The organism is Burkholderia sp. Nafp2/4-1b, assembly GCF_003635165.1.
Taxonomy (GTDB): Bacteria; Pseudomonadota; Gammaproteobacteria; order Burkholderiales; family Burkholderiaceae; genus Burkholderia.
On record NZ_ML058597.1, the window covers coordinates 952054 to 1009148 of the forward strand.

The following is a 57095-nucleotide window of genomic DNA, read 5'->3' on the forward strand; positions in this document are numbered from 1 at the left end:
CTGCTGCCTCTGCTGCCTCCGCCACCTCCGCCACCTCGGCGCCCGCTGCCACCGCCTCCGCCACCCCGGCCAAGGCCGGCGACACCGCAGCCGATGACACCGACACCGGACGCGCGCTGTTCTGGCGCGGCGTCGCCACCTCCGGCCTGAACCCGAAGACGCTGCTGTTTTTCCCGTCGTTCTTCCCGCAGTTCATCATCCCGGATGCCAACTGGAGCCTGAATGCGCAATTCCTGCTGCTCGCCGCGACCTTCGCGGTGCTGTTCGCCGGCGGCGTCGCGTCGATGGCGCTGTTCTCGCATCGGCTGAGCCGTGCGCTGCAGCGGCCGGCGCGGATGCGCGCGATGAACCGCGTGACGGGCGGGCTGCTGGTCGGGATGGGCGCGATCATGGCCGGCTGGAACTGAGCGACCGCGCGGCCGCCGCCGGGCGAGGTCGCCGGGCGACGTCGCCCGGCGCGGCAGCCGCGCGTCGCGCCATGCCGGCCGACATGCAGCCGGTACAATCGCGCGATGTCCGAATTGCTCACTTACGGCGGCCTGTTCGCCGTGTCGATGGTCGCCGCGACCCTGTTCCCGCTCCAGTCCGAAGCCGTGCTGGCCGGCCTGCTGCTCGCCGGCCGCGAGCCCGTGTGGGCGCTGGTGGTGGTCGCGAGCATCGGCAACGTTGCCGGCTCGGCGATCAACTGGGCGCTCGGCCGCGGCATCGAGCACTTCCGCGATCGGCGCTGGTTTCCGGTCAAGCCGGCCGCGCTCGCGCGCGCCGAGGGCTGGTATCGGCGCTACGGCCGCTGGTCGCTGCTGCTGAGCTGGGCACCGGTGATCGGCGATCCGCTGACGATGATCGCCGGCGTGCTGCGCGAGCCGCTCCCGACCTTTCTCGCGATCGTGACGGTCGCGAAGGTCGGCCGGTATCTCGCCGTCGCGTGGCTCGTGACGGCCTGACACGGGTCGTTTGCGTCCGACGTCGCCCCCTCGCGCCACCACAGCCCACTCCCCGCTAAAGATTTCGCCGAAGCTGCCGTTTTCCTTACGGTATTGCGGTGACGCGTGCGTTCCGCCTCTCTCCCCCACACTCAGGAAGCCTATGAGATTGACCCAATTGGGCCGGGCGAGCGTCGGCGCGCGTCTGGCCGCACTCGCGTGTGCACTCGTCGCACTGTTGTTTACCGTGTTCGCGTGGGCGCTCGCCCATTTCGCCGGCGCGCAGCTCGCCGACGAGGCGCACGCGCGTATCGCCGACAAGGAGCAGTCGATCCGCGCGATGGTCGAGATGTTCGACAAGGCACTGTCGGCCGAAGCGAGCCGCGCCATGTCGCTGCTCGCCAGTTTCCTGCCGGCCGATTTCTCGCTCGACACGACGCGCACCGTCGACATCGGCGGCGTCGCCGCACCCGTGCTGTCCGCGGGCGGACAGCCGCTCGATCTCGATTACTCGATTCCCGACCAGTTCCTGAAGAAAAGCGGCGCGATCGCGACGATCTTCGCGCGTGACGGCGACGACTTCGTCCGCGTGACGACGTCGCTGAAGAAGCAGGACGGCACGCGCGCGGTCGGCACGCGCCTCGATCGCACGGGCCCCGCCTACGCGCCGCTCGTCGCCGGACGCACCTATACCGGCCTCGCGAAACTGTTCGGCCGGACGTACATCACGCAATACAAGCCGGTCACCGACGCGACGGGCCGCGTGATCGGCGCGCTGTTCGTGGGCCTGGACGTCGGTGCCGAGCTGCAAGTGGTCCAGGACGGCATCCGCGCGTTGAAGATCGGCGACAACGGCTACTACTTCGTGCTCGACGCGTCGCCGGGCGCATCGCGCGGCACCTTCGTCGTCCATCCGGACGCCGCCGGCCAGCACGCCGACGACACGCGCGCGCCCTACACGCAGATGCTCGCGGCCGGCCAGGGCCGGCTCTCCTACACGTCGACGGACCCGGCCGCGCACGATGCGCAACCCACCGCGAAATTCGTGTCGTTCACGACGGTTCCGCAATGGCAGTGGCTGGTCGGCGGCATCGCGCTCGACGACGAACTGCTCGCGGGCATGCGCACCATCCGCAACCGTTTCCTGATGATCGCGGCCGTGCTGGTCGCTGCGTTCGCGGCGCTGTTCGTGGTCGTCGTGCGACGTGTCGTCAGCCGGCCGCTCGATGCGGCCGCTCGTGCATCGGAACGCTATGCGGCCGGCGATCTCAGCATCCGGATCCGCGATGGCGCGGCCGCCCGCGGCGCGACGGGCAACGACGAGATCGGCCGGCTCGTGCAGGCGGTCGACGGAATCGGCGACGGCCTCGCGCGGATCGTCGCGCAGGTGCGCAGCAGTTCGTCCGACATCGCGCGCGGCACCGTCGGGATCGCGGCCGGCAGCGGCGACATCGCCGCGCGGATCGCGACGCAGGCGAGCAGCGTCGAGCAGACCGCGGCCAGCATGGAGCAGATCACGGCCGCCGTGCAGCAGAACGCGGAGCACGCGGCGCAGGCGAACGCTTTGGTTGCGGACGCATCGACCGCCGCGACCGACGGCGACGCGGCGGTGCAACGCGTGGTCGCGACGATGGACGACATTGGCCGTGCGACGCGCCGGATCGCCGAAATCACGAGCACGATCGAAGGCATCGCATTCCAGACCAATATCCTGGCGCTGAACGCGGCGGTCGAAGCGGCACGCGCGGGCGAGCACGGCAAGGGCTTCGCGGTGGTCGCGGCCGAAGTGCGCGCGCTCGCGCAGCGCAGCGCGGCCGCGGTCAAGGAAATCGACGCGTTGAGCGCCGAATCGTCGACCACCGTCGAACAGGGCTACCGGATCGCGGACGCCGCGCGCGGCACGATGCGCGACATCGTCCAGCGCGTCGACCAGGTCAGCACGCTGATCGGCGAGATCAGCGCCGCGTCGCGCGAGCAATCGACCGGCATCGAGCAGGTGAACCAGGCGATCACGCAGATCGGCGAGGCGACCCAGCAGAACGCGACGCTGATCTCGGATGCCGAACGCGCGGCCGTTGCGTTGCGCGACCAGGCCGCGCAACTGTCAGAAGCGGTCAGCGTGTTCCGGCTGGAACGGGGCGCGTGAAACGGGACGCATGACACGCGGCGAGCGGCCGGGCCTCTGCCCGGCCCGGCTGCTACTTACTTCTTGTCGTCGCCCGCGAGATCGATCGCCTTGTCCGATCCGACCGCATTGCGCAGCTGGAATTTCTGGATCTTGCCGGTCGACGTCTTCGGCAGCTCGCCGAACCGCACGGCCTTCGGCACCTTGAACCCCGCGAGCAGCTTCCGGCAGTGCGCGACGATCTCCTCCTCGGTCGCGCTCGCGCCGTCGCGCAGCTCGACGAACGCGCACGGCACCTCGCCCCACTTCGGGTCCGGCATCGCGACGACCGCCGCGACCGCGACAGCCGGATGCCGGTACAGCGCGTCCTCGACCTCGATGCTCGAGATGTTCTCGCCGCCGGAAATGATGATGTCCTTGCGGCGATCCTTGATGCGGATATAGCCATCCGGCGTCAGCACGCCGAGATCGCCCGTATGGAACCAGCCGCCGTGGAACGCCTCGTCGGTCGCCTTCGGATTCTTCAGGTAGCCCTTCATGCAGATGTTGCCGCGGAACATGATCTCGCCGAGCGTCTCGCCGTCGGCCGGCACCGGCGCCATCGTGTCCGGGTCGAGCACCGTCGCGCCCGCTTCCAGGTGATAGCGCACGCCCTGCCGCGCGTTCAGGCGCGCGCGCTCGTCGTCGGGCAGCTCGTCCCAGTGCGCCTGCTTCGCGCATACGGTGGCCGGGCCATAGACCTCGGTCAGCCCGTACACGTGCAGCAGGTCGAAGCCGATCTCCTTCATCTTCGCGATCACGGCCGGCGCCGGTGCCGCACCGGCGACCATCGCGTGCACCGTGTGATCGATGCCTTCGCGCAGCTCGGCCGGCGCGTTCGCGATCGCGCTCTGCACGATCGGCGCGCCGCAGTAATGCGTGACGCGTTCACGGCGGATCAGGTCGAACACCGTCTTCGCATCGAACTTGCGCAGGCACACGTTCACGCCCGCGCGCGCCGCGACGGCCCACGGGAAGCACCAGCCGTTGCAGTGGAACATCGGCAGCGTCCACAGATACACCGCGTGCTTCGGCATGTCCCATTCGAGGATGTTGCTGATCGCCGCGAGATGCGCGCCGCGATGGTGATAGACGACGCCCTTCGGGTCGCCGGTCGTGCCCGACGTGTAGTTCAGCGCGATCGCGTCCCACTCGTCGGCGGGCGGCGTCCACGCGTAGTCGCGGTCGCCGGCGGCAATGAACGCTTCGTAGTCGGTCGCGCCCGCGAAGCGCGCGGGGTCGGCCGGCATCGCGTCGGCGACGCTGACGATCTTCAGGGCCGGCAGTTCGAGCGCCGCGCGCTGCGCGAGCTCCGCGTACTCGGTATCGACGATCAGCACCTTCGCTTCGCCGTGACGCAGCATGAACAGCACCGACGAGATGTCGAGCCGCGTGTTGATCGTGTTGAGCACCGCGCCGGCCATCGGCACGCCGAAGTGCGCCTCGACCATCGCCGGGATGTTCGGCAGCAGCGCCGCGACCGTCTCGCCGCGGGCGACGCCGGCTTGCGCGAGCGCGCTCGCGAGCTGCTTCGCCCGCGTATAGGTTTCGCCCCACGTGCGCCGCACGTCGCCGTGCACGATCGCGAGGCGCTCGCCGTAGACTTCGGCCGCGCGGACCAGAAAATCGATCGGCGTGAGCGGCACGTAGTTGGCGTCGCGGCGGCCGAGTCCGGCCTCGAACATCTGCGTCATGATCCTGTCTCCCGTTTTTCGTCGACCGGCGCGTGCGTCGATGCCGCGGCGCACGCTTCGATCTCGTATCCAGCCGGAGTGCATGCACTCCGATTCGTTTTGATGTGGTTCAATTGCCGACAGCCTAACGGGCGCTATTGTGAGCCGTCTGTCATCGAAACGACAGAGTGCGCCGCGAACGCTGCGCGTTATCCCTATCCTCGCAAACCCGCATCCATGCACGACCATCTCGTTGCGCCGCCCGACGCGGCCGCCGTCCCTGCCGAACCGGGTCCGTTGCCGGCGCTGTCCGTGCTGTTCGGCCAATGCGCGTGGTTCCGCGCGCTCGCGCCGGAACATCAGGCGCTCGTGCTCGCGCAGTCGCGGGCGGAACAGCGCGAGGCCGGCGACGTGATCGCGCGGCGGCTCGCGCCGTCCGAATACTGGATCGGCGTGCATCGCGGGTTGCTGAAGCTCGCAATCTTCAACGCGTCGGGGCGCGGCTGCACGTTTTCCGGCGTGCCGTCGGGCGGCTGGTTCGGCGAAGGCAGCGTGATCAAGCGCGAGCTGCGCAAGTACGAAGTGGTCGCGGTCCAGCGCTCGACCGTGCTGTTCGTGCCGGTCGACACGTTCCATGCGCTGCTCGACACGAGCCTGCCGTTCACGCGCTTCGTGATCCACCAGCTGAACAACCGGATGGGCGAATTCATCGCGTCGATCCAGAACAGCAGGCTGCTCGACGTCGATGCGCGCGTCGCGCAAGCGCTCGCGCAGCTGTTCAATCCGGACCTGTACCCGGACACCGGCCCGTCGCTCGCGATTTCGCAGGAGGAACTGGGGATGCTCGTCGGCGTGTCGCGGCAGCGGATCAACCAGGCGCTGCAGCAGCTCGAGAAGCTCGGCGTGCTGCGGCTCGCGTACAACCAGATCGAGGTCGTCGATCTGGCCGCGCTCGCGCGGGTCGGGATGGAGCAGATCTGAGCGCGGCAAGATGAACGAAATCGTCGTCGCCGCGGCGCGCGGATCCGGTGCGGCAGCCGTTTCGAGGCCCGTGCACCCGCGCACGTTTGATCCGATGAATCAGCTTGTCGCCGCCGCGCGTCGACCTGACAATTCCGCCAGTTTCGCGTCAGTAACCCGTTACGGCCCGACACCTATCATTCGGGTTCCCTTCACCGACGCCTGACCACCGCCCGTCCCGCCGCCTCCATGTGGATCGTCAACCTCGCCCTCAGGCGCCCCTACACGTTCATCGTGATGGCCATCATGATCGTGCTGGCCACCCCGCTTGCGCTGATGCGCACGCCGGTCGACGTGCTGCCGGCGGTCAACATTCCCGTCATCAGCGTGATCTGGAATTACACCGGCTTCTCCGCGCAGGAGATGACCAACCGGATCACGGCCGTCCATGAACGGATCCTGACGACGACCGTCAACAACATCCAGCACATCGAATCGACGTCGCTGCCCGGCATCGCGGTCGTGAAGGTGTTCCTGCAGCCCGGTGCAAACGTGCAGACGGCCATCGCGCAGACGGTCTCGTCCGCGCAGGCGATCGTGCGGCAGATGCCGCAGGGCGCGACGCCGCCGCTCGTGATCACCTATTCGGCGTCGAGCATCCCGGTGATCCAGCTCGGGCTGTCGAGCACGACGCTCAGCGAACAGTCGCTCGCCGACATCGCACTCAACTTCCTGCGCCCGCAACTGATCACGATCCCGGGCGCGCAGATCCCGTTCCCGTACGGCGGCCGCACGCGGGTCGTCGCGATCGATCTCGATCCGCAGGCGTTGCTCGCGAAGGGCCTCACGCCGGCCGACATCGTCAATGCGGTCAACACACAGAACCTGGTGCTGCCGACCGGCACCGCGAAGATGGGCCAGAGCGAATTCCGGATCGACACGAATGCGTCGGCCGACACGATCGCCGACATCAACAACCTGCCGATCCAGACCGTCAACGGCGCGACGACCTACCTGCGCGAAGTCGCGGCAGTGCGCGACGGCTTCGCGCCGCAGACCAACGTCGTGCGCCAGAACGGCCAGCGCGGCGTGCTGATGTCGATCCTGAAGACCGGCGACGCATCGACGCTGAAGGTCGTGTCGGACCTCAAGACGCTGCTGCCGAAGGTGGTCCCGACGCTGCCCGAGGGGCTCACGATCACGCCGCTGTTCGACCAGTCGGTGTTCGTCAACGCCGCCGTGCAGGGCGTGATCCATGAGGCGCTGATCGCCGCCGTGCTGACCGCGATGATGATCCTGCTGTTCCTCGGCAACTGGCGCAGCACGCTGATCATCGCGATCTCGATTCCGCTGTCGATCTTCACGTCGCTGATCGCGTTGTCGGCGCTCGGCGAGACCATCAACATCATGACGCTCGGCGGGCTCGCGCTCGCGGTCGGCATTCTCGTCGACGATGCGACCGTCACGATCGAGAACATCGAGCGGCATCTGCATCTCGGTACGGACCTGCACGAAGCGATTCTCGAAGGCGCGGGCGAGATCGCGGTGCCCGCGTTCGTGTCGACGCTGTGCATCTGCATCGTGTTCGTGCCGATGTTCTTCCTGACGGGCGTTGCGCGCTTCCTGTTCGTGCCGCTCGCGGAAGCGGTGGTGTTCGCGATGCTCGCGTCGTACGTGCTGTCGCGCACGCTCGTGCCGACGCTCGCGATGCTGCTGTTCCGCCCGCAGCAGGCGAGCACCGGCCACGACCGGTCGACGTCGCGGTTCGCGCGGCTCCATCACGCGTTCAACGGTGCGTTCGAGCGCCTGCGCGCGTGGTACATCGTGCTGCTCAGCATGCTGCTGGTGCGCCGCCGCTTCTACGCGATGTGCTTCCTCGGCTTCTGCGTGCTGTCGACCGGCCTCGTGTTCGTGCTCGGCCGCGACTTCTTCCCCAACGCCGATTCCGGCAACATCCGGCTGCACGTGCGCGCGCCGACCGGCTACCGGATCGAGGAAACCGCGCGCCTCGCCGACCAGGTCGAGCGCGTGATCCGTGAAGCGGTGCCGCCCGACGAGCTCGGCGCGATCGTCGACAACCTCGGGCTGCCGGTGAGCGGCATCAATCTGTCGTACAGCAACGCCGGCACGATCGGCTCGCTCGACGGCGAACTGATGATCGCGCTGAAGCCCGGCCACCGCGCGACCGAGCACTACGTGCAGACGCTGCGCACGCTGCTGCCGCAGCGCTTCCCGGGCATCGAGTTCTTCTTCCAGCCGTCGGACATCATCACGCAGATCCTCAACTTCGGTCAGCCGGCCGCGATCGATGTGCAGGTGCTCGGCAACGATCTCGCGAGTAACATGACTATCGCGAGCAGCCTGATGAAGAAGATCAGGCAAATCCCCGGCGCCGTCGACGTGCACGTGCTGCAGCGCAACGACGAACCGACCCTGGTGGCCGACATGGACCGTACGCGCATGCAGCAGTTGAGCCTTTCCGCGCAGAACGTCGCGCAGAACATGCTGATCTCGCTGTCCGGTAGTTCCCAGACGACGCCGTCGTTCTGGATCAATCCGCGCACGGGCGTCCAGTACCCGCTGCAGATCCAGACCCCGCAATACAACATCGCGTCGATCGACGACCTGCTCGGCACGCCGGTTTCCGCGAGCGGCCGCATGGGCATGCCGCTGCAACTGCTCGGCAACCTCGTGCGGGTTCACCCGGTCGCGAGCCCGGCCGTGATCACGCACTTCAACATCCGGCCGGCGGTCGACCTGTACGTGAGCGTGGAAGGCCGCGATCTCGGCTCGGTCGCGGGCGAGATCGACCGGATCGTGTCCGACGCGCGCGCGACGCTGCCGCGCGGCACCGACCTGTCGGTGCGCGGCCAGGTCGAGACGATGCGCACGTCGTACCTCGGCCTCGGCGCGGGCGTCGCGGTGGCGATCGTGCTCGTCTACCTGCTGATCGTCGTGAATTTCCAGTCGTGGCTCGATCCGCTGATCATCATCAGCGCGATGCCTGCCGCGCTCGCCGGCATCGCGTGGATGCTGTTCATCACCGGCACGCACCTGAGCGTGCCCGCGCTGACGGGCGCGATCATGACGGTGGGCGTCGCAACCGCGAACAGCATCCTGGTCGTGTCGTTCGCGCGCCAGCGCCTCGCGGACGGCGCGCCGCCGCTGACGGCCGCGCTCGAAGCCGGCGCGACACGGATCCGCCCGGTGCTGATGACGGCGCTCGCGATGATCATCGGGATGGTGCCGATGGCGCTCGGTCTCGGCGAAGGCGCCGAGCAGAACGCGCCGCTCGGCCGCGCGGTGATCGGCGGCCTGCTGTTCGCCACCGTTTCGACGTTGCTGTTCGTGCCGCTCGTGTTCGGCGGCGTGCACGCGCGGCTCGCCCGCCGGCGCGCGCGCCAGGCCCGACACTGATTTTCGCCCCTCGCCTACCCAGCCAACAGACCCGGTCAATTCATGGAAGAGAAACATCACAGCTCCGTCGGCATCCACGTGGACGAACACGGCATGCACCTGCCGACGCGCACGTCGGTGTCGCGGCGCGCTCGGGTCGTGCTGATCGTGATCGGCGTGCTGCTGGTCGCGGGCGCTGCGCGCACGATCGTCGTCAACGTGCTGAACCGGCATCACCTCGACGCGGTGGCCGAGCAGAACACGCGCCAGTACGTGAGCGTCGTGCGTCCGGTCGATGCGGCCACCGGCGGCAAGCTGACGCTGCCCGGCACGCTGCGCGGCTTCATCGAAGCGCCGATCTATGCGCGCGCGAGCGGCTACGTGCTGCGCTGGCAGGCCGACATCGGCGCGCACGTGAAGCAGGGGCAAGTGCTCGCCGAGCTCGACACGCCCGAGCTGAACCAGGAACTCGCGCAGGCCACCGCGCAGCGCCAGCAGGCGCAGGCCACGCTCGCACTCGCGAAGACGTCGTTCGACCGCGCGCAGCAGTTGCGCCAGCGCGATGCGGTGTCGCAGCAGGAGCTCGACGACCGGCAAGGCGCGTTCAACCAGGGCACCGCGAGTCTAGCGGCGGCCGATGCGAACATGCGCCGGCTCACCGAGCTGAAGGGCTTCCAGCGCATCGTCGCGCCGATCGACGGGATCGTCACGCAGCGCAACGTCGACGTCGGCGACCTCGTCAGCTCCGGCAACGCGGGCCGCGCGCTGTTCACCGTCGTGCAGGCCGACCGGCTGCGCCTGTACGTGCAGGTGCCGCAGGCATACGCGCAGCAGGTGAAGGTCGGCCAGCACGTGAGCGTCGCGCAGGCCGAACTGCCCGGGCAGACCTTCGACGGCACGGTCACGCGCACGTCGCAGGCGATCGACGTCGCGACGCGTTCGCTGCAGATCGAGATCACGCTGCCGAACCCGGACGGCCGGCTGCTGCCCGGCGCATACGTGCAGGCGACGCTGCCGATGACGCCGGTCGGTCGCCTGCAGATTCCGGCCAACACGCTGCTGTTCCGCGCCGAAGGGCCGACGGTCGCGACCGTCGATGCGAACGGCCAGGTGCGGCTGAAGGCGGTGACGGTCGTGCGCACGATCGGGCAGACGCTCGAGGTCGACGGCCCGCTCACGCCGAACGACCGCCTCGTCGCGAACCCGAGCGACGCGCTCGCAAACGGCGACATGGTCGTCGTGCAGGCGCCGCCGGCCGCGAAGCCGGCGTCCGCGGTCGCGGGAGCGAAGTCGTGAGCGCAATGCGCCCCCGCCTGCGTCCGGCGGCCGTCCTGACCGTCGTCGCGGCTGCGGCCCTCGCCGGCTGCACGGTCGGCCCCGATTACCAGCGCCCCGCCGTCGACACGCCGGCAACTTGGCGGCTCGATCCCGCCGATGCGTACTGGCACCCGGCCGCACCGGCCCGGGCGCCGCTCGACCCGGCCTGGTGGACCGCGTTCGGCGACGCACAGCTCGACGCGCTCGAAGCCGACGCGCTGCGCAACAACCAGAACCTGAAGGCCGTCGCCGCGCGCTACGACCAGGCGAAGGCGACGCTCGCGTCGGTCGGGTCCGCGCAGTATCCGGCCGTCGGCCTGAACGCGAGCGGCCAGCGCTTCAAGATCTCCGCCGACCGGCCGCAGACCAACTACGCGACGAAGAGCATGTCGACCGTGCAGAACGACATCCAGGTCGCCGCGAGCGTCAGCTACGAGCTCGACCTGTTCGGCCGCGTGCGGCGCAACGTCGAATCCGCGCAGGCCAGCTCCGAGCAGGCGCGCGACGATTTCGCGAATGCGCGCCTCGTGCTGAGCGCCGATCTCGCGTCGAGCTACTTCGCGCTGCGCGAGTTCGACACCGAGATCGACGTCGTCAAGCGTTCGATCGACCTGCAGCAGAAGGCGCTCGACTACGTGAGCGCGCGTCACGACCTGGGCGCGGTGTCCGGCCTCGACCTGCTGCAGCAGCGCTCGCAGCTCGACGCCACGCGCACGCAGGCGCAATTGCTGATCCAGCAGCGCGCGCAGGTCGAGACGGCGATCGCGACGCTGGTCGGCACGCCGGCGCCGGCGTTCTCGCTGCCGCCGCGCGTGGTGCCGATCAACGCGCCCGCGCTGCCGGCCGGCATGCCGAGCGACCTGCTGCAACGGCGCCCCGACGTCGCGTCGGCCGAGCGCGCGATGGCCGCCGCGAACGCGCAGATCGGCGTCGCGCGCGCCGCGTATTTCCCGCGCATCGCGCTGTCGCCCGACATCGGCTGGGACGCGACGCGCTTCTCCGGCCTCTTCACCGTGCCGGCGCTGCTGTGGTCGATCGGCGCCTCGATCAGCCAGCCGCTGTTCCAGGGCGGCAAGCTGAAGGCCGGTGTCGACTTCGCGCAGGCCGGTTACGTGGCCGCGCAGGCCAACTACCGGCAGACCGTGCTGACCGCGTTCCAGGAGGTGCAGAATGCGGTGACGGGCCTGTCGGTGCTCGCGCAGGCCGCGCAGCAGGCGTCGGCGGCCGTCGACGACGCGCGCAAGCTCGTGTCGCTCGCACAGGATCGCTACGCGGGCGGCCTGACGCCGTTCATCGACGTGCTGACGGCTCAGCAGCAGTTGCTGACGAGCGAGCGCCAGGCCGTGCAGATCCAGGGCCAGCGCGCGGCGCTCGTCGTGTTTCTCGCGAAGGCGCTCGGCGGCGGCTGGGACGGCGGCGCGACGGACGGCGCCGCGCCGACCGACGTCGCGGCGGCCGGCCCGCAGCCGGCCGCGACCGTCGGCCCCTGACCCGGCCCCTAACCCGATAACGCACACACGCCTATGAAAGTCCTGATCGTCGAAGACGAACCGAAAGTCGTCGAATACCTGAAGAGCGGCCTGAGCGAGGAAGGCTGGGTCGTCGATACCGCGCTCGACGGCGAGGACGGCGCGTGGAAAGCCGTCGAATTCGACTACGACGTGGTCGTGCTCGACGTGATGCTGCCGAAGCTCGACGGCTTCGGCGTGCTGCGTGCGCTGCGCGCGCAGAAGCAGACGCCCGTGATCATGCTGACCGCGCGCGACCGCGTCGACGACCGCGTGCGCGGCCTGCGCGGCGGCGCCGACGACTACCTGACCAAGCCATTCTCGTTCCTCGAACTGATCGAGCGGCTGCGCGCGCTCACGCGCCGTGCGCGCGTGCAGGAATCGACGCTGATCTCGATCGGCGACCTGCGCGTCGACCTGATCGGCCGCCGCGCGACCCGCGACGGCACGCGCCTCGACCTGACCGCACAGGAATTCCAGCTGCTCGGCGTGCTCGCGCGGCGCAGCGGCGAAGTGCTGTCGAAGACGACCATCGCCGAACTCGTGTGGGACGTGAACTTCGACAGCAACGCGAACGTCGTGGAGACCGCGATCAAGCGCCTGCGCGCGAAGCTCGACGGCCCGTTCGCGGAAAAGCTGCTGCACACGATCCGCGGGATGGGCTACGTGCTCGAGGCGCGCGAGGAAGGCGACGCGGAGCGGCACGCATGAAACGCTCGATCACCCTGCGCCTGTCGGCGATGTTCGGCATCGTGTCGCTGCTCGTGTTCACGCTGGTCGGCTGCGGGCTGTTCGTGATGATGGAGCGCCAGCTGTTCGCCGAACTGCGCGCGACGATCGACACGCGCGCGAAGGTCGCGCAGATGATCGTGTCGCACGCGACCACCGCCGCGCGCGGCCGCCTGATGCAGGAAAAGCTCGCCGACCTCGAACCACCCGACGGGTCGACGCGCTACCAGGTCGAGAGCCCCGATGCCAACTTCCGCTTCGGCCATCCGGTCGACGGCGTGCCCGTCGGCGAACCGTTCGGGGCGTTCCAGCAGTACGCGCTCAACCACAGCAGCTACAACGTGATGACGAAGACCGTCCCGGTCGCAGGCAGCGGCGAGCGCCCTGACCTGAAGCTGATCGTCGCGACGTCGTGCGAGCGCACGCAGCGGATGCTGCGCCGTTTCGTGTGGACGCTCGCCGCGCTGATCGCGACGGCCACCGTCCTCACGCTGCTGCTGAGCCGCGCGGTCGCGCGCTTCGGGCTCGCGCCGCTCGAACGGCTGTCGCAGGACGCGGCGGCCATCAGCGCCACCAACCGCCGCCAGCGGCTGCAGACCGACGCGCTGCCGACCGAGTTGCGCGACCTCGCCGCGTCGTTCAACGGCGCGCTCGAGCGCATCCAGCAGACCTATGCGCGGCTCGAGGCGTTCAACGCGGATGTCGCGCACGAGCTGCGCACGCCGATCAGCATCCTGATCGGCCAGACCCAGGTCGCGCTGACGAGCCGCGACCGCTCGGTCGACCGGATGCGCCAGACGCTGCAGTCGAACCTTGAGGAGTTCGAACGGCTGCGCGTGATCATCAACGACATGCTGTTCCTGTCGCGCAGCGATCGCGGCGAACGCGCGACCGACCTGAAGCACGTGTCGCTCGCCGACGAAGTGCGGCGCATGCTCGACTTCCTCGAGATCCCGCTCGACGAAGCGCAACTGCGCGCGGAACTGCACGGCGATGCGCGTGCCGCCGTCGATCCATCACTGTTCCGCCGCGCGATGACCAACCTGCTGATCAACGCGATCCAGCATTCGGCGCCCGGTGCGACACTGAACGTGACGATCACGCCGCGCGACACGCTCGTCGACGTGTCGGTCGCGAACCCCGGCGAGCCGATCGACTCCGTGCAGCGCTCGCATGTGTTCGAGCGCTTCTACCGGCTCGAGGAAGCGCGTGCGAACAGCAAGGAGAACCACGGGCTCGGGCTGTCGATCGTCAAGGCCGTCGCGGAAATGCACGGCGGCAGCGTGTTCGTCGCGTGTTCGGGCGGCGTCAATACGTTCGGCTTTTCGGTGTCGACGCAACCGTCCGGCAGCGACCCGCTGTCGACGGCCGGCGCCACCGCTCCTCGTCCGCTGCAGCCGGCGCCCGCGCCGCGCGCGTTGCACTGACGGCGAGCCGCACCGCACCGCACCGCACCGCACCGCACCGCACCGCACCGCACCGCACCGCAGAGGGCAGTTTTCTTCAATACGGGCACCGGCTGCTTCTTTAGTCTCGATGCGACTTTGACTTTCGCATGGAGGCACTCAATGAGCATGCTGGTTTCAATGGCCGCGTTCGCGCTGGCGTCGTCGATCACACCCGGCCCCGTCAACATCGTCGCGCTGAGCGCGGGCGCGCGCCACGGTCTCGGCGCGAGCCTGCGTTATGCGGCCGGCGCGACGCTCGGCTTCGTCGCGCTGTTCCTGTTGATCGGCCTCGGGCTGCACGCGGTGCTCGCGCGCTGGCCGATGCTGACTACGGCCACCCAATGGTCGGGAATCGCGTTCCTGCTTTACCTTGCGCTGCGGCTCGCGCTCGACGACGGGCGGTTATCGGCGAATCCGGACGGCTCCAGCGTGGCCGGCCCGTCGGCCGCGGCCGGCGCGGCGATGCAGTGGCTGAATCCGAAGGCATGGCTCGCGTGCGTGGCCGCGATGGGCGCGTATGCGGCCGACGGCGACCGCGCGCAAGTGTGGCAATTCGCGGCGCTGTATCTGGTGATCTGCTTCGCGTCGATCGCGTGCTGGGCGTATGCGGGCGCGTCGCTGCGCCATCGGCTCGCGAACGCGCGGCGGATGCGGTTGTTCAACCGCGCGATGGCGCTGCTGCTTGCAGGCAGCGCGCTTTATTTGCTCGATATCTAGCGGGGGTGCTGCGGGTGGCCGGGGATGTGGGCCGTTGGCGGGAATCGGCTCGCGGCTCGCGGCTCGCATTGTGCAGTGGGCGGTGGGCGGTGGGCGGTGGATAGCGGATAGCGGATAGCGGGCGCTGCCAGCACCGCCCCACCGTTCCCCGCTCAATTCGCTGCGCTTCGATACTGCCCCGGCGTCGCGGCCGCGATGCGCCGGAACGCGCGCTGGAAATGCGCCTGGTCCGCGAAGCCCGCATCGAGCGCGACGTCGGCGATCGGCCGGCCGCGGCGCAATTCGGCCCGCCCGAACTGCACCCGGCGGTCGATCAGGAACGCATGCGGCGTCATCCCGTAACGGGCGTTGAACGCGCGGATCAGATACGACGGCGACAGGTCGGCGGCCGCGCAGATCGCATCGAGCGTGACGGCCTGACGGCAATGCGCGGCGATGTAATCGGCCGCGCGCGCGAGCTTCGCGTTGTCGACCCCGCGCCGCGCGTGGTCGGGCAGCTCGCGATCGAGCGCGCCGTGCAGCCGCGTGAAGAACTCGACCGCCGCGCTTTCCTTGCCGAGCGGATCGACGCCGGGCGCGACCAGCGTGCGGTAAAAGCCGCCGAACTGCGCGAACAGGTCGCGTCGCTCAGTCAACTTCGGCGAAAACCCGCGAAAATCGCGGTTCGGATCTCGCCCGAGCGAATGCTGCAAGCGCGTGAGCCACGGCACGTCCACATAGACCATCCGGTACGCCCACGCGTCCGGGCCATACGGATTGCACGCATGCACCTGCTCCGGATCGATGATCACGAGCACGCCGCGCCCGACGTGTTCCTTCGTCGCGCCATTGAGGTAGGTGCTCGTGCCGCCGACGATCGCGCCCAGCGAAAACGTGTCGTGCGTGTGCTTCGCGTAGCAGATCGTCCGCCCGTCGTCGACGGTGCGCGCCTCGATGAACGGCAGCGCGGCGTCGCGCCAGAACGGCGACGGCACGGTAACGGTATGGGCGGAACGGCTCACGCGACGGGCTCCCGGATCGGACGGCGAACGCACACCGTACAAGACCACGCGGCGCGATGCAACAGCGACACGACGCTTCGCGGCCGGATCGCCTAAGCTTTGAATTCCGGCCGCTCCGGCAGGCGCGGCGGGTTCCGATCCGTCTTATCCCTCTTACCCTCATCACACCGGTACGCTCATGCACATCGATCTGACAGGCAAGACCGCGGTCGTCACCGCTTCCACCGCCGGCATCGGGCTGGCGATCGCCGAAGGGCTCGCGCAGGCGGGCGCACGCGTCGTCGTCAACGGACGCAGCGACAAGTCGGTCGAGTCCGCGCTCGCGCTGCTGCGCAGCGCGGTGCCCGACGCGGACGTCGACGGCGTCGCCGCCGACCTGTCCGATGCGGCCGGCGTCGCGCGCATCACGCAGCACACGCCGGACGCCGACATCCTCATCAACAACGCGGGGATCTACGGGCTGAAGGCATTCTTCGACATCGACGACGACGAATGGACGCATTACTTCCAGATGAACGTGATGTCGGGCGTGCGCCTGGCAAGGCATTACCTGAAGGGCATGCTCGCGCGCAATACCGGCCGCATCGTGTTCATTTCGTCGGAGTCGGGCCTGAACATCCCGGTCGACATGATTCACTACGGGTTCACGAAAACCGCGCAGCTGGCGATCGCACGCGGCCTCGCGAAGCTCGCGGCCGGCACCAACGTGACGGTCAATTCGGTACTGCCGGGGCCGACGATGTCGGAAGGTGTGCGCGCGATGCTGAAGGAGACGGCCGACGAAACCGGCCGCAGCATCGACGATGTCGCTGTGGATTTCGTGCGCAGCGAGCGTGCAAGCTCGATCATCCAGCGGCCGGCAACGACGGAGGAAGTCGCGAACATGGTCGTGTACGTGTGCTCGCCGCAGGCATCGGCCACGACGGGCGCGGCGTTGCGCGTCGACGGCGGCGTGGTCGACACGATCGCGTGACGGCTGTACGGCACGGCGCGCGCAGCGCGGCGCGCCGCTACCGTACTATCGCGACGCGCTCTTCCCCACCTGAAGCGTGCCCTTGCGGTCGGCGTCCATGCAGGTATCGAAGCCGTATTGCGTGACGGCGCCGGCCTTGTCGAACACCACGAAGTAAGGCCGGTGATCGTTGCCGTGCTCGATGAAGTAGTTGTAGCAGACGCCGCTGCCGTTGCGGACCATCCAGACGCTGCGCGGGTTGCCGCCCGCGCGGACGACGTCGGCGCGCGTCGCGCCGTGCCGCGACGCGGCCCTCGCGAGCGGCGTGCGCGAATACGAGAACGGCAGCCACGAGTCGAACCACGCGCAGCCGTGCAGCATCAGGCAGCTTGCGGCCAGCGACAACGTCGCTGCGGGACGGGACATCGAAATCAATCGCATGCTCGGGGAATTCTGCTGCGCCATGCAGGCGTGATCGAAAGCCCCATGCTACTAGACCTTTGGGTCCGGATCGAAAAGAAATGTAGAGACTTGTGTCCGATGCGCCGCACGCCGCGGCCCGCTGCACACCCGATCGTCACGAACCGTTGCGGTGCCGGGCCGGTCGGCGCGCGCGTCCGCACCCCGGCGCCGATGCATCGAATCGGCCCGATGTAGCGCATCGTCATGCAACCCATTCGGCCCACATCATCGTCAGCACCGTCATCAGCGCGGGGCCGACGAACAGCCCGATCAGCCCGAACGTCTCGGCACCGCCGAGGATGCCGAACAGCACGAGCAGGAACGGCAAGCGGGTCGAGCTGCCGATCAGCACCGGCCGCACGAAATGCTCGGCGACGAACACGACCACGAAGCCGATTACCAGCACCACGACGGCCCACACGGTCGCGCCCTGCACGAACAACCAGAGCGCCGCGCCGCAGAACACGATCGGCGCGCAGAACGGCAGCATCGCGGCCACCGCCGTGACGAGGCCGAGCAGCGCCGCATGGGGCACGCCGGCCAGCGCGTATGCGACACCGAGAATCGCCCCCTCGCCGAGACCGACGACGACGAGCCCCGTCACCGTGCCGTACACGGCCGCGGCCATCCGCTCGATCAGCTCGCCGCCGCCGGGGCCGAATGCGCGCCGCGCGCCCTGCAGCAACGCGCCGGACAACTTGTGGCCGGCTCGCATGATGACGAACAGCGTGACCAGCATGAAGCCGAACTCGAACAGCGCATGCGCGAGCTTCGAGCCGAACTGCCGCCCGAACGCGATGAATTTCTCGCCGCTCGCGCCATGCATCGCCGTGGCCGCGTGCAGCGGATGACCGAGATTGGCCTGCCACCATTCGGTGATCTGCGCGGAGCCGTAAGGCAAGCGGCTGATGACGTCCGGCAGCGCAATACCGTTGTCCTGGATCGAATGCAGCCAGATGCTCAGGTCGTGCTCCTGCGAAATCGCCTGCCCCAGCGCGATCGCGACCGGCAGCACGACGAGCAGCGAAACGCCCGTGGTGATCACGGTCGCGATCAGGGTCGGCCGGTTGCGAAACCAGCGATCGGATTCGAAGCGTTTCAGCAGCGGCCACAGCGCGATCGCAATCACGCATGCCCATGCGATGGCGGGAAGAAAATCGCGGATCACCCATAGCGCGAGCATCAGCAGCGCCGCGTACAGCACGGCGCGGGCGATCTGCTGCGCGCGCGGCCGTGCGGCGGAATCGGGAGACGGCGGGACGTGTGCGCCCATGACACCTCTGTCGAAATGAAAAATGGCGGTTCGCGCAGGCTGCGAGCCTGGTCGAACCGCCATTCTATCCATCGACGCCGCAATGGCATGCACACGCACTGCCAAGCATCGTCAAATGCGAGCCGCGGACGCCGCGCCGCGGCGCATGCTCAGGCCACTTTGTCGGCGACGCGATACCGCTCCAGCCAGTGCGCGTATGGCGCGGGCAGCGTCCACGACGGACGCTCGACGCCGAGCTGCTTGGCCGCGTAGTACGGCCAGTGCGGATCGGCGAGATGCGCGCGGCCGACCATCACGAGGTCGAGCTGCTGCTCGGCGACGACGCGATTGGCAAGCTGCGGCGTGTCGATGCCCCATGCGGACGACACCGGCAGGCCGGCCTCGCGGCGCACACGTTCCGCGATCGGTGCGAGGAACGCCGGCCCCCACGGAATCTGCGCATCGGGCGTCGAGAAGCCGACCGACACGCTCAGCATGTCGAGCCCTTCCCGCTTCATCCGCTGCGTGAGCGCGATCGATTCGGCGAGGGTTTCTTCATCGCGGCCATCGTATTCGATCACGCCGAGGCGCGCGGTCAGCGGCAGGTGCTCCGGCCAGACCTGACGGACGGCCTTCAGCGTGTCGACGAGGAAACGGCCGCGGTTTTCGGCCGAACCGCCGTACTCGTCATCGCGCTGGTTCGCATGCACGGAGAAGAAACTCTGCGCGAGATAGCCGTGCGCGAAGTGCAGTTCGAGCCATTCGAACCCGAGGTCGCGGGCGCGCTTCGCCGACGCGACGAAATCGGCCTGCACACGCGCGATGTCGTCGTGCGTCATCGCGCGCGGCGTCTTCGGCAGGTGCGCACCGAACGGGATCGCCGACGGCGCGATGGTCTGCCAGCCGCGCGGGTCGCCGTCGGCGATGTGGTCGTCGCCTTCCCACGGACGGTTCGCGCTCGCCTTGCGGCCCGCATGCGCGAGCTGGATGCCCGGCACCGCCCCGGCCGCCTTGATCGCCGCGACCGACGGCGCGAACGCGTCGGCCTGCGCGTCGGTCCACAGCCCGGCGCAGCCCGGCGTGATCCGGCCTTCCGGCGACACGGCCGTCGCCTCCGCGATCACGAGGCCCGCGCCGCCGCGCGCGATGCTGCCGAGATGCACGTGATGCCAGTCGTTGACGACGCCGTCTTCGGCGACGTACTGGCACATCGGCGGCACGGCGATGCGGTTGCGCAGCGTGACATCCTTGAGTTTGAACGGTTCGAACAGGGCAGACATCCACCACTCCTTTGCTTGGTTCTACGAAACGACTGGACGAGCCGCCGTGCGGTACGCGCGGCGGAACGATGCGGGCCGTCGCCGGGCCGGTTGCGCGCGACGACAGCAACAGCCTGGCGCCGATGGTTCCGGCGCCGGGCCGGCTTATTGACGGCTGAGCTGCGCGAGCAGCGCCTCGGCCGCGGGCTCCGACGATGCCGGGTTCTGCCCCGTGATCAGCAGCCCGTCGGTCACGACATGCGGCGCCCAGTCGGCACTGCGCTCGAACTGCGCGCCGTTGGTCTTCAGCATGTCCTCGACGAGGAACGGCACGACTTCCGTCAGTTCGACGGCCGCTTCCTCGCTGTTGGTGAAGGCGGTCACGCGCTTGCCCCGCACGACCGACTCGCCGGTTTTCGGATCCTTCACGTGACGCAGCACGCCCGGCGCATGGCACACGGTGGCGACCGGCTTGCCGGCCGACAGCGCGCGCTCGATCAGGCCGATCGAATGCAGATCCTCGGCAAGATCCCACAGCGGGCCATGCCCGCCCGGGTAGAACACCGCGTCGTAATCGTCCACCGACACGTCGGCCAGCTTGCGCGTGGCGGCGAGCTCGGCCTTGGCGGCCGGGTCCGCGTCGAAGCGGCGCGTGGCGTCGGTCTGCGCGGTCGGATCGGCGCTTTTCGGGTCGAGCGGCGGCTTGCCGCCCTGCGGCGACGCTAGCGTCAGCTCGACGCCCGCATCCTTGAACGCGTAGTACGGCGCGGCCAGTTCCTCGAGCCAGAAGCCGGTTTTCTTGCCGGTGTCGCCGAGCGTGTCGTGCGAAGTCAGGACAACCAGAATCTTCATGATCGGAACTCCTTCAGAGGGGAAACAGGGCCGCGTCGCGGCGGCCAGCGTGACACACGCCGCCTGCGCCGCTGACGGCGTGCCTGCCGGTTAGTCCGCCGGCACGCGTCAACGTGCCGGCCACGTAGCGAAAATGTTGATCGAATTTGTATTAGACCAGTCGTCTAGACAAGACTCGAAAAAAATGACGACCGCTCCGGCACGACCAGCATCGCAGCGCGATATGGCATTTTCGCGTCCGGGATGCACGTTCAGGAACGGCGTCGCATTCGTCAGCGCGAATGATAGCGCTCGATTAGACCGGTCGTCTAGAGATCGAAGATCAGCCCTGCCGTCGACATGGCTTTTGCGACGGCGCGGGTGCGGCAACGTCCGTTGCCGATCGCGCCCCACTCGCGCCGCCGCTTCGCCTAGCCGTGCACCGGCCCGTCCGTATCGCCGGCCTCGATCACCGGGATCTCGAGCCGGTGGCCGTGCGTACCGTCGGCGAGCAGCCCGAGCATCAAGTTCGCGAGCGTTCGTCCGGACGCATGCCCGGTCGGCTGCACGACCGCCGTCACGCGATGCGGATGTGCGATGTCCGGCGGCACGCCGTCGTAGACGATCAACGACATGTCCGTTCCGAGCCGCAAGCCGCTGTCGACCAGCGCCCGGAATACGCCGCCGCCCGCGATGTTGTTGTCGACCAGCAGCGCGGTGGGCCGATCGGCCTGCGCGAGCAATGCCTGCGCACCCTGCCGCCCGCCGTCGCGCGTAAACGCACATTCGACGAGCAGCGCCGGATCGGGCTCGATGCCGGCCTCGCGCAGCGCCGCCAGATAGCCGGCGCGGCGCTGCATCGCGAAATTGAGCGACAGCGGCGCACTGAGCATCGCGATGCGCCGATGGCCGAAGCCGATCAGGCGCCGCACCGCGTCGCGCGCGCCGGCCTCGTTGTCGAAATCGAACCATGCGTACGGCTCGGCGGCTTGCGTGCGGCCATACGCGACGTACGGAAACGCATTCGACCGCAGATACGCGAGGCGCGGATCGTCGACCAGCGTGCGCGCGACGATCAGCCCGTCGACGAGCTTGCCGTCGACGAGCCGGCGATACGTGTCCAGCTCGGCGTTCGGCCGCGCGGACGCGATGATGAAGTCGAGATTGCGCTCGGCGAGCCGCTCGGTGATGCCCGCGACGACTTCGCCGAAGCGCGGATCGCCGAGATCGCCCGCGCCGAACGGATACACGATGCCGATCGTATCGGCGCGCCCCGTCGCCAGCCGGCGCGCAGTCGGATCCGCGACGTAACCGAGCTCGCGCGCAGCCTTCATCACGCGTTCGCGGGTGGCTTCGCTCACGTCGTCATAGCCGTTCAGCGCGCGACTGACCGTCGTGCGCGACAGCCCCAGCGCATCCGACAGCGCCTTCAGATTCACCTTCACGTCGCTCCTCGCGTTGTGGGTTCCGTTCGGCCAATCGCCGCCTGTGGCAATTATTTCCGAACGGTAGCTATTACCGTCAAATATTTATCTTTTGACGTCCAAACCGGTTTGAAATAGCATCCAAACCGGTTTGGATATCGGTACCGCCCTCAATCGTTTCTTTCACCGTCAACGGAAACTACGCCGACATGACTTACTTTCCTTTTTGCCGCACGACCGCGGCCAAACGTTTGCTGTTCGCCGGCGCCGCAGTGGCCGCGTTCGCGTCCGTCGCGCATGCGCAGACCGCCGGCGCACCCGCGCCCACGCCGCACACGCAACAGGCCTACGATCCCGAAGGCAACTTCACGATGCGCTGGACCCGCGCCGACATTCGCCAGATCGTCGCGCAGTCGCACACGGCCGGCGCCGACCGGAACTCGCTGCCGCAAGCGCTGACGATGCCGGATATCCCGCAGGATTTCCCGCTGGTCAACTCGAACGTGTGGGTCTGGGACACGTGGCCGCTGGCGGACCTGCGCGCGAACCAGCTCAGCTACAAGGGCTGGGAGGTGATCTTCTCGCTGACCGCCGACCCGCATGCGGGCTACACGTTCGATGACCGTCACGTCCATGCGCGCATCGGCTTCTTCTATCGCCGTGCCGGCGTTCCCGCGTCGCAGCGGCCCGCGAACGGCGGCTGGACCTGGGGCGGCCACCTGTTCCCGGACGGCGCGAGCGCGAAGGTGTTCGGCACGGCGCCGATGACCAACAACGCCGAATGGTCGGGCTCCGCGCGTCTCACGAACGGCGACAACGTCAGCCTGTACTACACCGCGACGTCGTTCAACCGCTCGGCGCCCGGCGGCGCCGACATCACGCCGCCGCAGGCGATCATCACGCGCACCGACGGCCATATCCACGCCGACGACAAGCACGTGTGGTTCAGCGGCTTCGACGATCACAAGGCGCTGCTGCAGCCGGACGGCAACTACTACCAGACCGGCCAGCAGAACACCTACTTCTCGTTCCGCGATCCGTTCGTGTTCACCGATCCCGCGCATCCGGGCAAGACCTACATGGTGTTCGAAGGCAACACGGGCGGCCAGCGCGGCGCGCGGACCTGCACCGAGGCCGATCTCGGCTACGCGCCGAACGATCCGTACAAGGAAGACCTCAACGCGGTGATGAACTCGGGCGCAGTGTATCAAAAGGCCAATGTCGGCCTGGCGGTCGCGACGAACCCGCAACTGACCGAATGGAAGTTCCTGCCGCCGATCCTGTCGGCGAACTGCGTGGACGACCAGACCGAGCGTCCGCAGATCTATCTGAAGGACGGCAAGTACTACCTGTTCACGATCAGCCACCGCACGACGATGGCCGCGGGCGTGGACGGGCCGGACGGCGTCTACGGCTTCGTCGGCAACGGTATCCGCAGCGACTTCCAGCCGCTGAACGGCGGCAGCGGCCTCGTGCTCGGCAACCCGACCGACTTCTCCGCGCCGGCCGGCGCGCCGTATTCGCAGGATCCGAACCAGAACCCGCGCGAGTTCCAGTCGTATTCGCACTACGTGATGCCGGGCGGGCTCGTCGAGTCGTTCATCGATGCGATCGGCCCGCGTCGCGGCGGCACGCTCGCGCCGACGGTGAAAGTCAACATCAACGGCACGTCGACGGCGGTCGACCGCGCCTATGGCCGCGGCGGTCTCGGCGGCTACGGCGACATCCCGTCGAACCTGCCGGCGACGGGCGCCGGTCACAACGACGGCGGCTCCGGTACGCGGCCGTAATCGCAACGGCCTCGTAACCCTTGTCGGTTCGGCAGGCGGGTATTGCGCCGGTATTGCCCGTGTCCCGTGCACGCCTGCCATTCTTGTTCCTCAGTCCGCGCATGCCGCCGTTGCCGGCGGCATGCGCCCTGCTTTCCGCTTCGCGCCGCGAAGCACGGAATCCTGCATGAGATCGCTGCTTTTCCGCTGTTCCTTTCGGCTTGCCGGCCTGCTTCTCGCAGGGGCGTCGTGCATGCAGGCCGCATACGCAACCTGTGGCGCGCCGCTCGCGAGCGGCACGCCGCAATGGCGACCCGCGCTGCATTACACGCCGCAACGCAACTGGATGAACGATCCGAACGGCCTCGTGTACGAAAACGGCCGCTATCACCTGTTCTACCAGTACAACCCGCTCGGGAACGACTGGGGCAACATGTCGTGGGGCCATGCGACCAGTACCGACCTGGTCCACTGGCGCGAGCAGCCAGTTGCGATGCGCGTGAACGCGACGGAGGAAATCTTCTCCGGCTCGATCGTCGCCGACACGCACAACACGTCCGGCCTCGGCGCACCCGGCGTCACGCCGCTCGTCGCGCTTTATACGAGCGTCTACCAGGCCGGCTCCGGCCACGCGCCCGGCACCCAGGCGCAATCGCTCGCGTACAGTCTCGATCACGGCGCGACGTGGCAACCCTATGCCCACAATCCGGTGCTCACGCTCGATCCGGAATCGAAGCAGTTCCGCGACCCGAAGGTGTCGTGGTACGCGCCCGGACGCTACTGGCTGATGACGACGGTCGTCGCCGACGCGCAGGTCGTGAAGCTCTACCGTTCCGACGATCTGGTCCACTGGTCGTTCCTGAGCGACTTCACGCTCCCCGACGTGCCGCACGCGAGCGCGCTGTGGGAGGTGCCCGACCTCGTGCCGCTGCCCGTCGACGACGATCCGCGACACATCAAGTGGGTGATGATCGTCAACGTGAACCCGTGGTCGATCGCCGGCGGTTCGGGTGCGATGTACTTCGTCGGCAACTTCGACGGCCGCACGTTCACTCCTGATCGCGTCGCGCCGGCCGGTTCCGATCCCGCGCGCTTCCGCTGGGTCGATCACGGCGCCGATTTCTACGCGGCCGGTACGTTCTCCGGTGCGCCGGGTGCGCGCCCGCTCGCGATTGCGTGGATGAGCAACTGGGACTACGCGGCGAAAGCGCCGACCGCGCCGTGGCGCGGCGCAACGACGTTGCCGCGCGAACTCGCGCTGAAGACGATCGACGGCGAACCGACGCTCGTCGTCACGCCGGCCGCCGCATTCGATGCGTGGGCCGACGGGCGGCCGGCCGTGCATGAAGGCGACCTGAGCGTCGACTCCGCCACGCACATGCTGTCGGCCGCCACGCGCGGCGTCGTGCAGCGCATCACGGTGACGCTCGCGCCGCAGCATGCGGCCCGCGCGGGCGTGATCGTGCGCGGCTCGGCGGACGGCACGATCGGCACGCGGATCGTATACGACACGGTCAAGCACACGCTGACGCTCGACCGCTCGCGCTCCGGTGCAACGGATTTCGCCGGCACGTTCAGCCGCGAACACATCGTCGATCTGCCGCTCGAGCACGGCCGTCTGCAACTCGAGATCGTCGTCGATCGCGGGTCGGTCGAGGTGTTCGCGAATGGCGGCCGCACGGTGCTGACGGACCTGATCTTTCCGCCGCTCGATGCGGACCGGGTCGCCGTGTTCGCCGAGCAGGGCCGCGCGACGTTTTCGGGATTGACGGTGACGCAGCTCGATACGGCCGACACGGCCCGCGGCGCCTGCACATCGCGCTAGCGACTACCGATTAGCGATTAGCGATTAGCGACTAGCGACTAGCGATACGAAGCGACGGCGGGGCCGCGCCGCCCGACGTCGCGTCAGGCGCCACGGCCCCGCCGGTTTCACGCTCAGAGCAAGCCCATCCCGCCCGACGCGATGATTTCCGCGCCGACGATGAACGCGGATTCGGGCGCGCTCAGGTGCAGCACCGTCGACGCGATTTCGTCCGGCGTGCCGAACCGGCCGATCGGCACGAGTCCCTTGATCTTCTCGGCGGTTTCGTCGAGCGTCGCCGCGTCGAGCCCGAGCTTGCCGTACAGCGGCGTCTGGACCGGCCCGGGGCTCACGACGTTCACCCGCACGCCGTGCGGCAGCAGTTCCGTCGACAGCGTCTTCGCGAACGAATTGACCGCCGCCTTGCTCGCCGCGTACACGGACGAACCGGGCATCCCGATGTGCGCGTTGATCGATCCGTTGATCACGATCGACGCGCCGCGGTTCAGCAGCGGCACCAATGCCTGGATCTGGAAATACGCGCCCTTCACGTTCGTGTCGAACACGAGATCCCACAACGCCTCGTCGATATCCGTGAACGGTGCGAGTTTCGCGACGCCCGCGTTGATGAACACGGCATCGAGCCGCGCGCCGGACGCCGCGATCGCATCCGCCAGCGCCCGCGCCGATGCGACGCTGCCGGCTTCGTTGCGGATCGCGAGCGCGCCGTCGCCGAGCGTGTCGCGGGCGGCGGCGAGCGTCTGCTCGTCACGACCGGTGATGATGACCCGCGCGCCTTCGGCCGCGAATGCCCGTGCGGCCGCCAGGCCGATCCCGCTGTTGCCGCCCGTGACGAGTACCGTTTTTCCTTCGAAGCGTTGCATGACCTTCTCCTTTTGAACCGGTGAGTTGACCGTGAACACAGGATGCGCGCGGCGCGCAGCCTTGCCGTACGACCGGCGCGGCAAACATGTTCGAAATCTTCGAACATGTTTGATCGGGATCGGGCCGGGCAGTCGTACGATTGCGTGGCGGGCTTAGCCCGTCACGTCAATCCCGTCGAGCAGCCGCTGTGCGAGCCGCGGTTCGCGCAGTTGTTCGAGCCACCATTGCAGCGCGCGGCCGTCGCGGTCACCGCGCCATGCGACATACAGCACGTTCGGTTCGCGCGGATCGACCGTTTCCTTCTCCACCAGTTCGCCGCGCGCGAGCAGCGACGCCACCCGCCGGCGCGGCACCCAGCCGACGCCGAGCGCGTCGCGCTGCGCGAGGATCTTCGCGCGCATCGACGGCACCGCGAGCACCGGCTGGCCGCCGAGCAGTCCGTACGCGCGGCCGACCGCGCGCCGCGACGAATCGGCGACGACGACCGCGCGATGCGCGCCGATCGCGTCCCGCGTGAGCCGCTCGCTCGCTGCCGCAAGCGGATGGCGCGGCGATACCGCGAACACCCATTCCATCGCGCCCAGCTCGAACCATTTGAAGCCCGGAATCGCCGGCGGCTCGTTGGTCGCGCCGACGACCAGATCCGCGCGGCCGTCGCGCAGCGCTTCCCAGGTGCCACCGAGCACTTCGTGCGTAAAGCGCAGCGACACGCCGGACTCGAGCGCATCGAACGCGCGGACGACCGGCAGCAGCGTATCGAACTCCAGCACCTCGTCGCTGACGATCCACAACCGGTCCTCCCAACCGCTCGCGACCTGCCGCACGCGCTGCGTGAGCCGCGCGACGTCCAGCGCGACGCGCGCCGCCTCGTCGGTCAGCAACTGGCCGGCCGGCGTGAGCTGCAGCCGGTAGCCGCGCCGGTCGAACAGCAGCGCGTCGAAGCGCGTTTCGAGCTGCCGCGCGGCGTGCGACACCGTCGATGGCGCCTTGCCGAGCCGCGCGGCCGCCCGCGACAGGCTGCCGGTGGCGCGGATCGCATCGAGCAGCGCGAGTTCGTCTTCGGACAGCATGCGGGCACTCCGGTCGGGGGTTGGGATGGATCGTAAGGCAGCGGCGGCCGGCGGTCCAATCAAATGGTGCCGCGCCGCGATAGGCGGCGGCCCGTTAGCCCGGCAGCCCGGTTCCGGCGGATCCCCCCCGGCCCGTATTCTCCGGCGATGCCTCATCCAGCACAGCCGAACGGCCCCTCCGTTCCAGCGGCACCACGCCGTTTTCCCGGCCGCGCAACGCCACCCGCGCGCCCCCGAATGCCGATCCGCTCCGCGCGCTTCCGGTATGCTGATCAACATCAAATTCCCGCATTCGAGGTAACCACTGCGATGGACATCGCGATCCGTATCGAAGGCCGCCATGACCTGACCGGACAAATCTTCCGGCAGTTGCGCACCGCGATCGTCGACGGGCGGCTCGAAGCCGGTGCCCGCCTGCCGTCTACCCGCGATCTCGCGAAGCAGCTCGGCGTGTCGCGCAAGACGACGCTCGACGCGTTCGAGCGCCTCGTCGCCGAGGGCTTCCTGAACACACGTGCGGGCGACGGCACGTTCGTCGCCGACGGCCTCGCACGCGTGCCGCACGCGGCGGCGGCCTCGACGCCGTCGCTGGTCGACGACACACCGCCGACCCATGCGGTCGACGCACGCGCGCTGTGGGACGAGTTGCCCGACGCGCTCGCGATGCCCGCGCCGCAGGACGCCCCCGCCTTCGACTTCCGCGGCGGCGTGACCGACAAGACGCTGTTCCCGTTCGACGCGTGGCGCCGCTGTCTGCATCACGCGTTGCGCCAGCAAGCGCGCGGCCCCGGCCAGTACCACGACCCGGCCGGCGATCCGCAGCTGCGCGGCGCGATCGCGCGCTACGTCGCGTTCAGCCGTGCGGTTGCGTGCGGCTGGGACGACGTGCTCGTCACGCAAGGCGCGCAACAGGCGCTCGACCTGCTCGCGCGCGTGGTCGTGCGGCCGGGTGACGTCGTCGCGGTCGAGAATCCCGGCTATCCGCCGGCACGCGCGGCATTCGCGTCACTCGGCGCGACGGTGATCGGCGTGCCGGTCGACGCGCACGGCCTTGTCACCGAACGGCTGCCCGACGAAGCGCGGCTCGTGTACGTGACGCCGTCGCACCAGTTCCCGCTCGGGATGCCGATGACGCTGGACCGGCGCGTCGCGCTGCTCGAATGGGCGCAGCGCCGCCGCGCGGTGATCATCGAGGACGACTACGACGGCGAATTCCGCTTCGAAGGCCGGCCGGTCGAGTCGCTGAAGAGTCTCGACCGCACGGGCCTCGTCGCGTACGTCGGCACGTTCTCGAAGACGATCTTTCCTGAACTGCGGATCGGCTACGCGATTCCGCCACGCGCGCTGCGCGGCGCGCTCGCCAAGGCGAAACAGATCGTCGACTGGCACACCTGCACGCTGACGCAGGCGGCGCTCGCGCGCTTCATGTTCGAAGGCGACTTCGCGCGGCATCTGCGGCGTGTGCAGAAGCACTACGACGCGCGCCGCAAGATGCTGCTCGCGCATCTGCGCGGCGGCCTCGCGCCGTGGTTCGACACGATCGTGCCGACCGCCGGGATCCACCTCGCCGCGCACCTGAAACCGGGGCTCGATGAAGCCGTGTTGATCCGCGCGGCCCGTCAGCATGACATCGGTCTGTACGGGATTTCGGCGTTCCACGTCGGCTCGGCGGCCCGCGCGGGGCTGCTGTTCGGCTATGGCGGGATCGACGCGCTGCGCATCGATACCGCGCTTGCGAAACTCGCCGCGCTGCTGGGCTCGGGCCATCTCGGCGGCGGCTAGCGGGTCCTAGCCAACTGGTTACCTCATTTTCCCCAGAATTGGCCATTCAAGCAGTCCAGTGACATGCTTAAAGTGGGTCCTGTCGCGCCGCCGTGCGCACCAACCGAAAGAGGACCCGCCATGCAACCGCGCCTGAATTTCTATGCCGCCAGCCCGAATGCAATCAAGGTGATGCGCAACGCCGAGGAATTCCTCGCGAAGAGCTCGATCGAGAAGCCGCTCGCCGAACTCGTCCGGCTGCGTGCGTCGCAGATCAACGGCTGCGCGTTCTGCGTCGACATGCACACCACCGATGCGCGCAAGGGCGGCGAGACCGACCGCCGTCTCGCGGCCGTCGTCGTGTGGCGCGAAACGCCGTTCTTCACCGAACGCGAACGCGCGGCGCTGGAGTGGACCGAAGCGCTGACGCTCGTCGCCGACAATCACGTGCCGGACGCCGTGTGGGAAGCCGTGAAGCCGCATTTCAGCGACGAGGAACTGTTCGACCTGTCGATGCTGATCGCGACGATCAATTCGTGGAACCGCTTCGCGATCGCGTTCCGCAAGATGCCCGAGTAAAGGGGGCGACGATGATGCGCCCCCGCTCCACGCTCCGTCGCGCGCTGTTGTGCGCGTCGCTCGCGCTCGGCGCCGCGCTGCCGGTTGCCGCCGACGCGCACGATGCCGGCGACAACGTGCACGCGATCATGCGAGAAGCCGTGCCCGAAGCGCCCGGCAAGCTCGCCGTCGTCGCGACCGTCGACTATGCGCCCGGCCAGGCTTCCGAGCCGCACAAACACCTCGGCTCGGTGTTCGCGGTCGTGTCGAAAGGCGAAGTGCTGTCGCAGGTCAACGGCGGCCCCGTGCATCGCTATCGCGCCGGCGAAGGCTGGTACGAACCGCCTGGCTCGCGCCATCAGGTGTCGCGCAATGCGAGCGCGACCGAGCCCGCGCAACTCGTCGTGTTCGGGCTCACCGGCGAACACGATCCGCTGAAGTCGCCGATCGATCAGTAACGATGCTGGAGGGGCGCGTGCCGTGGCAGGCACGCGCCCGAGCTGCGCTGCCCGTGCCGCGCAGTTGCGTCAACGGTCCCGGGCCGCGACCCGGCTTTGCCATCCTCAAACACCTCCCCGGCGGTACCCGCCGCTGGCTCTCCTTCGGTTTCCCCATTAGCCGTTCCCTACATTCCACCCGCGGCACCCACTCGTTTACCGCGCCGCCGCCCCGCGATCCCGCACCACGCCTCGCCGCCCAGCCAGCCGCGCCCACGCGCGCGAAAACCCTTCCTTGAAATTAACTAACTCATCAATTAGCGTCGTCTGCATGAACGCGAAAGCCACCGTCGCCCGGCCGCGCGGACGCCGCCCGTCGGTGGACGATTTCGACCTGCGCGACCACATGCTCGACGTCGCGATCCAGTTGTTCGCGGAACGCGGCATCGCCGCGACGACGGTCGCGCAGATCGCCGCGGCCGCCGGCGTCACGTCGGCAATGGTCCATTACTACTTCACGAATCGCGAGCAGCTGCTCGATGCCATCGTCGAGGAGCGGCTTGCGCAGGCGATCGCGTTCGTGTGGCGGCCCACTGCTCCGCACACCGAAAACGATCCGTTCGCGCTCGTCGCCGAACTCGTCGACCGGCTCTTCGACGTCACGCACCGGATGCCGTGGCTGCCGTCGATCTGGCTGCGCGAGATCGTCCATGAAGGCGGGCTGCTGCGCGAGCGGATGGTCCGGCGCATTCCGCTCGAGCAGGTCGGGCGTTTCGCCGAACGCATCCGCGCCGCGCAACATGGCGGCACGCTGAATCCGTCGCTCGAACCGGCGTTCCTGTTTCATTCGATCATCGCGCTCGTGATGCTGCCGCTCGCGACCGCGAAGCTGTGGCAAAGCGCGCGCGGCCTGCCGCCGATCGATCGCGACGTGCTGCATCGCCATGTCCGCGCGCTGCTCGACTCCGGAATCCAGCCGCCCGACCCCGCGCCGGATGCGCGCGCACGCTCGCCACGGAGGCGCTCGTGAGCACGGCCCGTGCGCTGCCGCTCGCGCTTGCCGCCGCCGGTGCGCTGCTCGCCGCTTGCGGCCGGCCGGCGGACGACGGCAACGCATACCAAGGCTATGTCGAAGGCGAATTCGTGTACCTGTCGTCATCGCAGGCGGGCACGCTGACGCAACTGTCGGTCGAACGCGGGCAGGCCGTCGCGGCCGGTACGCCGGTGTTTGCGCTCGACGCGGTCAGCGAAACGGCCGCGCTGCAGCAGGCGCAACATCAGCTCACGGCCGCCCGCGCGCAGCTTGCCGACCTGCAGACCGGCAAGCGCCCGCCGGAAGTCGCCGTCACGCGCGCGCAGCTGGCGCAGGCCACCGCGCAGGCCGCGCGGGCCGCCGCGCAGCTCGCGCGCGACGAACGCCAGTACGCGGCCGGCGGGCTGTCGAAACAGCAGCTCGACGATACGCGCGCGGCCGCGCAGACGACTGCCGCGCAAATGCGCGAGTTGCAGAACCAGGTCGACGTCGCGCGCTTGCCGGGCCGCGCGCAGCAGGTCGCCGCGCAGGCCGCGCAGGTCGATGCCGCCCAGGCCGCAGTGGCCGAAGCGCAGTGGAAGCTCGACCAGAAGCGCGTGGCCGCACCGGCCGCCGGACGCGTGTACGACACGCTTTACCGCGTCGGCGAATGGGTGCAGGCCGGCAATCCGGTCGTGCAGATGCTGCCGCCGCAGAACCTGAAGGTGCGCTTCTTCGTGCCGGAGGCCGCGATCGCATCGCTCGCGCCGGGGCGCACGATCGCGATCCATTGCGACGGCTGTGCGGCCGACGTGCCCGCACGCATCACGTACGTGTCGAGCAACGCCGAATACACGCCTCCAGTAATCTACAGCAACGAGAGCCGGACCAAGCTCGTGTTCATGGTCGAGGCGCGCCCCGCGCCCGCCGACGCGCCGAAACTGCATCCGGGCCAGCCCGTCACCGTGAGGGTGCGATGAACGCGCAGCCGGCTCCGTACGCGATCGATGTCGACCGCCTGAACAAGCGGTTCGGCGACAAGCACGTCGTGAAGGACGTGTCGCTGCGCGTCGCGCGCGGCGAGATCTTCGGCTTTCTCGGCCCGAACGGCAGCGGCAAGACCACGTCGATCCGGATGATGTGCGGGCTGCTCACGCCCGACTCGGGCAGCGGCACCTGCCTCGGCTACGACATCGTGCGCGACAGCGCGCAGATCAAGCGGCGCGTCGGCTACATGACGCAGCGCTTCTCGTACTGGGAAGACCTGTCGATCCGCGAGAATCTCGATTTCGTCGCGCGCGTGTACGGGATGCCCGATCGCCGCGCGGCCGTCGCGCGCGCACTCGACGGGCTCGGCCTCGCGAGCCGTGCGGACCAGCTCACGGGCGCGCTGTCCGGCGGCTGGAAGCAGCGCCTTGCGCTGGCCGCGTGCATGCTGCACGAGCCCGAACTGCTGCTGCTCGACGAGCCGACCGCCGGCGTCGACCCGGCCGCGCGCCGCGACTTCTGGGAAGAACTCCATCGGCTCGCCGCGCAAGGGATCTCGGTGCTCGTCAGCACGCACTACATGGACGAAGCCGAGCGCTGCCACAAGCTCGCGTACATCGCATACGGCGAACTGCTCGCGCAGGGCACGTCGGCCGAGATCATCGCGTCGCAGCAGCTGTCGACCCGCGTGGTCACCGGCGCGCATCTGGCCGAGCTGGCCGCGCGTCTGCGCACGATGCCCGGCATCGACCAGACGGTCGTGTTCGGCTCGGTGCTGCACGTGAGCGGCCGCGATCCCGCACAGCTCGACGCGACGCTCGCGCAGGTCTGCGGCGACGCATCGTGTCAGGTCGCATCGATCGACACCGGGCTCGAGGACGTGTTCATCTACATGATGGGCCGCGCGCCCGGCCCCGCCGGCGGAGCGCCGGCATGAGCGCGCGGGCGAGCCTGCGCGGCGCGTTCTCGGTCGCGCGCTGGTGGAGCATCGTGCTGAAGGAATTCCTGCAGCTGCGCCGCGATCGCGTGACGTTCGCGATGATCGTCGGCGTGCCGATCATCCAGCTCACGCTGTTCGGCTTCGCGATCAACACCGATCCGAAACACCTGCCGACCGCGGTGATCGTCGCCGATCAGAGCCCGTTCGCGCGTAGCTTCGTCGCCGCGATGCGCAACTCGGCCTACTTCGACATCGTCGGGACGCTGCCCGACGACGCCGCCGGCCGGCATGCGCTCGCACGCGGCGACGTGCAGTTCGTACTGAGCGTGCCGGCCGATTTCTCGACGCGGCTACTGCGCGGCGAGCGTCCGTCGCTGCTGGTCGAGGCGGACGCGACCGATCCCGTCGCGACCGCGTCGGCGATCGGCGCGCTGCAGGGGCTCGTGCAGCCCGTCGCGGACAAGGACCTGACCGGCCCGCTCGCGCACCTGAACGGCCGCCCGCCGGCGTTCGACGTCGTGCTGCACCGCCTGTACAACCCGGAAGGCATCACGCAGTACAACGTCGTGCCCGGCCTGATGGGCGTGATCCTGACGATGACGATGGTGATGATGACGGGCCTCGCGATCACGCGCGAACGCGAGCGCGGCACGATGGAGAACCTGCTCGCGACGCCCGTACGGCCGCTCGAGGTGATGACGGGCAAGATCGTCCCGTACGTGTTCATCGGGCTGATCCAGGTGTCGATCATTCTCGCCGCCGCGCGTTATGTGTTCGACGTGCCGTTCGTCGGCGGCGCGTTCGCGATCTACCTGTCCGCGCTGCTGTTCATCGCCGCGAACCTGACCGTCGGCATCACGCTGTCGTCGCTGGCGCAGAACCAGCTGCAGGCGATGCAGCTCGCGGTGTTCTACTTCCTGCCGAACATCCTGCTGTCGGGTTTCATGTTCCCGTTCGCCGGCATGCCGAAATGGGCGCAGTTCATCGGCAACCTGCTGCCGCTCACCTACTTCAACCGGCTCGTGCGCGGCATCCTGCTCAAAGGCAACGCATGGGCCGACCTGTGGCCGTCCGTGTGGCCGGTCGCGCTCTTCACCGTCGTCGTGATGGGTGTCGCGCTGCGCTTCTACCGGCGCACGCTCGACTAGGAGGCGCGCGATGAAACCGGCTTCGCGTCGCGCGTTCAGCGCATCCAGCCTCTCGCGCACATCTCGCGCCGCCCGCCGCAGCACGCTGGCCGCCGCAGCGCTGCTCGTCACTGCGCTGCTCGTCGCCGGATGCGCGGTCGGACCGGATTTCCGCGCGCCGGACGCGCCGGCCACGCAGCACTACACGCGTGACGAAGCGCCGACCACGACGGCAGGCACCGGCGGCCCGGCGGGCGACGCACAAACGTTCGCGCCGGCCGCGCACACGCTGCAACGCTGGTGGACGCGGTTCGGCTCCGAACCGCTGAACCGCCTCGTCGATACCGCATGGCAGAACAGCCCGACACTCGCCGAGGCCCGCGCGCGGCTCGATGAAGCGCGGCAGAACCACGCAGCGCAAGCCGGCGCGACGATGCTGCCGCGCGTCGACGCGAACCTGTCCGCGACGCGCGAGAAGGTCGACGTCGCCGCGTTCGGGCTGCCGGCCAACGTGCCGAATCCCGGGCCGTTCACGCTGTACGACGCGTCGGTGAGCGTGTCGTATGCACTCGACGTGTTCGGCGGCAACCGGCGCGCGCTCGAAGCGCTGCGCGCGCAGGTCGACTATCAGGCGTACCTGCTCGACGCCGCGCGCCTGACGCTCGCGGCCAACGTCGTCGCGACCGCGATCCTGCGCGCGTCGCTCGCGCAGCAGATCGCGCTCACGCGGCAGCTCGTCGACGCGCAGACGCATCAATTGCGCATCGTCGACGCGCGCTTCGCGGCCGGTGGCGTGTCGCGCGCCGATGTCCATGCGCAGCGCACGCTGCTCGCGCAGACTCAAGCATCGCTGCCGCCGCTCGAGGCGCGCTTCGCACAGGCCGGCCATCGGCTCGCGATCCTGCTGGGCGCGCCGCCGTCCGCCGCCGAGCTGCCCGACCTCACGCTCGACGCGCTCGAATTGCCGCGCACGGTGCCGGTCGCCCTGCCGTCGACACTCGCGCGCGAGCGGCCCGATATCCGCGCAGAGGAAGCCATGCTGCATCAGGCGAGCGCGAACGTCGGCGTCGCGACCGCGAACCTGTATCCGCGTTTTTCGATTTCGGCGGGGATCGGTTCGGAACGCACGCGCATCGCGGATATCGTCAGCGGGCTGAATGTCTGGAACGTCGGCCTCGGCCTGACTCAGCCGCTCTTTCACGGCGGTGAGTTACGCGCGAAGAAACGGGCGGCGCAAGCCGCCTACGATGCTGCGTTCGCAAGCTATCGGGAAACCGTGCTGCAGGCGCTGCAGCAGGTGGCCGACGCGATGCGTGCGGTCGAACACGATGCGTCGGAACTGGCGGCGCGCGACACGGCCGAACGGGAAGCGGCGGCGGGCAACGCGATTGCCGGCGACCGCTACGCGGCCGGGGCAATCAGCACGTTCGCGCTGCTCGACGCGCAGCGACAGGCGCTGCAGACCGCGCTCGATCGCACGCGCGCGCAGGCCGACCGGCTTGCCGATACGGCGGCGCTGTTCCAGGCGCTCGCGGGGAGCTGGAAGGACGATTCCGCCGAGTGACGGGCGGGACGGCTCCGCAGCACGGGGGCCGGGCGCGGTCGACGCCGGCGGAACATGGCGGTTCATCCCTCAGGATTGCAAAAGACGCCGCCCATGAAAAAACCGGCCCGAAGGCCGGTTTCTTGGTACCGCATGCCGTGAGCGGCGCTCGCGCGCCGCGCGACATCAGAAGCGGTGGATCAGGCCAACGCCTGCAGCGATCTGGTTCTGCTTCGAACCTGCGCCCACGCCGTCGCCGATCGACGTCGTTGCCGAGATGACCGCCGAGCCGTTGAGCGTGTTGCCGCTCGCGTGCTGCCACGCCTCAACTGCGTACAGGCCCGTGCGCTTCGACAGGCTGTAGTACTGCGACAGCGTGACCTGGTGGTACTTGGCCGAGCTCGAGATGCCGTTCGACTCGGTCGCACGCGTGTACGAGTAGCCTGCCGCGAAGTCCCACTGAGCCGATGCCTTCCAGTGCAGCACTGCGCCAGCCGTGTTGAAGATCGCCGTGTTGCGGAACGACGAGCCCACGCCCGGGATGTACTGGACGTTCGAGTACGACGCCGAAATGTCCCACGACGGCGTGAACTGGTAACCGGCCGTGACCGCGACGCGCTGTTGCGACTGTGCCGTCTTGTAGCCGTTGTTGATCGACGACACGGCCTGTTCCGCACCGTTGCCTGCCGTATCCAGACCGTTCTGCGCGGTCGAGTTCGCGCCCCACACGCCGCCGCCGAGCGTCGCGTTGTTGATGCGCTGATAGCCGACCGCGATGCCTGCCGGGCCGTTCAGGTACTGGACCGCCGCGCTCCACGTCGAGCCGCGGTTCGTCGCGCCTGCGACGCCGCCGAACGAGTACGAACCGCCGACCGTGAAGCCGTAGAACTTCGGCGACATGTAGACGAGCGAGTTGTTTGCGCGGTAGCTGGTATCCAGCGAGTCGATATCACCCGGGTGCGCGCCGTAGTAACCAGTCAGCCAGGTCGTCGGGCTGTACGGCGACAGCAGCGTGTAATACGCGGTGTACTGGCGGCCTGCCGTCAGCGTACCGTACGTCTGGTTGGTCAGGCCAACCCATGCCTGACGCGTGAAGATGCCGTTCGTCCATTGCGACGAACCGTTGTTCGCGTTGAAGCCGGCTTCCAACTGGAAGATCGCCTTCGTGCCGCCGCCGAGGTCTTCGCTGCCCTTCAGGCCGAAGCGGCTGCCCGCCCAGATGCCGGTGGCCATCTGCACCTTCGAGTGGCCGCCCGTGGTCGCGCCGGTTGCCGACGAGTTGTTCTGGTAAGCGATAGCGTTATCGACGATACCGTACAGGGTCACGCTGCTCTGAGCGTGGGCTGCGGTAGCGGCTGCGAGACCCACTGCCGTCATGGCGAAAGCGACGCGCTTTTTCATTGATTCTCCGTCCTCAAAGAATGATTTCTTTTCTGGTGTGGTTTTATGACTGACACATGTGCGAGTACATGCCGGTGCGATTCTGACGGATTACCAACCGTTTCCCAATACGCGCAGTCGGTCATCGTATGATCGACGCAACGCAGCGGTTCACCAAACGGTTACAACACACCTGAAAACGCTTACGCGGCGGGCGTCTCCGGCATTTCCCGGTGAAAACCCTAGCTTTACATTTTTACTGGTGCATCGCGACCGCCCGATGTCGTCAGACGCCTCGGCACGAACCTTCTTACAAATGCGTGACCGCGACCGGTGCCGTGGTGTTCACGCCGCCGCGCAGGATCGCCGACATTCATGACACCCACGTTTCGGGAAACGAAATCGTGAAAACGTTTCAGTGGGTGTGGGGAAAATCGGACAGGAGCGGCCCGGCGAACGCGGGCCGAATGGAGATGCCGGCACGGGTCGCGCCGGCATCGTGTCGCGCGTTCAGCGCGCGAGCGACTGCGCGATCTGCCGGTTGACCGCGTCGACGAGCGCGCTCGTGCGCGCACGGATCGCCGCGTTCGAACCGACCAGCGCGAGCGACGCCGCCATGATCCGGTAGATCCGCTTGCGCGGCACCTTCGCGGGCACCGCGGGATCGAGCCACGCATCGTGGCCGGCCAGCAGTTCGAGCGTTTCGAGCCCGATCATGATCGGCCACAGGCACGCGAGCCGCAGCCGCACGAAGCGGCGCGGAATCGCCAGCGTATAGCGGCACGCGTCGCGATATTGATCGAGCGTCACGCGCAGCAGGTCGACCAGCACGCCGCGCGCACGCGCCGACGCGTCGGGCGACATCAGGTCGGCGACGCCGACGCGGTGTTCGGCCAGCACATTTTCCGGCAGATAGCAGCGGCCGATCCGCAGGTCCTTCGCGCAGTCGCGCAGGATGTTGGTCATCTGCAGCGCCTTGCCGAAGCGGATGCCCTTCTCGCGCATGTCCGGCAAGTCCCAGCCGCGCGCGGCCCGCGTGTGCGCGCCGGTCATGTCGGTCCAGAACTCGCCGACGCAGCCGGCGACCAGGTACGTGTAGCGATCGAGCTCGTCGCGGTTCGGCAGCGACGCGACCTGCCCCGACTGTTCGTCGGGGAACATGCGCAGGTCGAACTCCATCCCCGACGTCAGCGTCGCGACGACCTTGCGGATCGACGCGCGGTCGCCGTCCGGCTGTGCGCGCAGCAGCGCGAGCATCGGCTCCATCGAACCGAGCAGCACGTGCTCGTGCGAATCGGTCTGCATCCGCGTCACGTCCTCGAGCGCGCGCGACAGCGCCGCGCCGTCGCCGAGCTGGTCGACTTCATTGCGCAGATCGGTCAGCAGCGCCGCGCGGCGATCGGGCGCGACGAGCGCCGTGTCGGCGATCGTGTCGGCCGCGCGGGCGAGCAGGTAGGCCAGGCCGACCGGCTCGCGCATGCCGTCGGGCAGCACGCGCAGCGTCAGGTAGAAGGAGCGCGAAACGTTCTTCAGCAGGTCGCCGAGCAGGTAGGCGGAATCGGTATGAGTCGTCATGGGTCGGTAAAAATCGGCCGGCGCGGGCCCCGGACGCATACGCGGCACCGGGCGCCCGCGCCGGCCCGCGAGTCGCCGCATCGCCGTGCGCGGGCGGGTGTCGGCCCGGCGCGGCGATGCAAAAGTCCCGCAAGTTTAGTGCATCCGGGCCACCGGCTCGCGACGAGGGCCGGATTACCGGGCGCGCACTGTCGCGCCGACCGGGCAATTCGCCCCTTGGAGGCGACAACGAAACAGAAAGGCGAAAGCAATACATATGTAATGATCCGGTGCGACGATCGCGTCCCGTTCGATCCCTCTCGGCGGCGCCCGGCGCGCCTGCCCGCGCCGCAGGATCGGCCGCCCTTTCACCGACTTCCGTTTCGAAGGTTCACCGCCATGCTCTTCACGCGCCCCGCCGCCCTGCGCTGCATCCCGTTCGCCTGTGCCGCCGCCCTGCTGCTTGCCGCCTGCGGCGGCGACGATGTCGTGGCGACCGATCCCACGCTGCCGATCGCCGCGAAGGTCCAGGTCGTCGGCCATCGCGGCGCGAGCGCGCTGCGCCCCGAGCACACGCTCGCGTCGTACCGCCAGGCAATCGAGGACGGCGCCGACGTGATCGAGCCCGACCTCGTGTCGACCCGCGACGGCGTGCTCGTCGCGCGCCACGAGAACGAGATCTCGGGCACGACGAACGTGTCGACGCTGCCGCAGTTCGCGAGCCGCAAGGCGACCAGGACGATCGACGGCACGCAGCTGACCGGCTGGTTCACCGAGGATTTCACGCTCGCCGAGCTGAAGACGCTGCGCGCGCGCGAACGCATTCCGCAGATCCGCCCGGCGAACACCGCGTACAACGACCAGTTCGAGATCCCGACCTTCGACGAGATCATCGCGCTCGCGAAGCAGATGTCCGCGCAGACGGGCCGCACGGTCCACCTGTATCCGGAAACGAAGCACCCGACCTACTTCCAGTCGATCGGCCTGCCGCTCGAGGATCGCCTCGTCGACGCGCTGCTGAAGGATCCTTACACGGCGCGCACGGCCACCGTCTACATCCAGTCGTTCGAGGTCGCGAACCTGAAGGCGATCCGCAACCGGATCAAGTCGAGCCAGCCGAACTGGAAGCTCGTGCAGTTGATGGACGAAGCCGGCCAGCGGCCGTACGACTTCGTGAAGGCAAACGACAAGCGCACCTACGGCGACCTGTCGACCCGCGACGGGATGCGCGAGATCGCGTCCTATGCGAACGGCGTCGGCCCGTACAAGACGTCGATCATCGCGGTGGCCGCGGACGGCACGCTGCAGCCGCCGACGCCGTACGTGCGCTACGCGCACGAGGCCGGCCTCGTCGTGCATCCGTACACGTTCCGCCCGGAGAACAATTTCCTGCCCGCGTCGCTGAAGGACGGCGGCACGCCGGCCACGCGCAACCCCACCGGCTCGGTGCGCGAGATCCAAGCGTACCTGCGCGCGGGCATCGACGGCTTCTTCACCGACGATCCGGCCGTCGGGCGTACGGCCGTCGATACGTTCAAGCGCTGAACCGCCGAACGTGCGGCAACCGGGGGGCGAGCCTGTCGCGGCGCGCGCCGATTGCCGCGCCGTACCCGGATCGTCAGATCACGCGGAAGTGGTGCGTGCCGTCCCGCTTCAGCTGATCGACCAGCCCGTATTCCCAGTCGAGATACGCCTGCATCGCGGCGGCCGCGTTGTCGGTGCCCTCGTACGGACGACGGTAGCGGTCGATGCGCGGCGACGCGAGATGCGTTTCGCCGTGCTCGAGCGGCAGCCCCGCGTCGATCCACGCGGCCGTGCCGCCTGTCAGCACCGAGATCGCCGCGTCGGCCGGCAGCAGCGCGCGCGCGTCGTCCGCCGCGAAGCGCGCCAGCAGGCTCGATCCGCACGTGAACACATAGCGCTGCGCCGGCGGAATCGCGGCAAGCGCGTCGCGCAACTGCGCGCGCACGGCGAACCACGCGCCGGGGATATGGCGCTTCACGTAGTTCGCGCTGGCCGTCACGTCGACGATCGCGATTTCACCGTCGGCCGCCTCCTTCAGCCAGCCCGCGAGCGTCGCGGGCGATACCTCGGCCACCTGCGGCGTCGCCGGCACGTCGCGCGGCGGCTGGCCGCGCTCGGTGAATGCCGCCGTGCCGGCCGGCTCGACCACGCGCACGTCCCAGCCCATCTGCGCAAGCCACGACGCGGTCATGTCCGCGCGCACGCCGTCGTCGTCGGCGAGCACGATCCGCGCGCCGCGCACCGCCGCGTGATGATCGGTCTCCTGGACGAGCTGGCCGCCCGGCGTGCTCAGGAAGCCGGGCAGATGGCCGGCTTCGTATTCCTCCGGCGTGCGCACGTCGAAGCGGTACAGCGTGCGGCCCGGCTGGTCGAGCGCGGTGACGTCCGCGAGCGCGATGCGCGGCACGCCGGCCCGCTCGGCCACCGCGCGCGCGGCGCGGCGGGCCTCGTCGCGCTGCGCGCGATCGATATCGTCCGGAAAACGTCGCGCGGCGCCGCGCTCGAGCGTCTGGCCGGCGAGCGTCCAGCCGATCGTGCCGTTGCGCAGCGCAGCGACCGGGTTCGGCAGCCCCGCGTTGATCAGCGACTGCGTGCCGATGATGCTGCGCGTGCGGCCCGCGCAATTCACCACGACCTGCGTGGCCGGGTTCGGCGCGAGCGCGCGCACGCGCAGCACGAGTTCCGCGCCCGGCACGCTGGTCGACGTCGGGATGTTCATCGTCTGGTATTCGTCGAAGCGGCGCGCGTCGACGATCACGACGTCGGCCTTCGCATCGATCAGCGCCTGCACTTCCTGCGCGGACAGCGACGGCGTATGGCGCTCGGCCTCGACCCATTCGCCGAACGACTTGCTCGGCACGTTCACGTCGATGAACAGCTCGCCGCCGGCGGCAAGCCACCCGGCGAGGCCGCCATCGAGCAGCCGCACGTCGGTATAGCCGAGCTGCGCGAGTTTCGCGGCCGCGCGTGGCGCGAGATCCTCTCCGCCGGCTTCGCCGAACACGACGATCGGCGTGTCGCGGCGCGGAATGCGCGTCCACGCGTCGAGTTCGAGCTTCGACAGCGGAAAGTTGGCGGCCCACAGCGGATGGCCCTGCGCGTACGGATCTTCCTCGCGCACGTCGATCAGCGCGAGTTCGTCGCGGGCCAGCAGTCGGGCGCGCACGTCCTGGTACGACGCGACGGGGAAACGGGAAGTCTGGGAATTGGAATCGGCGGATTGCGTCACGATGTCTCTGTCGGATTCTGTTGAAGTCGGTGAAGAAGGCAAACGGGAAACGGTTGAATCTCGAGCCGGCGGGCGCTCGCCCGCAACGGGGCGCGTGTGGCGCGCGGCATCCTTCGTTCGATCATGCGTTCGTTCATGCGTTGGAATAGCCGGACACGAACGGCTTCACGGTGCCGTCATCCAGGAACACCGCGCGCTCGACCGTGCCGATGTTCGCGCCGTACACGTGGATGCTGATCGACACCTGGTCGGCGAATGCGTTGGTCACGCGATGGACGTCGCCGATGCGCGGCGAGACGGCCTCGACCTCGCCCGGCTGCAGCCGCACCGCGTCGCCCGCCGGCACCGGCTTGCCGGCCGCGTCGAATCGGTACGGCTGCGAAAACTCGCCACCGCGCAGCATCCCGATCAGCCCCCACACCGTGTGGTTGTGGATCGGCGTCGTCTGGCCGGGCCCCCACACGAAGCTGACGACGGAAAACCGTTCGTCGGGATCGAGATGCAGCAGGTACTGGCGGTAGCGCTCGGGATCGGGCTGCGCGAACGCGTCGGGCAGCCAGTCGTCGTGCGCGACGAGCGCGGCGAGCAGCGCGCCGCCCTCGTCGAGAATGCGCGCCTCGTTCGCGCCGGACGCGAGCAATGCGCCCAGCCCGTCGACGAACGGACGCAGCGGCGTCTGATGCAACGAAAGCGTACTCATCGGCTGCCTCCTCGAATATGATGCCGAATATGATGGATTGTCATGATGCACCCGAAATACCATGCAGAACAAACATGAAAATTAGCGATATCGACGCTTTTGCAGCGGTCGTCCGCTGCCAGACGCTGAGCCAGGCCGCCGCCGAGCTCGGGATGACGCAGCCGGCGATCACGCGGCGCGTGCAGAACCTCGAGGAAGCGCTCGGCGTTACGCTGCTCGACCGCAACACCAAGCCGCCGCGCCCGACCGACATCGGCCTGCAGGTGGTCGAACAGTGCCGCGCGATCCTGCGCGAAGTCGACGCGCTGCGCGAACTGACGGCCGGCCAGCGGCCGCCGGAAGGCGAATTCCGCATCGGCCTCACGCAAGGGCTCGGCGAACTGATGCTGCCCGGCCTGCTCGCGCAACTCGCCGGGCAATGGCCGGCGCTCGCCACGCAGGTCACGACCGCGTGGGGCGGGATGCTCGTCGAGCGTGTCGCGCGCCGCGAGCTCGACGCGGCGCTGGTGTTTCTCGCCCGCGAAATGGTGCTGCCGCCGCAGGTCGACGGCACGCGGCTGCTCAACACGCGCCTCGTCGCGGTCGGCCGCAAGGGCGACTGGCCGCGCCGCAGCTACCGGCTCGCCGACTGTCAGGCGCGCGGCTGGGTGCTCAATCCCGACGGCTGCGGCTTTCGCGCGGGGCTGCGCCGCGCGCTCGACGCGCAGGGGCTGCCGATGCCGGTCACGCTCGATACCTACGGCCGCGACCTGCAATTGCAGAGCGTCGCGAACGGGTTCGGTATCGGGTTGATGCCGCTGCCGCTGGTCGAAGGCAGTCCGCTGCGCGACGCGCTCGACATCGTGCCGCTCGCCGATTTCAAGCCGCAGATCGATCTGTGGCTGCTGCACCGGCAGGACGCCGCGCGCTTCGCCGCGCCGCTCGCGGCCGTGGCCGCGCATGCGCGCACCGCGTTCGCGCTGCCCGCGGATGCGGGCGAGCACGACGAGGCCGCCTGACCCCGATCGACGGCGCCTGAACGGCGTCGTCCGGTTTGCCCCGACTGCCGCGCCGCCCTGCTCACGCATCGTTTCGACCCGATGCCGACGCAGGGTGCGACGTCCCGTGCGTGTCCGTGGTCACGTCCGTATTCGCCTTTGGGGAGGCGGCTCGCGCGGGCGCGTTGCGTGACGTCGCCTCCGCGTCCGCGTTCGGGGCTGCGCTTGCGCGCCGCGCCGCCGCCGCTGCCTCGTCGAGCGCCGCGCGTCCCGCGGCCACCGCGATCGCGTCGTCCTGCGGCGTATGCACGCGGCTGCACAGCACGTCGCGATAGTGCCGTTCGAGCGGATTGTGGCGGCTCAGCCCGTGATTGCCCGACAGCTTCAACGCGTGCTCGACCGTGCGGATCGCCTGCTCGGTCACGGTTCGCTTGACGAGGCCGCTCGTCGTCACCGTCGGCGCGTCGCCCGCATCGGTGCGTGCGATGTGCTCGTCGAGCAGTACGCGATTCGCGTGCAGCCACCCTTCGATCTCGCCGACGGCCTCCTGCACGCGCGGCAGCGTCGCGAGCGGCGCACCGAGCCCGCTCGGCGCGCGCGTCGTCGCGAACTCGAGCAGCCAGTCGCGCGAGGCACGCGCCACCGCGTCGTAGAGGCTGCCGAGCAGCGCGACCATCCACGCCTGCTGGTCGGCCTGCGCGTCGACGTCCGCATGGCTCGCGGCCGACACGGCCCATGCATCGGGCGCGCGCACGTCCACCGCGTGATCGGCCGGCAGCCATACGTCGTCGAACACCACTTCGTGGCTGCCCGATGCGCGCAGGCCCAGGTGATTCCAGCTTTCGATCACGCGGATGCGCGCGTCGTCCGCCGTATTGCCATCCGCATCGCGCTCGCGCCGCACGACGAACACGCCGACGCGCGGCTCGGGTTCGTCGGTGCGCGCCCACACGGCCAGCCAGCGCAGCGCCGGAATGCCGGTGCTGTACAGCTTGTGACCGGACAGTCGCCAGCCGTCGCCGTCGCGACGCGCAATCGTTTCGGGCAGGCCGCCGCGCGACGGCGAACCGAGCGCCGGCTCGACGCGCAGCGCATTGATCAGCGCGCCTTCGTCGACGGCACTCTGGAACACCGCATGCCGCACGCGCTCGGGCCAGCGGTTGTCCGCGCGGCCGAGCGCGCGATGCTGCAGATACGTCATGGTCAGCACCAGCGCGGTCGCCGGGTCGGCGCGCGCGACCGCGGCCACGATCCGACTCGCCTGGGCGAGCGTCGCGCCCGCGCCGCCATGCTCGCGCGGCACCACCTGCGCGATCAGCCCGGCGCGATGCAGCCGTGCGAAGTTTTCGTGCGGGAAGCGGCCGTCGACGTCGTTGCGCGCGGCGTCGGCCGCGAGGCCGGGCGCGAGACGCTCGAGCAGCGCGGCGACGCGTGCATCGTCGGCAGGCAGGTGGCGCAGCGACGACTGCGGCGGAAGCGGCGAGGAAGCGGCAAGGCGGGCGGACATGGGTCGGATTCCCTCGGAGGCTGGGTAGCTGGATAACGTAACAGCGGTAACGGCAGAGATCGGTCGGCGGATGGCGCGGCGGGCCGGGGAGCCGGCGGCGATCGGCTGCACGCGACTGAACCCGGCAGGAAGTGACTGCCACCGGCGGCGGATTCTCCGGGCTTGATCCGCAGGCGTTCGTCGCGACCGCTGCGCGCACGCACCCGGCATCAAGACCGGTATTCGAACCGTGCCGCCGCCCCTGAGCCGCATGCCGCCCGGTTCCCGTCCCGCTCGGAAAACCCCGCGACACGCCGCCGACGCCCTGCCGACTCGATCGCGAGCCCACAGCGTATGCGCAAGCCGCACGCGCCCAAACCATGCAAATCTGATATTCAAATCCGGATTGATTATTTCCGTTTCGCATGATCCCGGCGGTAATCTGCGCTCCATCCCCGCCCCGGCCCGCCGTTGCAGGCCGCGCCGGGCCGTCCTTGCATCGGAGACCCAGATGAGCGTCGAATTCATCGGCATGATCCAGAGCCAGAAGCAGTCGGAAATCCATCCGCCTGCCGGCCCCGTCGTCGACCCCGACTACGTGCGCGACTTCGCCCGCGCACACGAAACGGCCGGCTTCGACCGGATCCTCGTCCCGCATCACTCGACCGGCCCGTCCGCGACGCTGACGATCGCGTTCGCGGCCGCAGCGACCGAGCGCATCCATTTCATGCTCGCGCATCGTCCGGGCTTCACCGCGCCGACGCTGGCCGCGCGGCAGATCGCGACGCTCGACCAGTTCAGCCGCGGCCGGCTCGCCGTGCACTTCATCTCCGGCGGCTCGGACAGCGAACAGCAGCGCGACGGCGATTTCCTCGACCACGACGCACGCTATGCCCGCACCGACGAATACCTCGGCATCCTGCGGCGCATCTGGACCGAAGCGCAGCCGTTCGATCACGACGGCGCGCACTACCGCTTCAAGCAGGGCTTCTCGGAAGTGAAGCCGTTCCAGCAGCCGCACGTGCCGATCTACTTCGGCGGCGCGTCGAACGCCGCGCTCGAAGTGGCCGGCAAGCACGCGGACGTCTACGCACTGTGGGGCGAATCGCTCGACCAGGTGCGCGAGCTGACGACGCGCGTGCGCGCCGAAGCCGCGAAGCATGGCCGCCAGGTGCGCTTCTCCGTGTCGTTCCGGCCGATCCTCGCGGCGACCGAAGACGAAGCGTGGGCGCGTGCGCACCGGATCCTCGACGAAACGCGCAGGCTGCGCGAAGCGGCCGGCCTCGGCACCGGCGGCCCGCAGCAGAGCGAAGGCGCGCGGCGCCTGCTCGCCGCGGCCGATCGCGGCTCGCGGGTCGACAAGCGGCTGTGGACCGAGATCGCAAAGCTCACCGGCGCGCGCTCGAATTCGACCGCGCTGGTCGGCACGCCCGAACAGGTGGCCGATGCGCTGCTCGACTACTACGACCTCGGCGTGACGACGTTCCTGATCCGCGGCTTCGATCCGCTCGACGACGCGATCGACTTCGGCCGCGAACTGATACCGCGCGTGCGCAGCGGCGTCGCCGCACGCGACGCGGCGCGCCGCGCCGCCTGACGCAAAGGGAGACGCCTGCCATGTCCGCCGTCCTGTCCGCTTCGCCCTCTTCGTCGCCCGCGCGCACCGCGTCGGGCCTCGTGCTCGCCGACACGCCGCGCCAGCATTTCTGGTTCGATCCGCCCGCGCCGCGCGTCGACGTCGCCGCCGAGCGCCGCCACCGGCAGGAGCGGCTCGCGGCCGCGTTCCGCCTGTTCGCGCGCTACGGTTTCGCGTCGGGCCTCGCCGGCCACATCACCGCACGCGATCCGGAGCTGCCCGATCACTTCTGGGTGAATCCGCTCGGCGTGCATTTCTCGCAGATCAAGGTATCGGACCTGCTGCTCGTCAATTCGCGCGGCGAGACCGCGATCGGCAACCGGCCGCTGAACAAGGCCGCATTCGCGATCCATGCGGCGATTCACGATGCGCATCCGCACCTCGTCGCCGCCGCGCATACGCATTCGACCTACGGCAAGGCGTGGTCGACGCTCGGCCGCCCGCTCGATCCGCTGACGCAGGATGCCTGCGTGTTCTACGAGGACCACGCGCTGTTCGATGACTTCACGGGGATGGTTGTCGATACGAGCGAAGGCGCGCGGATCGCGGACGCGCTCGCGAAGCCCGACGGCAGCACGCACAAGGGCGTGATCCTGAAGAACCACGGAATCCTGACGGCCGGGCCGACGGTCGAGGCCGCCGCGTGGTGGTACATCGCGCTCGACAACGTCGCGCATACGCAATTGCTGGCCGAAGCGGCCGGCACGCCGCAACCGATCGATCACGCGACCGCGCAACACACGCACGGCCAGATCGGCGGCCCGGACGGCGCCTTGCATGCGTTCGACAGCCTGTTCGCGCGCGTCGTCGCGGACGAACCCGACCTGCTTGACTGAGCGATTGAGCGACTGCCGCACGACCGGAACCGGAGACCAAACCATGACCAAACACACCGAATTCACCGAACGCACCGAACCCGCCGCCGCGCCATCCGGCGCCCACGACGACAAACGCCGCAAGCTGCTGCGCGCGGCCGGCGCCGTCGCGCTCGCCGCACCGGCGATCACGCTCGGCCGCAAGGCCTGGTCCGCGCCGCCGCTGAAGAAGCTCACGTTCGCGTGGAACCAGAACGCGTTCTGCCTGACGCCGATCGTCGTCGCGCAGGAGAACGGCTTCTTCGAGAAGAACGGGCTGAAGGTCGAACTGGTCAACTACAGCGGATCGACCGACCAGCTGCTCGAATCGATCGCGACCGGCAAGGCCGACGCGGCGGTCGGGATGATCCACCGCTGGCTCAAGCCGCTCGAAGCCGGTTTCGACGTGAAGATCATCGGCAGCTCGCACGGCGGCTGCGTGCGGCTGCTCGGCTCGAAGACGGCCGGTGTGACGACGCTGCAGGCGCTGAAGGGCAAGACGGTCGGCGTCAGCGATCTCGCCGCGCCCGGCAAGCACTTCTTCTCGATCCTGCTCGCGAAGAACGGCATCGATCCCGAGCGCGACATCACGTGGCGCCAGTATCCGGCCGACCTGCTCGGCGTCGCGGTCGACAAGGGCGAGATCCAGGCGATCGCCGACGGCGACCCGAACCTCTACCTGCTCGAGAAGCGCAGCAACGGCGCGTACACCGAACTGGCGACGAACCTGTCCGGCGAATACGCACGCAAGGTGTGCTGCGTGATCGGCGCGCGCGGCGACCTCGTGCGCAACGACCGGCCGGCCGCGGCCGCGCTCGCGCGCTCGATCGTGCAGGCCACCGAGTACACGCACGACAACCCGAACGAAGCGGCGAAGGCGTTCGCGAAGTATTCGCCGAAGATCAATCCGGAAGACCTGCGCAAGCTGTACGCGACGCTGACCTACACGCACCACCCGACCAACGTCGACCTGCAGCAGGAAATCGCGTTCTACGCGGACGATTTCCGCCGGATCAGCGTGCTGAAGAAGAGCACCGACCCGCAGCGCTTCGCGCAGCAGGTCTATGCGAACGTGCTGGGGTGACGCGATGTCGACGATCGAACACGCGTCCGCCGCACGCAGCGCATCGGCACCCCCCGGCGCCGCCACCGCAACTGCCGGCGCTGCCGCTGCGCCGCGTGCCGCGTGCACGGCCTGCGACGCGACGCTCGCGGCCGAAGCCCGTCGCGCGCGCACCTGGCCGACCGGCATCGTCGCGGCGCTCGCGTGGGGCGCGCTCGGCGCGGTTACGTATCTGTGGCCGAACCGTGTCGTCGGCTTCACCGACTGGGCGTACACCGACACGTTCGGCATCGCTGCGTGGGTGATCGGCGCGCTGTTGCTGGTCGCCGCGACGCTCGGCCATCGCGTGCCGGCCACGCGCACCCGGCTCGCCCGCGTACGGCCGGCCGGCCCGTGGCTCGTCGCGCTGCCGCTCGTGCTCGCCGCGTGGGAAATCGTCACCGCGAAAACCGGCTGGCTGCCGACGCCGTTCTTCGCGCCGCCGCAGGCGCTGATCGAGGTCTACGTCGACGACTGGCCGCGCCTCGCGGGCAGCGCCGGCAACACGCTGAAGCTCCTCGCGCTCGGGTTCGCGTACGGCGTCGCGGTCGGGTTCGCGGTCGGCGTATCGATCGGCTGGTCGCGCCGCATCGGCTACTGGGTCCATCCGGTGCTGCGCGTGCTCGGCCCCGTGCCGGCCACCGCGCTCTTGCCGCTCACGTTCTACTTCTTCCCGACGAGCTATTCGGCCGCCGCGTTCCTGATCGCGCTGTCGACCGGCTTCCCGGTCGCGGTGCTGACGTGGTCGGGCGTCGCGAGCGTGAACCGTCAGTACTACGACGTCGCGCGCACGCTCGGCGCGAACGCGCGCTTCCTGGTGTTGCGCGTCGCGATTCCGGCCGCGCTGCCGCACGTGTTCGTCGGCATCTTCATGGGACTGAGCGCGTCGTTCACGGTGCTGGTCGTCGCCGAGATGATGGGCGTCAAGTCGGGGCTCGGCTGGTACCTGAGCTGGGCGCAGGGCTGGGCATCGTACGTGAACATGTATGCGGCGCTGATCGTGATGGCGCTGCTGTTTTCCGGGCTGATCGCGCTGCTGTTCGCGGTGCGCGACCGTGTGCTCGCATGGCAGAAAGGAACCGTCAAATGGTAAGCGCCGCCGTTCTCGAACCGTCCGTTGCGACGCCGGCCGCCGCGTCCGTTGCACCGGCGCCGCGCGGCGCGCGCATCGACATCCGTCGCGTGAGCCACGCGTTCGACGGCCCCGGCGGCCCGCTGCCCGTGCTCGACGACGTGACGCTGTCGGTCGCGGCCGGCGAATTCGTCGCGCTGCTCGGCCCGAGCGGCTGCGGGAAATCGACGCTGCTGCGGCTCGTCGCGGGCCTCGATCCCGCGCGGCAAGGCACGATCGCGCAGGACGGCGCGCCGATCGAGCGGCCCGATCCGTCGCGCATCGTCGTGTTCCAGGATCCGACGCTCTATCCGTGGCGGCGTGTGCGCGCGAACGTCGCGCTCGGCCTCGAGGCGCGCGGCGTCGCACGCACCGCGCAGCATCGCGTCGACGATGCGCTCGCGCGCGTCGGGCTGCAGGAATTCTCGAACGTGTTTCCGCATCAGCTGTCGGGCGGGATGGCGCAGCGTGTCGCGCTCGCCCGCGCGCTCGTCAACGATCCGCGCCTCTTGATCCTCGACGAGCCGCTCGGCAAGCTCGATTCGCTGACGCGCCTGACGATGCAGGCCGAGCTGACCGCGCTGTGGCAACGCGACGGGTTCTCCGCGCTGCTCGTCACGCACGATGTCGAGGAAGCGCTGTTTCTCGCGCAGCGCGTGATCGTGTTCGGGCCGCGTCCCGCGCGAATCGTCGCGGAACTGCGTGTGGACCTGCCCTATCCGCGCCATCGCGGCGACCCGCGTCTTGCCGAGCTGCGCCACGAAGCGCTGCGGCATCTCGGACTCGATGCGAGCTGGTAGATGCGGGAGGTCGTTCGCAGGATTGCCGGTGCGCGGCAAAGGTCGCGCCGATGAATGCACCACCGTTCGCCGACTGGGCGCTGCTGGTCCTGCAACTGCTGTATCGCGCGCAGATCACGGTCGCGCGAGCGCTGCATGCGGTCGGCCTGACCGGCGACGCCGACGGACAGGCCGCGTGGCCCTGGGCGCACCGCATCGCACTCGAAACGCTGCGTATCGACGCGGGGCTCACGCGACAACTCGCGTTCGCCGTCGCGATGACCGCGCTCGCCGTGGCGCTCGGTTGCGTCGCGCTCGTTTCCCGGAAGTGGCGGGCGGCATCGGCGATCGCCGCGCTGGCCGTTGCATGGTTCGCGCCGTGGCCGCCGGCGTCGCTGTGGCTCACACCGGCCGCCCCGACCAGTTTCCAGCGCAATCCCGCGCCGTTTTCCGTCGCGAACGTGATGCGCGGCGCACATCTGTATACGCAGCATTGCGCGTCCTGCCACGGCGCGGACGGCCGCGGCGAAGGCCCGCTCGCCGCCACGCTCGCGCACTGGCCGCCGACCTTCGCGGGCGCACTGCTTGCCCGCCGGCTCGACGGCGAACTCTACTGGCGCGTGCGGCACGGTACGCGCGACGCACACGGTGCGGCGTCGATGCCGGGCTTTGCCGCAACGCTCGGCGCGGCCGACACCTGGGCCGTGCTCGATTACCTGAAAGCGTTGTCCGCGGGCAGCGGCGCCCAGGCGGAAGGCGCGTGGCCCGTGCCCGTCCCGCTGCCGACGCTCGACGTGCGTTGCGGCGACGCCGCGCCGCAACCGCTCGAGCACTGGCGCGAAGGCCAGCGCGTACGCATCGTCGCGCTCGCACCGGGCGGCACACCGCCTCAAGAAGATCCGCGCTGGCAGACGCTGCTCGTCACCGCCGACAAGACGGCCGCACCGCCGCCACCGACCGCCACACGCGCGAACTGTTTCGCATCGACACCCGACGCGTGGCAGGCGTTCGCGACGATCGCGGGCGTGCGGCCCGATGCGTTCGGCGGCACGCAACTGCTCGCCGACCGGCGCGGCTGGCTGCGGGCGCGCGCATTGCCGGGCAGCGCGGGCTGGTCGGCGGACGATCTGCTGTGCCGCTCGGATGCGCCCGCTCGGCCGTCGGCCGCCGCCGCGAAGGTCGATCCGCTGACCGCGCTGCTGCTGCGCGTCGATGCCGAACCGGTACGCGACGTGCAGGCCGGACTCTCGCATTGAAGCATCCCCGAACCGTATCCCCGACCCGTTTTCCCGACCCGATCGAACACACGATGAATCCGACCCGACGCCATTTCCTCGCCCAGGCCAGCGCCCTCGCCGCCGTCGCCACCCTCAGCGCCGCGCCGGCCCCGCTGCATGCGCAATCGGGCCCGCGCCCGCTACTGCGGGCCGGCGACCAGAAAGGCGGGCTGCGCGCGCTGCTCGAAGCGGCCGGCGAACTGAATGGTCTCCCGTACGACATCGCATGGACCGAATTCCCGGCCGCCGCGCCGCTGGCCGAAGCGCTGAACGCGGCGGCCGTCGACTGCGGGCCGATCGGCGATGCACCGGTGATCTTCGCGCTCGCATCCGGCGCCCGCATCAAGGTGATCGGCGCGAACCGGTCCGACCCGTTCGGCACCGCGGTGCTCGTGCGGCCCGACGCGACGCTGAAGGACGCCGCCGACCTGAAAGGCAAGCGCATCGGCACCACGCGCGGCTCGATCGGCCATTTCGTCACGCTGAAGGCGCTCGACGCGGCCGGCCTGCCGCCTGATGCCGTGTCATTCCGCTTCCTGCCGCCGGCCGACACGATGCTTGCGCTCGCAACCGGTTCGATCGACGCATGGGCGACGTGGGAACCCTATACCGCGCTCGCCGAAACGAGCGGCCGCGCGCGTGTGCTGGTCAACGGCCGCGGGCTGTGGTCGGGCCTCAGCTATGTCGCGGCGACCGATGCGGCGATCGCATCGAAGCGCGACGTGCTGCGCGACTTCGTGCAACGCGTCGTGCGCGCGCAGGCGTGGTCGTACCAGCACGTCGATGCCTACTCTGCCGCGCTCGCGCGCATCATCGGCATCCCGCCGGCCGCCGCGAAGCTGCAGTTCGAGCGCCGCCACACGCGCTGGCAACCGATCGACGCGACGGTGATCGCCGAGCAGCAGCGCACGGCCGACTTCTACCTGAAGGCCGGGCTGCTGCGCCAGCCGCTCGACGTGCGCACGACGTTCGACCTGGGCTTTCCGCTCGCGTGACGCGCGGGCGGCCGCGCAGCCGGCCGCGCGGCACGCAACCGCCCAAACGGCGTTCGCACGATCTGGCACAATCGCGATTCGACCATCCCTGCGTTTGCCAGCCAGCGTCATGCCAGCCATCTCCGAACTCTTCGTCTACCCGATCAAATCCTGCGCCGGCATCGCGTTGTCGCGCGCGCAACTGCTCGAAACGGGCCTCGCGTACGATCGCCACTGGCTGATCACCACCCCCGACGGGATGATGATCACGCAGCGCACGCATCCGCGCCTCGCGCTGATCCGCACCGCGCTCGACAGCGATGCGCTCGTGCTGAACGCACCGGGCATGCCCGAGCTCCGCACGCCGCTCGACGGCGACGCGACGCCCGCCACGCCGAAGATGGCCGCGACCGTCTGGCGCGACACTGTCGACGCGATCGACACGGGCGCCGAGACGGCCGCGTGGCTCACCGAATTCCTCGGCACGCCGCTGAAGCTCGCGCGCTTCGGTGCCGACGCGCGCCGCGGCTGCAACCGCAAATGGACCGGCGACATCGATACGCACACGCAGTTCGCGGACGGCTATCCGCTGCTCGTGGTCAGCCAGGCGTCGCTCGACGACCTGAACGCGAAGCTCGTCGCGAAGGGTGCGCCGGCGATTCCGATGAACCGCTTCCGCCCGAACATCGTCGTGTCGGATCTCGATGCGTATGAGGAAGATTTTCTCGAGCATCTCGACGCCGATGGCGCGACGCCCGTGCGGCTGCGCCTCGTGAAGCTGTGCACCCGCTGCCCGCTGCCGACGATCGACCAGGTGACCGGCGCGCCGAACCCGGACTGGCCGCACGAGCCGACCGACACGATGCAGACTTATCGTGCGAATCCGAACTACGACAACGCGCTGACGTTCGGCATCAATGCGATCGTCGTCGAAGGCGCGGGCGCGTGGCTCGAGGTCGGGCAGTCCGTCGAAGCGGAAATCGGCTTCGGCGACTGAGCACCGCGGCGGACGGGCGCGGCGCGTGCGTCGCCACCCTCCGCCGCCCGCCGCCACCCTCCACCAGCCGCCGCCATTCGCGGGCAGCCGGCATCCTCCGCCGCTATTTCCGCGACCGCTCGAAGCGGCCGCGCTACTGCGCCGCCGGAACCGCCGGCAGCATCACCGTCACGATCAACCCGCCCCCCGCCGCATCGGCCAGCGTCACGCTGCCCTGATGCACGCGCGCGATCTCTCGCACGATCGACAGCCCGAGCCCCGTGCCTTCGACCGTCTGCGTCTTGCTGCCGCGATGGAAACGCTCGAACACCGCATCGCGCTCGCCGGCCGGAATGCCCGGCCCGTTGTCGATCACGTCGAGGCGCGCGTGCTCGCCGTCGCGCGACACGCGCACCGTGATCACCGCGCGGTCGCCCGAATAGCGGATCGCGTTGTCGATCAGGTTGCCGATCATCTCGCCGAGCAGGTCCGGCTGCCCGAGCACGTCGACATCGGCCTCGTGCTCGAAGCCCAGGTCGATGTCGCGCGAGCGCGCCACCGGCGACCAGTCGAGCGTCACACTGCGTGCGAGCCGGTGCAGCGCGACCGGCTGGCGCGCGACCGCTTGCCCGCTGTCCGAATCGAGCCGCGACAGCGACAGCAGTTGCTGGACGATTTTCGCGGCCTGCCGGACCGCGCCGTTCACGCGTCGCAGATGCACGTTCACGCGCGGCTGCTCGTCGGGCCGCAACGCGAGCTCGACGCCGGCCTGCACGGCCGCGAGCGGCGTCTTCAGCTGATGGGCGGCGTCCGCGAAGAAGCGCCTTCGGGCCACCTGCATCTGCTGCGTGCGGCCGATGTACTGGTTGATCGAGTCGACGAGCGGCGCGAGCTCGCTCGGCATCCCGCCGGTGTCGAGCGGCGTCGGATCGCCGTCGCTGCGCGCGGCGACCGTCGCCGACAACCGGTTCAGCGGCCGCAGCCCGCGCCCGACGCCGAGCCACACGATCCCGAGCGCGAGCACGACGAGCAGCCCTTCCTGCAGCAGCGAGCCCACCAGGATCTCGCGCGCGAGCGCCTGGCGCCCCTCGATCGTCTCGCCGACCATCACCCACACGATGCGCGTCTGCGCGGTCGGCACGTCGTGCACCGGCACGCGCAGCGCGGCCATCCGCAACTGCTCGCCGCGATAGACGACGTTGTAGTAGCGCGTGACGAACAGCGCGCCGTCGCCGGGTGGCAGCGGCAGGTCCGGATAGCCTGTGATCGTGCGGCCGTTGTCCTCGCGGATCAGGTAGAAGATCTTGCCGCCGTCGCCCGACTCGAACATCTCGAGCGCGAGATACGGCAGGTCGACCTCGATCTCGCCCTCGTTGAGCCGCACGCCTTCGCGGATCGATTTCAGCGACGACGACAGCGTGCGGTCGAACGCGACGTGCGCGGCGCTCATCGCGCGCTGGTACGTGAGCCACGAGTCGAGCGCGAGCAGCCCGAGCAGCGGCAGCAGCAGCCACAGCGCGACTTGCGTGCGCAGGTTCGGGCGCACGGTCATTCGGCGCCCTTCGCCTCGAGCAGATACCCGAGGCCGCGCAGCGTGACGATCGCGACGCCTGTGTGCTCCAGCTTCTTGCGCAGCCGGTACACGTAGATCTCGATCGCGTCCGCGTTGACCGATTCGTCGAGCCCGAAGATCTTCTCCGACAGCGTCTCCTTGTTGATCGCGCGGCCGTTGCGCAGGATCAGCACCTCCAGCACCGAGCGCTCGCGCGGCGTGAGCGACAGCGGTTCGCCGGCGAGATGAAAGCTGCGATCGATACTGTCATACGAAAGCGGCCCGCACTCGACCCGCGAATGCTCATGGCCGTGGCTGCGCCGGATCAGCGCGCGGGCGCGTGCCTCCAGCTCGGTCAGCTCGAACGGCTTCGCAAGATAATCGTCGGCCCCGAGATCGAGTCCCTTCACGCGGTCCTCGACCGAGCCGTGCGCGGTGAGGATCAGCACCGGCACCGGATTGCGACGCGCGCGCAGCCGCCGCAGCACCTCGAGCCCGTCGAGCTTCGGCAGCCCCAGATCGAGGATCACCAGCGCGTAGTCCTGCGTGCGCAGCACGTGATCCGCCGCCTCCCCGTCCGCCATGTGATCGACCGCGAAACGCGCGGCGCTCAGCGCGTCGTTCAACGACTGCGCCAGGTTGGGGTTGTCTTCGACGAGCAGCACACGCATGGGGACCTCGGGAAATCCATGACACAAAGGACGCTATTGTGAACCGAAATGAAAGCAGGCTGAAAGTGCGTCGCAATTAACATCCGCGTCACTCGAACAACACACACGCACAACTGGAGGAAGACATGCCGTTTGCACCGAAGCAGCTCGCCGCCGCGCTGGCGATCGTCCTGGGCACCGCCGCCGGGGCCGCCGTCGCACAGGTTCCGGCCGGATATCCGGGTAACTACCAGGGTGTCGTCGACGCCGCGAAGCAGGAAGGCAAGCTGATCGTCTACTCGACCACCGACACGGGCCTCGTGCGCCCGCTGATCAAGGACTTCGAAAGCCTGTACGGCGTGAAGGTCGAGTACAACGACATGAACAGCACCGAGCTGTACAACCGCTACATCAGCGAGAACGCGGCGAGCAGCACGAGCGCCGACGTGCTGTGGAGCTCGGCGATGGACCTGCAGGTCAAGCTCGTCAACGACGGCCTGATGGCGCCGTACGATTCGCCCGAAAGCGCGCACGTGCCGCAGTGGGCGCAATACCAGAAGCAGGCGTACGGCACGACGTTCGAGCCGCTCGCGATCGTCTACAACAAGCGCCTGATTCCCGAGAACGAGGTGCCGAAGACGCGCACCGACCTGATCAAGCTGCTCACGTCGCAACCCGACAAGTTCAAGGGCAAGCTGACGACGTACGACGTCGAGAAATCCGGTGTCGGCTTCAACGCGCTGACGCAGGACGCGCACCTGAACGAGAAGGTCACGTGGGAACTCGTGAAGGCGATCGGTGCGACCGGTCCGAAGCTGCAGTCGAGCACCGGCGCGATGATGGAGCGCATTTCGTCGGGCGAGAACCTGATCGGCTACAACATCATCGGCTCGTATGCGTACGCGAAGGCGAAGAAGGACAAGTC

Annotated in this window: 49 protein-coding genes (1 of these 49 running past the window's edge); 33 read left to right on the plus strand and 16 right to left on the minus strand. The window is 69.0% G+C overall.

The window, feature by feature from the left end; translation table 11 throughout:
* From C7H84_RS04415 to C7H84_RS04425, 3 genes are all read left to right on the plus strand, one after another.
* Positions 1–407 (plus strand): LysE family transporter (locus C7H84_RS04415; protein WP_162999200.1); only part of this gene is annotated, 407 nt, incomplete at its 5' end.
* A gap of 105 nt (positions 408–512) precedes the next feature.
* Positions 513–944, plus strand: a complete 432-nt coding sequence (locus C7H84_RS04420; RefSeq protein ID WP_121857587.1) for a YqaA family protein — start codon at positions 513–515, stop codon at positions 942–944.
* A 142-nt stretch (positions 945–1086) separates the two neighbouring features.
* A complete protein-coding gene (locus C7H84_RS04425; protein WP_121857588.1) occupies positions 1087–3069 on the plus strand; it encodes a methyl-accepting chemotaxis protein in 1983 nt (660 codons plus the stop codon).
* A 56-nt stretch (positions 3070–3125) separates the two neighbouring features.
* On the opposite strand, the gene C7H84_RS04430 is transcribed toward C7H84_RS04425, so the two are convergent.
* Positions 3126–4781 (minus strand): acyl-CoA synthetase, encoded by a 1656-nt coding sequence (locus tag C7H84_RS04430; protein WP_121857589.1) that lies wholly within the window; start codon positions 4779–4781, stop codon positions 3126–3128.
* Between the two features lie 216 nt (positions 4782–4997).
* On the opposite strand from C7H84_RS04430, the gene C7H84_RS04435 reads away from it, so the two are divergent.
* The 8 genes from C7H84_RS04435 to C7H84_RS04465 all read left to right on the plus strand — a co-directional run bounded on the left by C7H84_RS04435 (position 4998) and on the right by C7H84_RS04465 (position 14835).
* The gene (locus C7H84_RS04435) at positions 4998–5741 is read left to right on the plus strand and encodes a Crp/Fnr family transcriptional regulator (protein ID WP_162999201.1); all 744 of its coding nucleotides are present in this window, start codon (positions 4998–5000) and stop codon (positions 5739–5741) included.
* 10 nt (positions 5742–5751) lie between these two features.
* A complete protein-coding gene (locus tag C7H84_RS36210) occupies positions 5752–5946 on the plus strand; it encodes a hypothetical protein (RefSeq protein WP_162999202.1) in 195 nt (64 codons plus the stop codon).
* Positions 5947–5969: 23 nt separating this feature from the next.
* Entirely contained in the window at positions 5970–9137 is a 3168-nt protein-coding gene (locus C7H84_RS04440; RefSeq protein ID WP_121857590.1) for an efflux RND transporter permease subunit, read from the plus strand.
* 42 nt (positions 9138–9179) lie between these two features.
* Positions 9180–10412, plus strand: coding sequence for an efflux RND transporter periplasmic adaptor subunit (locus C7H84_RS04445; RefSeq protein WP_121857591.1), 1233 nt, complete (start codon positions 9180–9182; stop codon positions 10410–10412).
* 5 nt (positions 10413–10417) lie between these two features.
* Complete coding sequence (locus tag C7H84_RS04450; protein WP_121857592.1) at positions 10418–11923, plus strand: efflux transporter outer membrane subunit; 1506 nt, start codon at positions 10418–10420, stop codon at positions 11921–11923.
* Between the two features lie 33 nt (positions 11924–11956).
* The gene (locus tag C7H84_RS04455; RefSeq protein ID WP_121857593.1) at positions 11957–12652 is read left to right on the plus strand and encodes a heavy metal response regulator transcription factor; all 696 of its coding nucleotides are present in this window, start codon (positions 11957–11959) and stop codon (positions 12650–12652) included.
* A complete protein-coding gene (locus tag C7H84_RS04460; protein WP_121857594.1) occupies positions 12649–14097 on the plus strand; it encodes a heavy metal sensor histidine kinase in 1449 nt (482 codons plus the stop codon). Before C7H84_RS04455 ends, C7H84_RS04460 begins: the two co-directional genes overlap by 4 nt.
* 141 nt (positions 14098–14238) lie before the next feature.
* Complete coding sequence (locus C7H84_RS04465) at positions 14239–14835, plus strand: LysE family translocator (protein ID WP_121857595.1); 597 nt, start codon at positions 14239–14241, stop codon at positions 14833–14835.
* Positions 14836–14987: 152 nt separating this feature from the next.
* Here C7H84_RS04465 and C7H84_RS04470 read toward each other — a convergent pair whose 3' ends face one another.
* Positions 14988–15836, minus strand: coding sequence for an AraC family transcriptional regulator (locus tag C7H84_RS04470; protein WP_121857596.1), 849 nt, complete (start codon positions 15834–15836; stop codon positions 14988–14990).
* A 178-nt stretch (positions 15837–16014) separates the two neighbouring features.
* Here C7H84_RS04470 and C7H84_RS04475 point away from each other — a divergent pair, with 178 nt between their 5' ends.
* Positions 16015–16809: an SDR family NAD(P)-dependent oxidoreductase gene (locus C7H84_RS04475; protein ID WP_121857597.1), complete on the plus strand. Its 795-nt coding sequence runs from the start codon at positions 16015–16017 to the stop codon at positions 16807–16809.
* A 45-nt stretch (positions 16810–16854) separates the two neighbouring features.
* Here C7H84_RS04475 and C7H84_RS04480 read toward each other — a convergent pair whose 3' ends face one another.
* The 5 genes from C7H84_RS04480 to C7H84_RS04500 form a co-directional block, all read right to left on the minus strand.
* Entirely contained in the window at positions 16855–17229 is a 375-nt protein-coding gene (locus C7H84_RS04480; protein ID WP_121857911.1) for a hypothetical protein, read from the minus strand.
* A gap of 223 nt (positions 17230–17452) precedes the next feature.
* The gene (locus tag C7H84_RS04485; RefSeq protein WP_121857598.1) at positions 17453–18523 is read right to left on the minus strand and encodes an AI-2E family transporter; all 1071 of its coding nucleotides are present in this window, start codon (positions 18521–18523) and stop codon (positions 17453–17455) included.
* A gap of 149 nt (positions 18524–18672) precedes the next feature.
* Complete coding sequence (locus tag C7H84_RS04490) at positions 18673–19782, minus strand: NADH:flavin oxidoreductase/NADH oxidase (RefSeq protein ID WP_121857599.1); 1110 nt, start codon at positions 19780–19782, stop codon at positions 18673–18675.
* Positions 19783–19926: 144 nt separating this feature from the next.
* Positions 19927–20613 carry a type 1 glutamine amidotransferase domain-containing protein gene (locus C7H84_RS04495; protein WP_121857600.1) on the minus strand — a complete coding sequence of 229 codons (687 nt, stop codon included), beginning with the start codon at positions 20611–20613 and terminating at the stop codon, positions 19927–19929.
* Positions 20614–21023: 410 nt separating this feature from the next.
* Positions 21024–22037, minus strand: coding sequence for a substrate-binding domain-containing protein (locus C7H84_RS04500; protein ID WP_121857601.1), 1014 nt, complete (start codon positions 22035–22037; stop codon positions 21024–21026).
* 188 nt (positions 22038–22225) lie between these two features.
* On the opposite strand from C7H84_RS04500, the gene C7H84_RS04505 reads away from it, so the two are divergent.
* A complete protein-coding gene (locus C7H84_RS04505; RefSeq protein WP_121857602.1) occupies positions 22226–23806 on the plus strand; it encodes a glycoside hydrolase family 68 protein in 1581 nt (526 codons plus the stop codon).
* Positions 23807–23972: 166 nt separating this feature from the next.
* The gene (locus tag C7H84_RS04510) at positions 23973–25610 is read left to right on the plus strand and encodes a glycoside hydrolase family 32 protein (RefSeq protein WP_121857603.1); all 1638 of its coding nucleotides are present in this window, start codon (positions 23973–23975) and stop codon (positions 25608–25610) included.
* Between the two features lie 113 nt (positions 25611–25723).
* Here the strand turns inward: C7H84_RS04510 and C7H84_RS04515 are convergent, their stop codons facing one another.
* Positions 25724–26473 carry an SDR family oxidoreductase gene (locus tag C7H84_RS04515; RefSeq protein WP_121857912.1) on the minus strand — a complete coding sequence of 250 codons (750 nt, stop codon included), beginning with the start codon at positions 26471–26473 and terminating at the stop codon, positions 25724–25726.
* Positions 26474–26626: 153 nt separating this feature from the next.
* On the minus strand, positions 26627–27544 hold the full coding sequence (locus tag C7H84_RS04520; RefSeq protein WP_121857604.1) for a LysR family transcriptional regulator: 918 nt from the start codon (positions 27542–27544) through the stop codon (positions 26627–26629).
* A 309-nt stretch (positions 27545–27853) separates the two neighbouring features.
* On the opposite strand from C7H84_RS04520, the gene C7H84_RS04525 reads away from it, so the two are divergent.
* The 8 genes from C7H84_RS04525 (at position 27854) to C7H84_RS04560 (ending at position 35930) form a co-directional block, all read left to right on the plus strand.
* Positions 27854–29326 (plus strand): PLP-dependent aminotransferase family protein, encoded by a 1473-nt coding sequence (locus C7H84_RS04525; RefSeq protein ID WP_121857605.1) that lies wholly within the window; start codon positions 27854–27856, stop codon positions 29324–29326.
* A gap of 120 nt (positions 29327–29446) precedes the next feature.
* Positions 29447–29884 (plus strand): carboxymuconolactone decarboxylase family protein, encoded by a 438-nt coding sequence (locus tag C7H84_RS04530; protein ID WP_121857606.1) that lies wholly within the window; start codon positions 29447–29449, stop codon positions 29882–29884.
* Positions 29885–29895: 11 nt separating this feature from the next.
* Positions 29896–30321 carry a cupin domain-containing protein gene (locus C7H84_RS04535; RefSeq protein WP_205611391.1) on the plus strand — a complete coding sequence of 142 codons (426 nt, stop codon included), beginning with the start codon at positions 29896–29898 and terminating at the stop codon, positions 30319–30321.
* A gap of 310 nt (positions 30322–30631) precedes the next feature.
* Positions 30632–31330: a TetR/AcrR family transcriptional regulator gene (locus C7H84_RS04540; protein WP_121857607.1), complete on the plus strand. Its 699-nt coding sequence runs from the start codon at positions 30632–30634 to the stop codon at positions 31328–31330.
* Positions 31327–32292: an HlyD family efflux transporter periplasmic adaptor subunit gene (locus tag C7H84_RS04545; protein ID WP_121857608.1), complete on the plus strand. Its 966-nt coding sequence runs from the start codon at positions 31327–31329 to the stop codon at positions 32290–32292. Before C7H84_RS04540 ends, C7H84_RS04545 begins: the two co-directional genes overlap by 4 nt.
* Positions 32289–33236, plus strand: coding sequence for an ABC transporter ATP-binding protein (locus C7H84_RS04550; RefSeq protein ID WP_121857609.1), 948 nt, complete (start codon positions 32289–32291; stop codon positions 33234–33236). Before C7H84_RS04545 ends, C7H84_RS04550 begins: the two co-directional genes overlap by 4 nt.
* Positions 33233–34387 (plus strand): ABC transporter permease, encoded by a 1155-nt coding sequence (locus tag C7H84_RS04555; protein WP_121857610.1) that lies wholly within the window; start codon positions 33233–33235, stop codon positions 34385–34387. The genes C7H84_RS04550 and C7H84_RS04555 overlap by 4 nt, the downstream gene beginning before the upstream one ends.
* Positions 34388–34397: 10 nt before the next feature.
* A complete protein-coding gene (locus C7H84_RS04560; protein WP_121857611.1) occupies positions 34398–35930 on the plus strand; it encodes an efflux transporter outer membrane subunit in 1533 nt (510 codons plus the stop codon).
* 165 nt (positions 35931–36095) lie between these two features.
* Here C7H84_RS04560 and C7H84_RS04565 read toward each other — a convergent pair whose 3' ends face one another.
* Together C7H84_RS04565 and C7H84_RS04570 are read right to left on the minus strand one after the other, a co-directional pair.
* On the minus strand, positions 36096–37310 hold the full coding sequence (locus tag C7H84_RS04565) for a porin (RefSeq protein ID WP_121857612.1): 1215 nt from the start codon (positions 37308–37310) through the stop codon (positions 36096–36098).
* Positions 37311–37799: 489 nt separating this feature from the next.
* Positions 37800–38864: a phytoene/squalene synthase family protein gene (locus tag C7H84_RS04570; protein WP_121857613.1), complete on the minus strand. Its 1065-nt coding sequence runs from the start codon at positions 38862–38864 to the stop codon at positions 37800–37802.
* A gap of 378 nt (positions 38865–39242) precedes the next feature.
* Here C7H84_RS04570 and C7H84_RS04580 point away from each other — a divergent pair, with 378 nt between their 5' ends.
* The gene (locus tag C7H84_RS04580) at positions 39243–40388 is read left to right on the plus strand and encodes a glycerophosphodiester phosphodiesterase (protein WP_121857615.1); all 1146 of its coding nucleotides are present in this window, start codon (positions 39243–39245) and stop codon (positions 40386–40388) included.
* A 73-nt stretch (positions 40389–40461) separates the two neighbouring features.
* Here C7H84_RS04580 and C7H84_RS04585 read toward each other — a convergent pair whose 3' ends face one another.
* Complete coding sequence (locus C7H84_RS04585; RefSeq protein ID WP_121857616.1) at positions 40462–42096, minus strand: rhodanese-related sulfurtransferase; 1635 nt, start codon at positions 42094–42096, stop codon at positions 40462–40464.
* 133 nt (positions 42097–42229) lie between these two features.
* Positions 42230–42796 carry a cysteine dioxygenase gene (locus tag C7H84_RS04590; protein WP_121857617.1) on the minus strand — a complete coding sequence of 189 codons (567 nt, stop codon included), beginning with the start codon at positions 42794–42796 and terminating at the stop codon, positions 42230–42232.
* A 74-nt stretch (positions 42797–42870) separates the two neighbouring features.
* Here C7H84_RS04590 and C7H84_RS04595 point away from each other — a divergent pair, with 74 nt between their 5' ends.
* Positions 42871–43794, plus strand: coding sequence for a LysR family transcriptional regulator (locus tag C7H84_RS04595; RefSeq protein ID WP_121857618.1), 924 nt, complete (start codon positions 42871–42873; stop codon positions 43792–43794).
* A 61-nt stretch (positions 43795–43855) separates the two neighbouring features.
* Here the strand turns inward: C7H84_RS04595 and C7H84_RS04600 are convergent, their stop codons facing one another.
* Positions 43856–45280, minus strand: coding sequence for an acyl-CoA dehydrogenase family protein (locus C7H84_RS04600; protein WP_240461960.1), 1425 nt, complete (start codon positions 45278–45280; stop codon positions 43856–43858).
* Between the two features lie 490 nt (positions 45281–45770).
* On the opposite strand from C7H84_RS04600, the gene C7H84_RS04605 reads away from it, so the two are divergent.
* The 8 genes from C7H84_RS04605 to C7H84_RS04640 all read left to right on the plus strand — a co-directional run bounded on the left by C7H84_RS04605 (position 45771) and on the right by C7H84_RS04640 (position 53989).
* A complete protein-coding gene (locus C7H84_RS04605; RefSeq protein WP_121857619.1) occupies positions 45771–46856 on the plus strand; it encodes an LLM class flavin-dependent oxidoreductase in 1086 nt (361 codons plus the stop codon).
* Between the two features lie 20 nt (positions 46857–46876).
* Positions 46877–47731: a class II aldolase/adducin family protein gene (locus C7H84_RS04610; RefSeq protein ID WP_121857620.1), complete on the plus strand. Its 855-nt coding sequence runs from the start codon at positions 46877–46879 to the stop codon at positions 47729–47731.
* Positions 47732–47774: 43 nt separating this feature from the next.
* Complete coding sequence (locus tag C7H84_RS04615; protein ID WP_121857621.1) at positions 47775–48833, plus strand: ABC transporter substrate-binding protein; 1059 nt, start codon at positions 47775–47777, stop codon at positions 48831–48833.
* A gap of 4 nt (positions 48834–48837) precedes the next feature.
* Positions 48838–49944 carry an ABC transporter permease subunit gene (locus tag C7H84_RS04620; RefSeq protein WP_121857622.1) on the plus strand — a complete coding sequence of 369 codons (1107 nt, stop codon included), beginning with the start codon at positions 48838–48840 and terminating at the stop codon, positions 49942–49944.
* Positions 49938–50762, plus strand: coding sequence for an ABC transporter ATP-binding protein (locus C7H84_RS04625; protein WP_121857623.1), 825 nt, complete (start codon positions 49938–49940; stop codon positions 50760–50762). The genes C7H84_RS04620 and C7H84_RS04625 overlap by 7 nt, the downstream gene beginning before the upstream one ends.
* A 50-nt stretch (positions 50763–50812) precedes the next feature.
* Positions 50813–51997, plus strand: coding sequence for a cytochrome c (locus tag C7H84_RS04630; protein WP_121857624.1), 1185 nt, complete (start codon positions 50813–50815; stop codon positions 51995–51997).
* Between the two features lie 53 nt (positions 51998–52050).
* Positions 52051–53013, plus strand: a complete 963-nt coding sequence (locus tag C7H84_RS04635) for an ABC transporter substrate-binding protein (RefSeq protein ID WP_121857625.1) — start codon at positions 52051–52053, stop codon at positions 53011–53013.
* A gap of 109 nt (positions 53014–53122) precedes the next feature.
* Complete coding sequence (locus C7H84_RS04640) at positions 53123–53989, plus strand: MOSC N-terminal beta barrel domain-containing protein (protein ID WP_121857626.1); 867 nt, start codon at positions 53123–53125, stop codon at positions 53987–53989.
* A 133-nt stretch (positions 53990–54122) separates the two neighbouring features.
* Here C7H84_RS04640 and C7H84_RS04645 read toward each other — a convergent pair whose 3' ends face one another.
* On the minus strand, positions 54123–55520 hold the full coding sequence (locus C7H84_RS04645) for a sensor histidine kinase (protein WP_121857627.1): 1398 nt from the start codon (positions 55518–55520) through the stop codon (positions 54123–54125).
* Complete coding sequence (locus C7H84_RS04650) at positions 55517–56191, minus strand: response regulator (protein WP_121857628.1); 675 nt, start codon at positions 56189–56191, stop codon at positions 55517–55519. Before C7H84_RS04650 ends, C7H84_RS04645 begins: the two co-directional genes overlap by 4 nt.
* A gap of 125 nt (positions 56192–56316) precedes the next feature.
* Between C7H84_RS04650 and C7H84_RS04655 the strand changes: the two genes are divergently transcribed.
* On the plus strand, positions 56317–57095 hold the 5' portion of the coding sequence (locus C7H84_RS04655) for an ABC transporter substrate-binding protein (RefSeq protein WP_121857629.1). 322 nt of this gene lie beyond the right edge of the window; the window shows 779 of its 1101 coding nt (coding positions 1–779); it begins with the start codon at positions 56317–56319; the stop codon falls past the right edge of the window.

What these genes read in the sequence shown, in the direction of transcription:
- C7H84_RS04425 (WP_121857588.1), top strand. Translation starts at nt 1,087, where the DNA reads ATGAGATTGACCCAATTGGGCCGGGCGAGCGTCGGCGCGCGTCTGGCC.
- C7H84_RS04565 (WP_121857612.1), bottom strand. Translation starts at nt 37,310, where the DNA reads ATGAAAAAGCGCGTCGCTTTCGCCATGACGGCAGTGGGTCTCGCAGCC.
- C7H84_RS04590 (WP_121857617.1), bottom strand. Translation starts at nt 42,796, where the DNA reads ATGAGTACGCTTTCGTTGCATCAGACGCCGCTGCGTCCGTTCGTCGAC.
- C7H84_RS04570 (WP_121857613.1), bottom strand. Translation starts at nt 38,864, where the DNA reads ATGACGACTCATACCGATTCCGCCTACCTGCTCGGCGACCTGCTGAAG.
- C7H84_RS04535 (WP_205611391.1), top strand. Translation starts at nt 29,896, where the DNA reads ATGATGCGCCCCCGCTCCACGCTCCGTCGCGCGCTGTTGTGCGCGTCG.
- C7H84_RS04605 (WP_121857619.1), top strand. Translation starts at nt 45,771, where the DNA reads ATGAGCGTCGAATTCATCGGCATGATCCAGAGCCAGAAGCAGTCGGAA.
- C7H84_RS04530 (WP_121857606.1), top strand. Translation starts at nt 29,447, where the DNA reads ATGCAACCGCGCCTGAATTTCTATGCCGCCAGCCCGAATGCAATCAAG.
- C7H84_RS04610 (WP_121857620.1), top strand. Translation starts at nt 46,877, where the DNA reads ATGTCCGCCGTCCTGTCCGCTTCGCCCTCTTCGTCGCCCGCGCGCACC.
- C7H84_RS04615 (WP_121857621.1), top strand. Translation starts at nt 47,775, where the DNA reads ATGACCAAACACACCGAATTCACCGAACGCACCGAACCCGCCGCCGCG.
- C7H84_RS04420 (WP_121857587.1), top strand. Translation starts at nt 513, where the DNA reads ATGTCCGAATTGCTCACTTACGGCGGCCTGTTCGCCGTGTCGATGGTC.
- C7H84_RS04520 (WP_121857604.1), bottom strand. Translation starts at nt 27,544, where the DNA reads ATGCTGTCCGAAGACGAACTCGCGCTGCTCGATGCGATCCGCGCCACC.
- C7H84_RS04430 (WP_121857589.1), bottom strand. Translation starts at nt 4,781, where the DNA reads ATGACGCAGATGTTCGAGGCCGGACTCGGCCGCCGCGACGCCAACTAC.
- C7H84_RS04435 (WP_162999201.1), top strand. Translation starts at nt 4,998, where the DNA reads ATGCACGACCATCTCGTTGCGCCGCCCGACGCGGCCGCCGTCCCTGCC.
- C7H84_RS04490 (WP_121857599.1), bottom strand. Translation starts at nt 19,782, where the DNA reads ATGTCTGCCCTGTTCGAACCGTTCAAACTCAAGGATGTCACGCTGCGC.
- C7H84_RS04525 (WP_121857605.1), top strand. Translation starts at nt 27,854, where the DNA reads ATGGACATCGCGATCCGTATCGAAGGCCGCCATGACCTGACCGGACAA.
- C7H84_RS04505 (WP_121857602.1), top strand. Translation starts at nt 22,226, where the DNA reads ATGACTTACTTTCCTTTTTGCCGCACGACCGCGGCCAAACGTTTGCTG.
- C7H84_RS04460 (WP_121857594.1), top strand. Translation starts at nt 12,649, where the DNA reads ATGAAACGCTCGATCACCCTGCGCCTGTCGGCGATGTTCGGCATCGTG.
- C7H84_RS04450 (WP_121857592.1), top strand. Translation starts at nt 10,418, where the DNA reads ATGCGCCCCCGCCTGCGTCCGGCGGCCGTCCTGACCGTCGTCGCGGCT.
- C7H84_RS04650 (WP_121857628.1), bottom strand. Translation starts at nt 56,191, where the DNA reads ATGCGTGTGCTGCTCGTCGAAGACAACCCCAACCTGGCGCAGTCGTTG.
- C7H84_RS04620 (WP_121857622.1), top strand. Translation starts at nt 48,838, where the DNA reads ATGTCGACGATCGAACACGCGTCCGCCGCACGCAGCGCATCGGCACCC.
- C7H84_RS04625 (WP_121857623.1), top strand. Translation starts at nt 49,938, where the DNA reads ATGGTAAGCGCCGCCGTTCTCGAACCGTCCGTTGCGACGCCGGCCGCC.
- C7H84_RS04635 (WP_121857625.1), top strand. Translation starts at nt 52,051, where the DNA reads ATGAATCCGACCCGACGCCATTTCCTCGCCCAGGCCAGCGCCCTCGCC.
- C7H84_RS04600 (WP_240461960.1), bottom strand. Translation starts at nt 45,280, where the DNA reads ATGTCCGCCCGCCTTGCCGCTTCCTCGCCGCTTCCGCCGCAGTCGTCG.
- C7H84_RS04445 (WP_121857591.1), top strand. Translation starts at nt 9,180, where the DNA reads ATGGAAGAGAAACATCACAGCTCCGTCGGCATCCACGTGGACGAACAC.
- C7H84_RS04630 (WP_121857624.1), top strand. Translation starts at nt 50,813, where the DNA reads ATGAATGCACCACCGTTCGCCGACTGGGCGCTGCTGGTCCTGCAACTG.
- C7H84_RS04580 (WP_121857615.1), top strand. Translation starts at nt 39,243, where the DNA reads ATGCTCTTCACGCGCCCCGCCGCCCTGCGCTGCATCCCGTTCGCCTGT.
- C7H84_RS04540 (WP_121857607.1), top strand. Translation starts at nt 30,632, where the DNA reads ATGAACGCGAAAGCCACCGTCGCCCGGCCGCGCGGACGCCGCCCGTCG.
- C7H84_RS04495 (WP_121857600.1), bottom strand. Translation starts at nt 20,613, where the DNA reads ATGAAGATTCTGGTTGTCCTGACTTCGCACGACACGCTCGGCGACACC.
- C7H84_RS04595 (WP_121857618.1), top strand. Translation starts at nt 42,871, where the DNA reads ATGAAAATTAGCGATATCGACGCTTTTGCAGCGGTCGTCCGCTGCCAG.
- C7H84_RS04475 (WP_121857597.1), top strand. Translation starts at nt 16,015, where the DNA reads ATGCACATCGATCTGACAGGCAAGACCGCGGTCGTCACCGCTTCCACC.
- C7H84_RS04550 (WP_121857609.1), top strand. Translation starts at nt 32,289, where the DNA reads ATGAACGCGCAGCCGGCTCCGTACGCGATCGATGTCGACCGCCTGAAC.
- C7H84_RS04485 (WP_121857598.1), bottom strand. Translation starts at nt 18,523, where the DNA reads ATGGGCGCACACGTCCCGCCGTCTCCCGATTCCGCCGCACGGCCGCGC.
- C7H84_RS04465 (WP_121857595.1), top strand. Translation starts at nt 14,239, where the DNA reads ATGAGCATGCTGGTTTCAATGGCCGCGTTCGCGCTGGCGTCGTCGATC.
- C7H84_RS04560 (WP_121857611.1), top strand. Translation starts at nt 34,398, where the DNA reads ATGAAACCGGCTTCGCGTCGCGCGTTCAGCGCATCCAGCCTCTCGCGC.
- C7H84_RS36210 (WP_162999202.1), top strand. Translation starts at nt 5,752, where the DNA reads ATGAACGAAATCGTCGTCGCCGCGGCGCGCGGATCCGGTGCGGCAGCC.
- C7H84_RS04515 (WP_121857912.1), bottom strand. Translation starts at nt 26,473, where the DNA reads ATGCAACGCTTCGAAGGAAAAACGGTACTCGTCACGGGCGGCAACAGC.
- C7H84_RS04440 (WP_121857590.1), top strand. Translation starts at nt 5,970, where the DNA reads ATGTGGATCGTCAACCTCGCCCTCAGGCGCCCCTACACGTTCATCGTG.
- C7H84_RS04510 (WP_121857603.1), top strand. Translation starts at nt 23,973, where the DNA reads ATGAGATCGCTGCTTTTCCGCTGTTCCTTTCGGCTTGCCGGCCTGCTT.
- C7H84_RS04455 (WP_121857593.1), top strand. Translation starts at nt 11,957, where the DNA reads ATGAAAGTCCTGATCGTCGAAGACGAACCGAAAGTCGTCGAATACCTG.
- C7H84_RS04640 (WP_121857626.1), top strand. Translation starts at nt 53,123, where the DNA reads ATGCCAGCCATCTCCGAACTCTTCGTCTACCCGATCAAATCCTGCGCC.
- C7H84_RS04480 (WP_121857911.1), bottom strand. Translation starts at nt 17,229, where the DNA reads ATGCGATTGATTTCGATGTCCCGTCCCGCAGCGACGTTGTCGCTGGCC.
- C7H84_RS04555 (WP_121857610.1), top strand. Translation starts at nt 33,233, where the DNA reads ATGAGCGCGCGGGCGAGCCTGCGCGGCGCGTTCTCGGTCGCGCGCTGG.
- C7H84_RS04645 (WP_121857627.1), bottom strand. Translation starts at nt 55,520, where the DNA reads ATGACCGTGCGCCCGAACCTGCGCACGCAAGTCGCGCTGTGGCTGCTG.